Below are 57,671 nucleotides of genomic sequence, written 5' to 3'. Positions count from 1 at the left end.
GAGACATGATCGACGTTCGGCGGTTGCAGCTCCTCCAGGCCCTCGACCGCCACCGCACGGTGGCGGCCACGGCGGAGGCGCTCCACGTCACACCGTCGGCGGTCTCCCAGCAGCTCGCGGCCCTGGCCCGGGAGGCCGGGGTCCCCCTCGTCGAACGCTCGGGCCGCCGTTTCCTGCTCACCGGTGCCGCGCGGGTCCTGCTGGAACGCGCCCCCGCCATCTTCGCGGAGATGGAGCGCGCCACCTCCGACCTGGCCGAGTACGTGGCCGGAGACCGCGGTGTCGTCCGGATCGGCTCCTTCGCCACCGGTATCAGCGACCTCATCGCCCCCGCCCTGGCCCGTCTGCGGGTCAGCCACCCGGGCTGGTCCTTCGAGGTCGTGCAGGCAGAACCCGAGGAGTGCACCGAGATGGTCCGCTCCGGGAGCCTGGACATCGCGCTCACCATGTCCTCCGAGGACCTGCCCTCCAGCGGTGACCCCGAGTTCCGCACCGACCCCGTCATGGTCGAGCTGTTCGACGCGATCCTGCCCTACCAGCACCCGCTGTCCACCCGCACCGACCTGCACCTGGCCGAGGACCTCGCCGGGGAGGACTGGATCATGTCCGCCCCCGGCAGCGCCTGGCACTCGTGCGTGGCCGCCGCCTGCAACCGGGTGGGGTTCCAGCCCCGCGTGGTGCACACCGTCGACGACTTCGGTGCCGTGTTCGGCATGGTGCAGGCCGGGCTCGGGGTGACGCTCATGCCGCGCCTGGCGTGGACCGGGCTGAGCACCCCGCACATCGTCGTGCGCGGGGTGCGCGAGACCGCGCGGCGCCACGTCATCGCCCTGTCCCGGTCCGGTGCCAACCCCGAGCCCCTGCTCACCGCCGTCCGCGAGGCCGCCAGCAAGGTCCCCGTGCCGTCGGTGGGGCCGTTCGCCGTCGCGGGCTAGCCGTGTTCGTCCTGGTCCTGGGCTGCGCTTCGGACCGGGTTCGGGCGCCCGGGAGGCGGGTTGCTTCCTCCTCAGCTTCGCCTGTCGCTCGTACCTCGCTCGCGGCTCGCCTCGTCGTGCAGCACCCCGCCGACGCCCGAACGGTGACCCCCTGGGGCCTTCGCTCTGCCTCGGCCCGCCCGGGCGGTCACGTCTCCGGAGGGGGAGGGACCTCGTCGAGGACGCCGCGGGCGGCCTGGTGCAGGTAGCGCGCGACCACCCGGATCGGGCGCCAGGCCCACCCTCCGGTGCGTCCGGCCAGATAGATCCGGCGCACCCCGCCCAGCTCCCCGAGGGGAGCGTGGGTCACGCCGCGCCGGGTCGACACCGACAGCCGCGACATCACCCCCACCGCCACCCCCGAGGCGACCAGCTCCTCGCACAACTCCAGGTTCTCGATGCGGTGCGCGATCTGCGGGGTGAACCCGGCGTCGGCGCACATCCGCTGGACCAACGCCTCCTCGTCGCCCCGGTACGGGCTGGCGAACCACGACGCCCCGGCGAACTCGCGCAGCCGCCGCCGGGTCAGTGTCCGGCTGTCGCCCCGGTCCGAGGGCTGGGACAGCAGCAGCCCCTCCGTGCCGATCGGCCGAACTGTCAGGGTTCCCGGGAATTCCCGGGGGAGCAGACTGTACTGGTACACGACCCCCAGGTCGGCCTGTCCGTCCTGGAGGAGTGCCAGCGCCTGCTCCGACTCGTACTCGGTCAGGTGGATGTCGATGCCCGGGTGGTCCTCCCGCAGCCGACGCACCGCGGGCAGCACCAACGGCGCCGCGCTGGTGTACATCACCAGGTGGACGCGGCCCTCCGGGTCGCCCTCGCCCTCGAACTCGGCCTTGGCGGCCTCCACGCGCGCCAGGATGCCCACGGCGTGTTCGGCCAGCCTCCGCCCGGCCGGGGTCAGCCGCACCCGGCGCCCGTCCTGCGCCAGGAGCGGCACACCCGCCTCCCGTTCCAGGACGGCGAGGTGTTTGGAGACCGCGGACGTGCTCATGCCCGTGACCTCGGACACAGCGACCATGGTGCCCAGGCGCTCCAGTTCGACCAGCAGGCGCAGCCGGGTGAAGTCCATCCACCAAAACTACATGGTCCATCAACCACTGGTTCGTGGACAGCAACGGAGGAGATCGATCCAATGGTCGGGTGATCCCCTCATCCATCTCCTCGCTCCGCCGTGCCGACGTCCGGGTCCCGGCGCCGATGATGCTGCTCATCGGCATGTTCACCCTCCACACCGGCAGCGCCCTGGCCGTCACCGCCTTCGACCAGGCCTCGCCCGCCACCGTCACCTGGCTGCGACTCAGCTGGGCCGCGCTGATCCTGCTCGGCCTCGGCGGTCGCTCCCTGTGGCGGGCCGTGCGCGGGGCGACGTGGCGCGAACGCGGCTCCGTGGTGATCCTGGGCACAGCGAGCGCGGGGATGATGCTGTTCTACTCCGAGGCCACCGCGCGCATCGAACTCGGCACCGCGACCTCCATCGAGTTCCTCGGCGCCCTCGTGGTCGCCGTGGCGGCGATGCGCCGCCGCCGCGAACTGCTGTGGATCCTGGCTGCCGGAGTCGGCGTGGTGTGCCTCACCCGCCCCTGGCAGAGCGACCTGGACGTGCTCGGCGTCGGGCTGGCCCTGGCGGGCGCGGCCTGCGTGGCCGCCTACATCGTGCTCACCCAGCGGGTCGGCGCGGGCTTTGGAGCCGTCCACGGCCTGGCGCTCGCGATGACCGTCTCCGCCCTGGTCACCGCGCCGCTGGGCGCCCCCGCCGTGTTCGCCGCGCCCGACCTCGACCTCATCCTGCTCACCCTGGGCATCGCGCTCCTGTTCCCCCTGGTGCCGTTCCTGCTGGAGATGGTGGCCCTCCAGCGCATGAGCCGTACCGCCTACAGCACCTTCGCCAGCCTCGAACCCGCGGTCAGCCTGGTCATGGGCCTGGTCGTCATCGGCCAGGCGCCCGTCGCCGTCCAGGTCGCGGGTATGGCCCTGGTGGTGGTCGCGGGCGTGGGCGCCGCCAGGGGCGACGGGCGCGGGCGTTCGGCTGCGTCCACCGAACCGGACCCGTGTCACTCCCACCCCCACGACTCCACGGCGCGGAACGACGTGGCGATGCACTAGCTTGGTGCGAATCATGGCCGCGACATCTGATCTCCAACTCCTGCGTGCCCACGAACCAGTGCTCATGTGCACCAAGGGGGAGTTGTTCTTCCCCACCCGCGTGGACAGCTACGTACGCAACTGCAGTCTCTGGATCGAGGAGCCCGGCGGACGCGAACGCGTCCTCGTCCCCGCCGGCGAGCTGACCCTCGAACGTCTCGGACAGGCCGAGCGTGAGTGGCCGGGCCGCCACAAGCACCTGCGCTTCGTCCAGGAGGAGACGATCCGCGAGGAGGCGCGCCGCTTCCGCGGCATCGCCCGCACCGTCATCCCCAAGAGCGGCCGTCTGGCCGCCGTCGGCGTGCTCGGGCGCATCCTCGACATCCTGATGAAGCTCTCCCTGCTCATCCGGGGCGCGGTTCCCGGCGGGGTCACCTTCGCCGCCGTGACCCGCTACCGCGAACGCGTCGACGACGGCGGCGCCACCTACTACGGACGCGTCACCCGGGAGGGCGGCTACGTCATCCTCCAGTACTGGTTCTTCTACGCGATGAACGACTGGCGGACGATCTACGGCGGAGTGAACGACCACGAGGCCGACTGGGAGCGCGTCACCGTCTACCTGGCGGAGAACCCGGACGGCACCCACCGCCCCATGTGGGTGGGCGCCTCCTCGCACGAGTACCACGGCGACGACCTGCGCCGCAGCTGGGACGACCCCGACCTGCACCGGGTCGGCGACCACCCCGTGGTCTACGTCGGCGCCGGCTCGCACTCCCACCAGATGCTGCCCGGCGACTACCTCATCCAGGTCGACCCGGCCGTCCTGCGCGGTGCCGTCCGCGCCTACCGCAGGGTCACGGGGTTCCTCTTCCGCGCCGACAGCGCGATCAACCGGCACGGCATCGGCGTCCCCTTCGTCGACTACGCCCGGGGCGACGGCATGCGCCTGGGGCCCGGCGGGGACCGTGAGTGGAACCCCGTCCTCATCGGCGACGACACCCCCTGGATCCGGGGCTTCCGCGGCCTGTGGGGACGCGACACCGGCGACTTCTTCGACGGTGAGCGGGCCCCCAGCGGTCCCCGCTACGAGCGCGACGGCACCATCCGCCGCTCCTGGGCCGACCCCCTGGCCTGGGTGGGTCTGCACAAGGTCGCCCCCACCGAGACCGCCGCCCGCGCCGAGCTGCGCACCCACGTGGGCGAGCTCGACGAGCGGCTGCGCGAACTGGACGCCGACATCGTCGCCCGCCGCGACCGGCTGCGCCAGTTCGACTCGGCGCGCATGGTCCTGCACCGCCGGGCCGGGTCGCGTCCGCTCGCCCGCGAGTACGCCGAACGCATGGATGCCCTGGAGAAGGAGCTCGCCGGGGTCTACGAGGAGCGCGTCCTGACCGCGGACGAGCGCGAGACCCACCTGAGCGCCCTGGCCGACGACACCCCGCTCGTTCCCGGGCCGACGGACCACCTCAGGGCCCCGCACCTGCCCTACTCCTCGGGCAAGCAGCGCACCGCCCGCTTCCTGCACCTGTGGGTGGCCCTGAGCACACCGCTGCTGCTCATCTCCCTCGGACTGACGCTGTTCCTGCTCAACGGGCAGACCACCCTGTACGCGATGCTCGGCGTGGTGGTGGCCTTCGCGGCCGTCGACTCCCTCGCCCGCCGCAAGTTCCTCTCCTTCCTCACCGGACTGGCCATCCTCGCGGTGGTGGTCGGTGTCATCGTCGGAGTGGTGGCCGCCTTCATCGCCGACTGGCGGATCGCCATCGCCGTCCCCATGGCCGTGGTCGTCGTGGTCCTGCTCGTGGTCAACGTGCGCGACCTGCTCCGCCGCTGACGGGGTGGCGGGTCGGCGGCGCGGGCAGGAACCACCCATGGACGATCCCCTCTTCCCCGCCCCGCCGGTGCACGTCGCGCCGGGGGCGGTCCACCTGCCCCGGTGGCTGTCCCCGGAACAGCAGGCCGCCCTGGTCCGGCACTGCCGCCGGTGGGCACGGGCCGGGATGGTGCGGCACCCCATGCCGCGCGGCGGGGTCATGAGCGTACGCATGCTGAGCCTGGGCTGGTACTGGGCTCCGTACCGCTACACCCGCACCCTGCCCGACGGCACCCCCGTACCGCCCTTCCCCGACCCGCTGGGGGCGCTCGCCGACCGGGCCGTGGCCGACGCCCTCGGCGCGCCGCGCCCGCCGGGCGCCGATCCCTACGACGTCGCCCTGGTGAACTTCTACGACGCCGACGCCCGCATGGGTATGCACCAGGACCGCGACGAGCGCTCCGACGCCCCCGTCGTCTCCCTCAGCCTCGGCGACACCTGCGTGTTCCGCTTCGGCAACACCGAGACCCGCACCCGGCCCTACACCGACGTCGAACTGGCCAGCGGCGACCTGTTCGTGTTCGGCGGCCCGTCCCGGATGGCCTACCACGGGGTCCCGCGCACCCGCCCCGGTACCGCGCCGCCGGTGCTGGGCCTGGAGGGACGGCTCAACATCACTGTCCGAGCCTCCGGTCTGACCGTCTGACCGCCCGCCCGGGCCCGCCGCGGTCCGCGGCCCCCCGTGCGTTTCGCCTCCTCCGTGGCGTGTCGCCGCGCACGGGGAGGCCCTTCACGCCAGGATCGGGCGCGTCCGGGACGTACGTGAGGAGGGCCGCCGATGCCCCGACACCAGCCGGAGCGCGTCATGGCGCTGGGCCGAGCCGAGGCCGCGATCCCCGACCGCCGACCCCCGGGACGCGTCCGGTACGTCCTCTACCGCGACGGGCGCCGCGACCGCGACCTCGACGGTGCCCGAGCCGCGCGCGGCGCGCTCGACTCTGACACCGGCGCGATGCTGTGGGTGAGCATGGACGCGCCCGACCGCGACCAGATCGGCGAGGTCGCGCGGGTCTTCGGCCTCCACCGCCTGGTGGCCGAGGACGCGGTGGTCGCGCACCAGCGGCCCAAGGTCGAGGACTACCCCGGTGTGCTGTTCCTGGTCCTGCGGCCCGCGCGGTTCGACACCGCCACCAGGTCCGTGCGGGTGGGGGAGGTGCACGTCTTCTGCGGGGAGGACTTCGTCATCACCATCTCCCACACCGCCCATGTCGACATCGAGGGGGTTCGCGCCGCCCTGGAGGCCGAACCCGAGGGACTCGCCCACGGTACGGTCTCGGTCCTCCACGCGGTCCTGGACCGGGCCGTGGACGACTACGCGCCCGTCGTGTCCGACCTGCAGGACGACGTGGACCAGGTGGAGACCCAGGTGTTCGACCGCGATCCCGACGCCTCGCGCCGTATCTACCGGATCGCCCGGGAGGTGATCATGCTCCAGCGGGCCGTCGAGCCGCTCACCGGTGTCTGCGCGGACCTGCTGGCCCGTGTCCGGACCGGTGGAGCCCGGTCCGGACACCGCGGTGACGGGGACCCCGCGCAGACCCTCCACGCCTACCTACGCGACATCGCCGACCACGTCGCCGGTGTCCGCGAGCGCGTGGACGGCTTCCAGCAGGTGCTGCGGCACATCATGGCCGTCAACGACTCGCTCATCAGCCAGGAACAGAACGAGGCGATGAAGACGATCTCGTCGTGGGGTGGCATCCTCGTGGTGCCGACCCTGATCGCCTCCGTGTACGGGATGAACATCCCCCCTCGGCCCGGCTTCGAGTGGACCTTCGTCTGGCCGGTCCCCCTGACGGTGATGGCCCTGGCCAGTGTCACCCTGTACCTGGTGTTCCGGCGCAACGGCTGGCTGTGAATGTCCGACCACACGACGAGAGGCCGTCCGGTGAACGACGACGAGACCGCGTCCCGCGAGCTGATCCGACTCATGACCGGCCCCTGGGTCGCCAGGTCCGTGGCCGCCGCCGTCCGGCTGGGGGTCGTCGACCGGATGGACGGCGAACCCGTGGGCTCCGCCGATCTGGCCGCGGTGCTCGACCTGGACCCGGGGCGCCTCGGCCGCCTGCTGCGCCTGCTCACCGCGGTGGGGATCGTACGCCGGGACGGCGGCGGGTACAGGCTCACCGCCACGGGCGAGCGGCTGCGCGGCGGGCACCCGTCCGGTCTGCGCGACCTCACCCTGCTCTACGACAGCGGCCTGTTCGCCGACGCGTGGGAACGGCTGCCCGAGACCGTCCGCACGGGCAGGGCCGGGTTCGACCTCGCCCACGGCACCGACGTGTTCACCCTTCTGGAGGGCCGTCCCGACGACGCCGCGCTGTACGCCGCGGGCATGGCGGCCGGGGCCCGCTTCGTCCGGGACCTGCCCTCGGTGTACGACTTCGGCGGCGCGCGCACCGTCGTCGACGTCGGCGGCGGCAGTGGGGAGCTGCTCCGCGCCGTGCTCGACCGCGCCCCCGGCGTGCGCGGTGTGCTCCTGGAGCGCCCGGCGGCCCTGGCCGCGGCCAGGAGCCGCCTGTCCGCCCACGTGGACACCGGACGCTGTGACCTGGTCGAGGGGGACTTCCTGGCCTCCGTGCCCGGGGGCGCCGACGTCTACGTCCTCAGCCGGGTCCTGCACAACTGGTCGGACGCGGACGCCGGGCGGATCCTGGGGCACTGCCGGGAGGCCATGGCACCGGACGGGCGCGTCCTGGTGGTCGAACGGGTGCTCCCGGACGGGGCCGACCCCTGGCTGTCCCTGGTCTTCGACGTGCACATGATGGTCATGACCACCGGCGCCGAACGGACCGAGCGCCAGTACGAGGAGCTGCTGCGCGGCTCCGGTCTGACCACCGAGCGGATCCTCGACCTGCCGCTGGAGATGCGCGTCCTGGTCGCCGGGCCCGCCTGACCCCGGGGTCAGCGGCCGAGGAGGGCGCGCAGCCGGTCCGCGTGCAGCCGTGCGGACGCGGCCGACTCCTCCGCCGCGGCGAGGTGGGTACGCCACCGTCCGGCGGCGGAGTCCACGTCCCGGCGCAGCCTGCGCCGCGCCGAGTCCCGTGCCGTCGCCGCGGCGGTCCGCTCCCCGCCGTCCCTGATGTTGCCGACCAGGGCGCACCCCAGCCCGACCAGGGCCAGGAACCACGTCACGGGGGACATCGTCATCACCCCGAGCAGGACGAAGAGGCCGGCCGCCGCCACCCCGCCCCACAACAGGAGGCGGTTGCTGTTCTCCGGCCGGTGTCGGTCGTCGATCTGCCTCTCGATCCTGGCGAGGTCGTCGGGGGCGGCGCCGTCGACGGTCAGCGTCACGCGTCCGCCGCTCACCGCGACCGTGGAGGTCCGGGGAGCCGGTTCGGTGGCCTCGGCGAGCAGGGAGTCGACGCTCTCCAGGAGGGAGGCGCGCTGGAGGGCGAGTGCGAGGGTGCGCCGGTGCGCGGGGGCGTCGTCCCGGCCCAGGTCCTCGTCGAGCAGTCCGGCGACCGTGCCGACCGTGTCCTCCCAGACCGGTTGCGGGCCGGCGCCGCCACTGGACTCGATCACCGCCCGCAGCTCCCGGGACCGCACCAGCAGGGGAGCCTCCTCGGGGCTGCCCTCCTCGACGAGCAGGCGCAGGGCCGACTCCAGGAACTCGGCGCTGGCGGTGTCGGGGGCGAGTGCCCCCGCGGGTTCCTCCCCGGAGTCCAGGGAGGCGATCCGGGTGACGTTGTCGCGCATCGCGGCCAGGGCGGCGGCCGCGTCCAGCCGGCCAGCCAGCTCGTGCGGGGTGTCGGGGGCGGTCGAACGGCGGGGCCGCCCCGTGGGCCGTTCACCGACCCCGCGCATGCCGGGCGTGCGCAGCGCGGCGGAGACCGGGGCCGCCGCCCCCTCCCGCGACCAGTGGCGCAGGGTCGACAACAGCAGGTGCTCACGGGCGTCGTCGCCGAAGGCCCCGTCCGCGGTCAGCATCCACAGGGCGCGCTGGCCGCGCGTGACCTCGGCCGTCGGCACGGGAAGGTGGGGCAGGAGGTCGGCGGTCAGGCTTTTGCCGAGGGCACGGGCGTGCTCGGCGCTGGTGAGGGTCAGGGTGAGCGCCGCGAAGTGGCGGGCGCGGACCTCGTCGCGCCCGGCGGCCTGGTCGAAGCGGGCCCGGGCGGTGCCGGGGTCGCCGGACAGCAGGGCGTACAGACCGTGGGCCGCGGGCACGAGCCAGTAGTCGGTGGTGTCGGCCAGGTCGAGACGGGCGGGCAGGGACCCGTCCAGCATCTGGAGGGTGCGGTGCCGGGCCATCGCGGGCGCGTCGAACATGGCCAGCGTGGCGCGGATGTCGCTCAGCTCGACGAAGGCGTCCAGGGTGGCGGAGACGCGGTCGAGCCGCTGTTCCAGGCTTCCCCGCAGTGAGGACAGCTCCGACCTCAGGCGGCGGCGCTGGTGCGCGATGGAGGCGTGGGCGCTCTCCAGATCATCCTTGAGCTCCCGGATCCTCCGGTTCTGCGCGTAGTCGACGAAATCCATCCCGTCCCCTCCGTTGTGTGCGGTCCACGGCGGCTGACGCCCCGGGCTTCGACGTGCCGGGTGCGTTCGCGGTTCTCCCTCCGAGCGGGTGGTGACCGCGTCGTGACCTTCCGCGCCGGAGGGCGGGTGTGGCCCTCCGGGACGGGCCGGGCGCGGTGCCCGCCCGTGGCGGTACGCTCCTGGCGGGGTCGTGCAGGTCGTGGCGGCCCGCTGCCGGTGGACGAGGGCAGCGGTGACGATGGCGCGACGGGGATCGGGCACGGCGGTGCCGGCGGAGTCCGGCCCGGGGACGAGCGGCGGCCCGCGGGCGGCGCATGCTCCAGTTGCAGAACAGCCTGGTCGCGCCGCTCGGGACCAGACCCTCCAGCCAGATCACCCACAAGGAGATCACCGAGGGCGTCGACATCGACCGCCCGACCGTCTACCGGTACTACAACCACAAGAACCAGGTGCTCCAGGCGGCCGTCGACGTACGGTTGACCCCTTCGCCTCCCAGGTGGACCTCACCTTCGGCCGCGGGGAGACCGTCGACGGCTACACGGGCCGCCTGATCGACGCCTGGGTGGGTCTGTGGCTGGAGTCGGGCGCGCTGCTCGCGGCGGACTCGGGCCCGGACGCGGAACCGGCCCCACAGCGGGACTGGTGGCGCGGGCGTGGCGAACCGTGGACCGAGGCGGTGCGCGAGGCGATCGAGGTCGCCCGGTTCGTGGAGGAGCCGCCCGAGGACGGGCGGCCCGCGCGCCCCCTCGCGGAGATGGTCGTGGGGGTGTGCCCGTCCACGTTCAACGGCGCGTCGACCGTCGAGCACACCGTCGAGCACCGGTGGGTCGTGCGGGACCTGCTCCTGGACGCCGTGCTGCGCACGACGGGCCGGGTCCGAGCGGAGCGGCGCTCAGACGACCTGGCGGGCGACGCCGCCGAAGGCACCCACCACCGCACCGAGCGCGAACATGGACGCCTCGTCCTCGTCCATGTGCACGATCCCGGCGGGAACGCGCACGCGGTAGGGCTTGACCTCGCCGCGGAGGATCTCCAGACCGTCGATGATCCTCTGCCCCTGCAGCATCAGGAGCGCTTCCTCGACCCTGCCCGTGCGGTCGCCGCGTGACCAAATCGACATGTGCTCACCCTAACCACCGTCCGGGCCCGGGACAACGGCGCCGAGTGCGGGGCATCGGCGGTGGTCGGGGCGTGTACGGGCCCGAACCGGCCGGTGTCGCGGGACGCGTGTTCCGGTGGTGAACGGGGTGACTCGGGGGGTGCGGGCGGTTGTCCCGGAGGGCGGCGGCGGTGCATTCTGGCCGGGCTCTCCGGACCGGTGGGGCTGGGGCGGTGCCCGTGCGGTGCCGAGGGGTGGAGCCCGACCCAGTCACGCCAACGAGCCTCGACCATCTCCTGCGAACCCGAACGGACCGTGGTCGACCGGGCCGCAGGCACACCGGGACACGGTCCCGCGTCCCGCCGTGTCACGCGGCCCGGGTCGTCCCGGACCCGGGCGCTCCGTGGTGCCGGGGCTCGGACGGCCGATCCCGCCTGACGGTGCCCTCAGGGCCGGTCGGGTCGGCGGGGGAGCCGGACGCGGACGTCGGGTCCGGCGCGGCCGGTGTGGAGCAGGGTGTCGCCGCCGGGGCGAACCAGGCGCCAGTGGCCGCCGTCGGCCGCGAGGGTGCCGGTGTCCCACACGACGCCGTCGGTGGTGACCTCCCAGTCCAGTTCCCGCGAGACCAGGCCGGTCAGCGGATGGTCGACCAGGTGGGGCAGCCAGTCGGTCAGCTCCCACTCGTGCCCGGCGTCCCGGAGGCCGTTCAGCCGGGTGCGCTGGGCCCTGAGCTCGGTCCGGACGAGCTTGGCGAGCTCCCGGACCCTCCCCAGTTCGTCCGGGTGGTCCCCACGCAGGGCCGCGGGGGCGCGCCCGGCGGTCCCGCCACCGGGATCGGTGAAGGTGAGGGCGGCGCCGTCGGCGGTGGCGGTCAGGGTCACGGTGGACCCGCCCAGCCGCCGGGTGAGTGTTCCGTCGGGGCCGAGCCCGAAGTCGGGTACGGACCGGTCGGCCCGCTGGACGTCGGACAGGTGGAGGCGCAGGCCCGCCGCGCGCAGGTTGCCGCTGATCTCGGCGCGCTCGCTCCGCGTGCCCGGTGTGCTGCGGATGCCGGTCGCGATCCTGGTGAGGGCGGGAAAGACGGCCTCGGTCCGCAGCGAGCGCAGGGCGGACGACAGTCCCTCGTGGCCCCAGACCAGTGAGTGCGTGCGGTGCCCGAGGGGCCAGAGTCGGGTGGTGAGCTCCTCCAGGAGCCCGACGGCCCACGGGACGGCGGAGACCGGGCGCGCGGCCAGGACGCACAGGACCCCCTTGAGCAGTGTGCTCGCGTGGACGGTGAGGTGGATCGTGTGCCGGGGGTGTCCGCGCCACCCACCGACGCCCGCCTGACCGCGGTCGCCGTCGACGACGGGCAGTTCCAGGACCAGTGTCAGGACGCGGCGCAGGACGTCGTCGACGTCGGCAACGGCGTCCAGGTACGAGGGCAGGGCGGATTCCCAGGCGGGGCCCTTGAGGGGGCGCAGGCCGTGGACGAACAGCGCGGTGACGGCGGGGGAGGAGGTGATGTCGGGGTGGGTGGTGCGCAGAAGGTCGAGGAAGCGGTCACCCCGGTGGCACAGGACCTCGTCGGCGGGCCCCAGGGGCCGCCCCAGGTCGAGCAGGAGCGCCAGCAGTTCGTGGTGGGTCCGCTCCCGTCCCCAGTGTTCGCGGGGGTCGGTCGAGAGGTGGGCCGCGATCCGGTCGGCCATCGCGTGCGCGTCGTCGGCGACCGCGCGCAGGGTGTCCGCGTCGGTCCCCCGGCAGGCCCGGACCGCCAGGTCGAACGAGGACGTGCCCAGGGGAACCGACCGCAGGAGCAGGGGGAGGGTGGTGGTGTTCCACACCTCCGGGTGTTTCTCGAAGTGGCGGTGCACCGTGTGGTGGTTCCGCCGGGGGTTCCTGGCGCGTGTCCTGTCGCCGCCGTCCGTTCGGGAGGCCGGCGCGAGGCTCGCGTTGGACCACACCAGGAGCCGGGCCACGTCGTCGGTGTCGAGTCGTTCCAGGAGTTCGTCCAGGCCGGACCCGGGTGTGCGGCTCTTCACCCCCCAGGACAGGAGCGGCGCGTCGGCGGGCAGGGCCGCCACCTCGCGCTCGAACTCGGTGACGAGGCCGGGCAGTTCGGGGGTGTGGAGATCGGCGGCCAGGTCGGTGGCCTCGGGGAGGAGGCCGTACTCCTCGGCCGTACGGTCGGCCCACGCGCGGGCCTCGCGGGCGGGTGCGGTGCGGTTCATCGGTGCTTCCGGTCAGGGCGGTCGGTGCGGCGGTGACCCTAGCGCGGACCGGGGACACGGGTGCGACGCACGAACGGGTGCGGACGCTCCTCTTCCCGGTGGACCTCGTGCGAATCTACGACGTAAAGGTGGTGCTCGGGTCCGTCCGCACCCTCTTTCCGCGAAAACCCCACCACCGGCCACCGATCTTCGTAGGGTGATCCCGCGCGGAGTCGCGCGAGCGCCGGTGTGGGACGGGTGGACGGTCGCCCCACACCGGTTCACGCCCACCCGGGGCGTCCCCGTCCGCCCGGGCCGCCGTGGCGGCGACGTCGTTCCACGGGGTCGGGGTCAGCGGCGCGGCCCCGGCGCCCGGTGCTCGTCGAGCATCCAGTGACCCCCGGAGGACCACCCCAGGAAACGGCGTGCCGTCTCCGGTTCCCGCTCCGACAGCGCGCCGTCCTCCACTACTTGGCGGAGCCCGCCCAGCACGGGGGCCAGCCGTTCCGCTGCCAGCGGCGGAAGGCCGCCCAGGCGTCCCTCCATCCGTCCGAGCACCTCCCGCTGCTCCGTCTCGGGGCACCGGGACAGGAGGAACAGGCACTGCCGCCACGCGAACGCCGCGTTCTTGACCTCCCTCAGCGGCAGGGCCACACGGGGCAGCCGGGCCACGCCCGCCTCGGCCACCGCGTACGCGCGCCGGGCGGCCTCCGCCCAGCCGTGTTCGGGACGGGCTCCGACGCTCACCAGGGCGGCCAGGTTGTGGGTGGTGAGGATTTGCGCCTGCTCGATCATCTGGCCGCTGGCCGACACACTCCCGCGGGGGAATCCGGCCCGCCTGTGGCACAGGTCCGCGAACGGCGTCGACGACCGCCGCGCGGTGGCGCGCTCCTCCTCCGCCGCGACCAGCACCTGCGCACCGTCGATGCCGTAGTAGCGTGCGTACAGGCTGTCCTCCGTCAGCTCGGCGGCCAGCGCGGCCGCGCGGAGGAACTTGGGCGAGAACTCGCCCATGAAGATGTCGGCGGCCAGTTCCTCCAGGAAGGGCGGAGCGCCCTCCACGTCCCGGGCCAGGCCGTTGAGCGCGCTGACCATGGGATTGGGCACGAGGGTGCCCGGGAAGCGGGTCAGCAGCGTGGTACCGAGCCGGGGCAGCAGGTCCCGCACCGCAGCCGTACGCGCCTTCCCGCCCCGGTACTCCCGGGTCTCCCGGATCCAGGGCAGCTCGTGCTCGCGCACCTGGTGCGCCAGGTTGAGCAGCAGGAGTGACCGCCGGTTGCGGAAGGCCAGGTGGTGGGCGCGCAGGAGCCGGGAGAGCGCGGGGTCGGTGACGGCGGCCGTCTCGGCCTCGGCGGTCAGTGCGGGAACCACGGAGGCCAGGACCTCGGCCGACGGGATGACCCCCCGTTCGACCAGTTCGTCCGGGGTGCCCGCGCTGGCTCGCGCGATGATCGCCTGGAGCGGCGCGGGGATCGGCCAACCGCCCGGGACGTCCTCCGCCGCGGTCGTGGGGCCCAGGAGCGCGTCGGTGTCGGTGATCCCGGAGCCGCCGGGCAGGGGGGCGAGCCGGTCGAGCAGGACCCGGGACAGCACGTCGTGGGTGGGCCGGGCCGCGTGGTCGGCCTGTTCGCGGCGCACCGCCGTGTGCCGGTCCGAGCCCGGGACACCGCGCTTGCGCACCATGGAGTCCACGGCGTGCTGGAGCAGGCCCCGGAGACGCGGCGAGGGGCCGACCCCCTCCACCGCCTCCCTCAGGGCGGTGAGCAGGATGGCGAGGTTCTCCCTGGGCTTGCGGTGCTTGGTGCACAGGGTGTGTTCGGCGGCCAGGCGGGTGTACTCCTCCAGCAGCGTCCTCGCGCGCCCGACCCAGTTACCCCGGCGCCGGGCGTCGACACGGCCGTCGGCCACGGTCTCCAGCCAGTGCGCCAGCACCCGGTCGGCGAACGGGTTCCACACCGCCAGGGCCTCCTGCTGGGCCTTGGGCCGGTTGGTGGCGGCGTCGGTCCTGTGCGCGCGCTCCCCGAGCGGGTGGCGGACGTCGTCGACGGTGTCGCGGAAGACGGTGCCCGCTGGGGTGTCCTGCCGAGGTGCGGGGCGGGGGGTGAGGCACAGTCGGTCGGCGAACGGCTCGACCGCTGCCAGGACCCGCAGCGCGGCGGCGGTCTGGCCGACCCGCAGCAGCCAGGCGACGGTGAGCAGCGCGCCCTGTTCGGGCAGGCCGATCGTGTAGTCGCCGCTGTCGAGCAGGGCGTCGAGTTCGGCGAGCCCCTCGTCGGTGAGCAGGTGGGAGTGGACGGCCCGGCGCTCGGCGGGCAGACCGTGACGGGTGGCCAGGTCCTCCTCGTGGGGGCGCAGGGGGCCGCCCGCGGCGGCGGCGCCGGTGGCGAAGCCGCCGTGCACGACCTCGGGGGTGACCCAGGCGGGGAGGCCCTGGACGGGGGTACGGGAGCCGATGGTCAGGGTTCCGTCGCCCATGCCCTCGACGACGCGGGTCCACGCCTCGGCGCGGGCGCGGGCCGACGCGCGCACGTCGGGATCCTCGTGGTCGAACGCGGTGGTCAGGGCTGCGGCCAGCCGCCCGGAGGGGTAGTCCCGGCCGACCGCCTGGGGGGTGCTGTCAGGGTTCATGCCAGCGCGGCGGGTCCTGCCCCCGCGTCCCCCGGATAGGAGCCGGTGCTCTGCTGACTGAGCTACGCGCCGTACGGCCAGCGTGGCGGGTTCCGCCCCCGCGTCCTCCCGGTCCCGAGCCGGGTGCTCTGCTGACTGAGCTACACGCTGTGTCGGACCCGGAGCCTAACAGGGGATACCCGGGGCGGCGCCACCGGTTTTCCCGGCTGCTTCAGCCCGTGGGGCACGCCGGGGCGGGGGACCGCGCCGCGGTCACCCGCCCCCGTCGGCGCCCCTGGGGGACGGCTCAGCCCTCGAAGTCCTCCAGCGCCTCCAGGGCGGCCCGGGCGATCTCCTCGTCGATGGTGCCGTCGGGGGCGCCGCCCACGCCGATGCCCGCGATCGGGGCGCCGTCGGAGGTCACCGGGACGCCGCCCGGGAGGAAGAGCGTTCCCGGCAGGTCGGCGATGGTGGGGCCGTCGCCGGTGGCGCCGTCGGTGAGCGCGCTGGTGGGCCGGCCCATGGAGACAGCGGTGTAGGCCTTCCGTTCGGCCGACCCCTGGGTCTGCGGTCCGGCGTTCTCGGTTCTGAGCACCAGGCGGACCGCGCCGGAGCGGTCCACGACGGCGATGCTGACCTGCTGCTCCTGCTCGCGTGCCTCGGCCAGGCCGGCCTCGGCGGCGGCGGTCAGCGCCTCGCCGGTGAGGACGTCGCGCTGGGACACGGCCGCGGTGGCCGCGTCGGCCACCGCCGGTTCCGGGGCCCCCGGGGCGCCTTCGGGGAGGGCGGTGGAGACGATCCCGCCGACGACCGCCAGTCCGGCGGCGCCGCCGACGACGGTGGCGATGAGGTGGTTGCGCTTCATGGTCGTTCACCTTCCGTTTCGGTCGCCCTGTCGCGACACCACCCAGACTCCGGGTCGGCGGGGCTCCTGGCGCCGGGCGATCGGCGCAACCTTGCGTTCCGTTCGGACGATCCTGCCCGTCGTCCGATCGGACGACGCCGATACTGGTGGACATGGGCAGGATGGGCAGGGTGGCTTCGACAGGTTCCGCGCCCGGGGCGGGCGCCCCGAAGGACGGCGCCGGGCGCGACCGGGTGGGCAGCCGACGGCTCAACACGGTCATGCACCTGGGTTTCTTCACGGTGATGGCGGCCTCGGCCGCACGCCTGCTGGTCCGGCACGAGTGGGACGCGCACACCCTGGCCTCGCTGGAGCTGGCCGGGCTCGTCGCGCTGCTGTACGCGGCGGGGACCCTGCTCTGGGGTTCGGTGCGCCGGGCTGTGCTCGTGGGCTGGTTCGCCGCCCTGGTGGTGTGCTGGGTGGCCCTGGTGTGGTCGGCGCCGTCGTTCGGGTTCGCCGCCATCCCGCTGCTGTTCCTGGCGCTTCGGCTGTTGCCGACCGCCGCCGCGGTGGGGACGGCCGCGCTGTTGGCCGCGGGGACGACCGGTGCCTGGGCGATGCTGACCGACGTGCGGGATCCCAGTGTCTTCCTGGTCCCCGCCGCGGTCGCCGGCATGGTGGTGGCCACCGTCGTCGAGCTGCGCCGGGAGAGCGAGGGCCGTCGGCGGACCATCGACGACCTGCTGCGCGCGCGGGACGCGCTGGCTCAGTCGCACCGCAGGACGGGCGTGCTGGAGGAGCGGGAGCGGTTGGCGCGGGAGATCCACGACACCGTCGCCCAGGGGCTGTCCAGTACGGGGATGCTGCTCGGCGCCGCGGACCGGGAGTGGGATGGTGACCCGGAGCGGGCACGGGCCCTGGTCCGGCAGGCCGCCGAGGGGGTGCGGGAGAATCTGGCCGAGGCGCGGTCGTTCGTGGAGGGGCGGGGCCCGGCGGTGCTGGAGCGGGACTCGTTGGAGGAGGCCCTGGGCGGGCTGTGCTCGGCGCTGTCGGCCGGGACCGGTGCGGCGGCGGAGTTCCGGTGCGAGGAGGGGGCGGGGGAGTTGCCCGCCCCGGTCCGGGCGGCGCTGCTGCGGGTGGCCCAGGGGGCGCTGGCCAACGTGCGGGAGCACGCGGGGGCCGGTCGGGTGGTGGTGACGTTGGAGCGGATCGGTGATCGGGTGGTGTTGGACGTCATCGACGACGGTGCGGGGTTCGACCCGGCGGCTCCGGTGTCCGGGCCCGGGCGGGGGCACGGTCTGGCGTCGGCGCGGGCCAGGGCCGAGGAACTCGGCGGGGAGTTGACGGTGGAGAGCGCCCCCGGTGAGGGGACGGGGGTCTCGGTGTGGTTGCCCGTGGGGGAGGACGTGTGAGGCTGTTCCTGGTCGACGACCATCCGATCGTGCGGTCGGGGTTGTCCGCCCTGCTCGACGGGCGGGAGGGGATCGAGGTCGTGGGCGAGGCGGGGACCGGTGCCGACGCGGTCCGGCTGGTCGCGCTGCGCCGTCCGGACGTGGTGTTGATGGACCTGCGGCTGGGCGGCGGCATGGACGGGGTGGAGACCACGCGTCGTGTGCGCGGGCTGCCCGAGGCGCCCCGGGTGCTGGTGCTGACCACCTACGAAAGCGACACCGACATCATCCGGGCCGTCGACGCGGGGGCCTCCGGGTACCTGCTCAAGGACAGCCCGCCCGAGCGTCTGTTCGAGGCGGTGCGTGACGTGGCGCGCGGGGAGACGGTGCTGTCACCGCCGGTGGCGGCCCGGCTGATGCGGCGGGTGCGTGATCCGCTGCCGACGCTGACCGCGCGTGAGCTGGAGATCGTCCGCCTGCTGGCGGAGGGGGCGGGCAACCGGGAGATCGCGAGGCGGTTGTTCGTGACCGAGGCGACGGTCAAGACGCACCTGCGCCGGATCTACGCCAAGTTGGGGGTGGACACGCGGACGGCGGCGGTCCGTGCCGCGGTCGACCGCTCGCTGATCCGGTGGGACTGAGTCCGTCCGGGGAGCGCGGGACGGGTCGGGGGGTGGCCGGGGCGGGTGCGACCCCAGGGGGCGCACCCGCGCCGGGTTCAGCGGGTCTTGACGATCGTGGCCAGCAGGCCAGCGATGATCATCATCGACAGGCTCACGATCATGAGCACGACCGCGATGGTTCCGACCATGGTGTGTCCTTACGTTCGTCGTCTCCGGGCACCGTGCCTACGCGCGTCGGTGCCCGACGCGCCGGTGCCGCACGAGAACGGGTGCGGCGCGTACCTCTTCGTCGCGTACCCTATCTCGGCTCGTCGCGCGGCGTGCGCCGGGTCGCCGCTGCGACCTGGGGGTCGGCCCGTCCGTCCCCGGGCCGGTGCGGGGGCTGGCCCCGGCGCACCCCTGCGTGGTCCGATGGAGGCATGGGCACACGCGGAGTCCTCATCGACATCGACGGCGTCCTGACCGTGTCGTGGCGGCCGATCCCGGGTGCGGCGCAGGCGCTGGACCGGCTGCGGCGGGCCGGTCTGCGCACGGTGCTGCTGACCAACACCACCTCCCGTACGCGCGCCTCGATCGCCGAGACGCTGCGCGGGGCGGGGTTCGAGGTGGCCGAGGACGACGTGCTGACCGCGCCCACCGCGTTGGCCGCCTACCTGGCGGGGCACCACCCGGGGGCGCGGTGCCGACTGGTCAACAGCGGGGACATCCGCGCCGACCTGGCCGGGGTGGACCTGGTGGAGGAGGACCCGGACGTGGTGGTCACCGGAGGGGCCGGACCGGAGTTCGACTACGCGACGATGGACGCGGCCTTCAACGACCTGCGCTCCGGTGCGCGGCTGGTGGCCATGCACCGGAACATGTACTGGCGGACGGCGGAGGGGATGCGGCTGGACGCCGGTGCCTTCGTCGTGGCGTTGGAGCGCGCCGCCGGGGTGGCGGCCGAGGTGGTGGGCAAGCCCGCGGAGGCGTTCTTCGCGGCGGCGCTGGAGCGGTTGGGGGTTCCGGCCAGGGAGGCGGTCATGGTCGGCGACGACGTGGTCGGTGACGTGCTGGCCGCCCAGCGGCTGGGTATCACCGGGGTCCTGGTGCGCACGGGCAAGTTCGAGGAGGGTGTGCTGGACCGCATCGAGGGGATGCCCGATCACGTGGTGGCGTCGTTCGCGGACGTGCCCTCGCTGTTGGCGCAGGACGAGGCGCCGCCCGACCAGGAGGACCAGGTCCGCTGATAGGCGTCGACCAGCCACCGGTCGGCCCAGTCGGTGTCCGGCTCCGGCGGCAGCTCGGAGGTCTGGCACAGGGCGGCGAGCCGTTCCTCCAGTTCGCGGGCGCGCTCCAGCGTCTCCCGTCGGGTGCGTTCGCCCCGGCGCAGGGCGCGCAGCCAGGAGCGGTCGGGTTCGGGTACGGGCAGGGTGAGGTCGCCGGTCTCCATGAGTTCCACGCCCTGGAGGCCGAGCCGGACCGTGTGGTAGGCGTACTTGGTGTCGAAGCCGTGGACGGCCTCCAGTTCGGGGCGGTTGGTGTGCCGGCCGCCGCGGGTGCCGTCGAGGCGTTCGCGCTGGGCGCGCAGGTAGCCGAGGAAGCGGTGGCCCGCCCGGCGGGAGAGCAGCCGGTGGCGGTGGGCGCGCAGTTCGCGGCCGAGGCCGGTGAGGGTGACCAGCTCCGTCTCGGGGACGAACAGCGGCAGCAGCACGGTGGGGTTGCCGTCCAGGGCCAGGCGGGTCCACTTGCGCAGTGAGTACACGGTCAGTTCGAGGTCGTCGGCGGCCGAGCGGACGTGCTCGGGGCGGCTGCGGTACATGTACTGCTCGAAGGTCCGCAGGCCCACGACGTACTCGGGCGGTTCCACGCAGATGCCCATCTCGTCGCGGTCGCTGGCGCCGTCGACAGCGAGGCCGTGCACGGTGGAGCCGACCGGGCAGCGCAGGATCGTGCCGCGTTCGGCGATGCGGGCGAACTCGGGGTCGGCGTGCTTCACGGGGCGCCTCCGCGGGGCTGGTCGGGGACGGGTCGGGCGCACGTTAGCGCGTGCGCGGGGGCCCGGGCCAACGGTTATCGGTGCGGCGGCCCTTGCCCTCGCGGGGATCAAGGCCGTTTACTGATCGGGCGCCGCCGGGCTCCGGTGGTACGGCTGATCGACCGCAGAAAGCAGGACCGTGTCCGAGACCCCCAAGATCGACACCTCCATCCCCCACAACGCCCGCATCTGGAACTACTGGCTGGGCGGGAAGGACAACTACCCGGTGGACCGGGAGATGGGTGAGCAGATCCGCTCGTTCTTCCCCGAGATCGTGGACAACGCGGTGGCCGACCGCGGTTTCCTCGTCCGCGCGGTGACCTACCTGGCCGAGGAGGAGGGGGTGCGGCAGTTCCTCGACATCGGGACGGGGCTGCCCACCCACAACAACACCCACGAGGTCGCCCAGTCGGTGGCTCCGCAGGCGCGGGTGGTGTACGTGGACAACGACCCGCTGGTGCTCGCGCACGCCCGCGCGCTGCTGACCGGGAGCGAGGAGGGCGCCACCGACTACGTGGACGCCGACCTGCGCGACCCGGACGCGATCCTGGCCGCCGCGTCCCGCACGCTGGACCTGTCCCGGCCGGTGGGGCTGATGCTGCTCGGCGTGATCAACTTCGTCGACGACGACGCCGAGGTCCGCTCGATCCTGGACCGCCTGGTCGGCGCGCTGGCCCCCGGGAGCTTCCTGGTCGTCTCCCACCCCACGGACGACATCGACCACGAGCGCGCCCACGAGGTCGCGGCGGCCTGGAACGAGAAGGGCACGCCCAAGCTGACGGTCCGGACGGCGGCGGGGATCAGGGCGCTCTTCGACGGTCTGGAGCTGCTGGAGCCGGGTGTGGTCTCCTGTTCCCTGTGGCGGGCCGGGGAGGCCGAGGTGGGCGAGCTGCGCCCGGTGGCCGAGTACGGCGGTGTGGCCCGCAAGAGCTGACCGGCGCGCGTGTGCCCCGCACCGGTGGACGGGGCACACGCGGTTTCCGCGGCGTCAGCGCGGTCGCTGGTCGATGATGCGGCGGAACTTGCCGACCGACCGTTCGATGCCCTCGGGGTCGACGACGTCGACGGTGACGCTGACGCCGACCCGGTCCTTGACGGTGGCCGTGATCCGCTGGGCGAGTTCGGCGCGCTGCGCCCCGGTGGTCTCGGGGCGGGCCTCCACGCGCACGCCCATCCGGTCCAGGCGGCCCTCACGGGTGAGCACGAGCTGGAAGTGCGGTGCCAGTCCGTCCAAGCCCAGGACGATCTCCTCGATCTGGGTGGGGAAGACGTTGACGCCGCGCAGGATGATCATGTCGTCGCTGCGGCCGGTGACCTTGTCCATGCGGCGCATGGGGCGGGCGGTGCCCGGCCGCAGGGTGGTCAGGTCACGGGTGCGGTACCGGATGACGGGCATGGCCTGCTTGGTCAGGGAGGTGAAGGCGAGTTCTCCGTACTCGCCGTCGGGCAGGACCTCGTGGGTGACCGGGTCCAGGACCTCGGGCAGGAAGTGGTCCTCCCACACGTGCAGGCCGTCCTTGGTCTCGACGCACTCGTTGGCCACGCCGGGGCCCATGACCTCGGAGAGGCCGTAGATGTCGACGGCGTGCAGGTCGAAGCGCTCCTCGATCTCCAGGCGCATCTGCTCGGTCCAGGGTTCGGCGCCGAAGATCCCGACTTTGAGCGAGGTCGTGCGCGGGTCGACGCCCTGGCGTTCGAACTCGTCGAGCAGGGTGAGCATGTAGCTGGGGGTGACCATGATGACCTCGGGACGGAAGTCCTGGATCAGCTGGACCTGCTTGGCGGTCTGGCCGCCGGAGGCGGGGATGACGGTGCAGCCGAGCTTCTCCGCGCCGTAGTGGGCGCCCAGTCCGCCGGTGAACAGTCCGTACCCGTAGGCGACGTGCACCTTGTGCCCGGGGCGGCCGCCGGCGGCGCGGATGGAGCGGGCGACGACGGTCGCCCAGGCGTCGATGTCGTCCTTGGTGTAGCCCACGACCGTGGGCCGTCCGGTGGTGCCGCTGGAGGCGTGGATGCGGCTGACGCGCTCCTGGGGGACGGCGAACATGCCGAACGGGTAGTGGTCGCGCAGGTCGGCCTTGGTGGTGTGCGGGAAGTGCCGCAGGTCCGCCAGCTCCCGCAGGTCCCCGGGGTGGACCCCGGCCTCGTCGAACGTGCGCTTGTAGAAGGGCACGTTGGTGTAGGCGTGCTCCAGGCTCCACCGCAGGCGCTCCAGCTGCAGGGCGCGCAGTTCGTCGACACTCATGCGCTCGGCCGGGTCCAGGAGTTCGGGTGCGGGTGCCTGCCCGAGGCGTGTGCGCGGTGCGGCACCGGTCGACCGCCGGATGGTGTCGTCCATGGCCATATGAGACTCTCCGTGGTGCGGAGCGCGGAGGGCCGCCACGCCGGACGGAAGGGCGCGGCGGCGCGAACGCCGCGCATTCGAGGTGGGCGCCGGTCCGCCACGGGGCGGGCCGACTTGCTTACTGACCGAACGTTCGGTTACTAATGCATTAATGCAGTCTCCGGGCAGCCGTGTCAAGGAGAGGTGTCGATGAGTTCACACGAGACGGTGGCCCAGGCCACCGCCGTCAACATGGGAGGCCCCGCGTGAGCGACGTCTACTTGGTCGACGGGGTGCGCACCCCGCAGGGGCGGTACGGCGGCGCGCTGGCGGCCGTGCGGCCCGACGACCTGGCCGCCACGGCCGTGGCCGAGGCCGTGCGCAGGTCCGGTGTCCCCGGCGCGTCCGTGGACGAGGTCATCCTCGGCGCCGCCAACCAGGCGGGTGAGGACAACCGCAACGTCGCCCGGATGGCGGCGCTGCTGGCGGGCCTGGACCCGGCCGTGCCCGGGTACACCGTCAACCGCCTGTGCGCCAGCGGCCTGACCGCGGTGGCCTCCGCCGCCCAGGCCATCCGCGCCGGTGAGGCCGACGTGGTGGTCGCGGGCGGGGTCGAGTCGATGACCCGCGCCCCCTGGGTCATGGCCAAGCCCGGCACCCCCTGGGCCAAGCCGGGCGAGGTGGCCGACACCTCGCTGGGCTGGCGGTTCACCAACCCCCGGTTCGCCGACCACGACGCCCAGGCCCCCGCCGACGCGGCCCCGGACGAGCTGCGCTACACCCTGTCGATGGGGGAGACCGCCGAGGAGGTCGCCGCCCTGGAGGGGCTGACGCGCCAGGAGTGCGACGCCTTCGCCCTGCGCAGCCACCAGCGCGCCGTCGCCGCCGCCGAGGCGGGCCGGTTCGACGGCGAGATCGTTCCGGTCACCGTCACCGGCCGCAGGGGCGCCACCCACCAGGTCACCGCCGACGAGGGGCCCCGCCCCGACACCGACGAGGCGTCCCTGGCCAAGCTGCGCCCGGTCTTCCGCAAGGGCGGCATCGTCACGGCGGGCAACTCCTCCTCCCTGTCCGACGGCGCCTCCGCCCTGGTGCTGGCCGGCGCCGAGGCCGTCCGGCGCTACGGCCTGACCCCGCGCGCCCGCGTGGTGGCCTCCGCCTCGGCCGGGGTGCCCCCGCAGATCATGGGCCTGGGACCGGTGCCCGCCACCGAGAAGGTCCTCGCCCGCGCCGGATGGAAGCTGGACGACGTCGGCTCGGTGGAGCTCAACGAGGCCTTCGCCGCCCAGTCCCTGGGCGTGGTGCGGCAGCTGGGGCTGGACCCCGAGCGCGTCAACGCCGACGGCGGCGCGATCGCCCTGGGCCACCCGCTGGGCAGTTCCGGCGCGCGCATCCTCATCACGTTGGTGGCCCGGATGGAGCGCGAGGACACGCGGCGCGGCCTGGCCACCCTGTGCGTGGGGGTCGGCCAGGGAGCCGCCCTCCTGGTCGAACGGGTCTGAGGGGGAGCCTGATGAACGACGTCGAGGACGGCGGCCGGGGCGACGCCGACGAGAGCGGCGGCTTCGCGACGCTGCGCGTGGACTGGCGCGAGGACCGCGCGGTGGTGGAGCTGTACCGCCCCCAGGCCCGCAACGCGATCAACGGGGCGATGATCGCCGAGTTGCACCAGGTGTGCGCCCGGGTGGAGGCCGACCCCCGGCCCCTGCTGCTGACCGGGCACGGGAACGTGTTCGCGGGCGGCGCCGACATCGCCGAACTGCGTGAGCGCGGCCGCGCCGAGGCGATGGCGGGGATCAACAGCCGCCTGTTCGAGCGGCTGCACCGTCTCCCGGCGCCCACCGTGGCCGCGGTCGACGGCTACGCCCTGGGCGGGGGCGCCGAACTGTCCTACGCCTGCGACATCCGCCTGGCCACGCCCACCGCGCTGTTCGCCCAGCCCGAGCCGGGACTGGGCATCATCGCGGGCGCCGGGGCGTGCTGGCGGCTGAGGGAGCTGGTCGGCGCGTCGGTCGCCAAGCAGGTGCTCCTGGGCGGGTTCCGGCTGGACGCCGAGGCGGCCCTGAAGCACGGCCTGGTCGCCGAGATCGTGCCCGCCGAGGAGCTGCGCGAGCGGGCACACGCCCTCCTCGACCGCATGGCCGCCTCCTCGCCCCTGGCGCTGCGGATGACCAAGATGGTGCTGGACGCGGAGGGCGCGCACCCGATCGCCGACGACCTGACCCAGGCGGTGCTGTTCGAGAGCGCCGACAAGCACGACCGCATGACCCGTTTCCTGGAGAGGAAGAAGCGTTGAGCAGCACCGACACGAGCGTGCCCGCGACCGTCGCCGTCATCGGCGGCGGCACCATGGGCGCCGGCATCGTCCAGCAGTTCCTCACCTGCGGCGCGGACGTCGTGCTGGTGGAGGCCACCGCCGAGGCCGCCGGGGCGGGCCGGGGCCGGGTGGTCGCCGGGCTGGAGAAGGCGCGCGAGCGCGGCAAGATCGACGCCGAGCCCGCCGCCTACCTGGAGCGGCTGAGCACCGTCACCGACACCGCCGGCATCCCCGCCGGCACCGGGCTGGTCGTGGAGGCGGTCCCGGAGCGCCCCGACCTGAAGATCGCGGTGCTCACCGCCGCCGAGGCCGCCGTCGGCGAGGAGACCGTCCTGGCCTCCAACACCAGTTCGCTGTCGGTCACCGACCTGGCCGCCGCGCTCAAGCGCCCCGGCCGGTTCCTGGGCACGCACTTCTTCAACCCCGTCCCCGCCTCCAAGCTGGTGGAGATCGTCACCGCGCCGGACACCGACGCCGGGGTCGTGGCGTCGGTGCGCGGCTGGGTCGGCGCCCTGGGCAAGACGGAGATCGTCGTGCGCGACGCCCCCGGGTTCGCCACCAGCCGCCTGGGCGTGGCCCTGGGCCTGGAGGCCATCCGGATGGTGGAGGAGGACGTGGCCTCGCCCGCCGACATCGACACCGCCATGGAGCTGGGCTACCGGCACCCCATGGGTCCGCTGCGCCTGACCGACCTGGTCGGCTTGGACGTACGGCTGGCCATCGCCGAACACCTGGCGGGGGAACTGGGGGACCGGTTCACCCCGCCCGGACTGCTGCGCCGTATGGTCGCCGAGGGAAGGCTCGGGAAGAAGACCGGGCGGGGCTTCCACACCTGGGACGAGGGAGAGCAGGCGTGAGCGAACAGAGGGCGGCGGAGTTCGGGGAGGCCGACGGGCTGGCTGCGGTACGGCTGAACAGCCCGGCCTTGACGGTCGCGGTCAAGGAGGAACTGCTGGCGGCGCTGCGCGCGGCCGCGGACTCGCGGACCGCGCGGGCGGTCCTGCTGCTGGGGTCGGAGCGGGCCTTCTGCGTGGGCCAGGACCTGGCCGAGCACGCCCGCATCCTGGAGGAGGCGCCCGGAAAGGCACTGACCACCGTTCGGGACCACTACAACCGGATCGTCATGGCCCTGGAGGAGATCCGGGTGCCGGTCGTGGTCGGTATCGGCGGGGCCTGCGTGGGCGCCGGGATGGGCTTCGCGCTCGCCGGCGACGTGCGGATCAGCGCCCGCAGGGCGAAGTTCGGCACCGCGTTCACCGGGATCGGCCTGGCCTCGGACTCGGGGCTGGCCTACCGCCTGGTGCGCTCGCTCGGCCAGGCGCGGGCGATGGAGCTGATGCTGCTGGGCGACGTGGTCGGTGCCGACCGCGCGCTGGAGCTGGGGCTGGTCACCGAGGTCGTGGACGACGACGCCTGGGAGAAGCGCGCCCGAGAGGTGGCCGCGCGCCTGGCCTCGGGGCCCACCCGGGCGTTCGAGGCGGCCAAGCGCGAGGTGCGCGCGGCGGCGGCCGGTACCCGTGAACTGCCCTCGCTGCTGGAGGAGGAGGCCGAGTTGCAGAACCGGCTGGGGGCGACCGCCGACCACGTCGGCGCGGTCACCTCCTTCCTCCACAAGGAGACGCCGACCTTCACCGGTCGTTGACCTGCCCGATCCGGCCGCCGGGGACTTGCCCGGGCGGCCGGATCGGTGGATACTAATTACTGACCGAACGTTCGGTTATGAATGGGGAGCGAGCAATGTCCACCGTGACGGCCCAGGCGCCGCCCGAGGGCGCCGACGTCCGCCAGGCGGAGTTCGACGCCAAGATCACCGCCGACCAGCGCATCGAACCGCGCGACTGGATGCCCGACGGGTACCGCAGGACCCTGGTGCGCCAGGTGTCCCAGCACGCCCACTCCGAGATCATCGGCATGCAGCCCGAGGGCGACTGGATCGCCTCGGCGCCCAGCCTGCGCCGCAAGGCCATCCTCCTGGCCAAGGTCCAGGACGAGGCCGGACACGGGCTGTACCTGTACGCGGCCGCCGAGACGCTCGGCGTGGACCGCGCCGACCTGACCGACCGCCTCATCGAGGGCCGCCAGAAGTACTCCTCGATCTTCAACTACCCGTCGCTGACCTTCGCCGACGTCGGCGTCATCGGCTGGCTGGTGGACGGCGCGGCGATCTGCAACCAGGTGCCGCTGTGCCGCAGCTCCTTCGGCCCCTACGCCCGCGCCATGGTGCGCATCTGCAAGGAGGAGTCCTTCCACCAGCGCCAGGGCTACGAGCTGCTCATGCGCATGATGGAGGGCACCCGGGACCAGCGCGCCATGGTGCAGGACGCCGTCGACCGCTGGTGGTGGCCCTCACTGATGATGTTCGGCCCGCCCGACGCCGACTCGCCCAACACCCGGCAGTCCATGGCCTGGCGGATCAAGCGCGACACCAACGACGACCTGCGCCAGAAGTTCGTCGACATGACCGTCCCGCAGGCCGAGCGGCTCGGCGTCACCCTGCCCGACCCCGAACTCGCGTGGAACGACGAACGCGGCCACTACGACTTCGGCGAACCCGACTGGGTCGAGTTCAAGCAGGTCATCTCCGGCAGCGGCCCCAAGAACGCCGAACGGATCGCGCGGCGCCGGGCGGCCCACGAGAAGGGCGCCTGGGTCCGCGAGGCCGCCACCGCCTACGCCAGCAAGCACGCCCAGGAGGCCACGGTATGAGCACCCAGGAACCCGCCCACCCGTCACCCGCCACCGCCCTCAACGGACGGCCTTCGGCCGCAGCATCCCCCGCGCGCCCCGAGTGGCCGCTCTACGAGGTCTTCGTCCGGGGCAAGCGCGGACTCAACCACGTCCACGTCGGCTCCCTGCACGCCCCCGACGACCGCATGGCCCTGCACAACGCCCGCAACCTCTACACGCGCCGCAACGAGGGCGTGAGCATCTGGGTCGTGCGCGCCGAGCACGTCACCGCCTCCAGCCCGGACGAGAAGGACCCCTTCTTCGAGCCCAGCGGCGACAAGGTGTACCGGCACCCGACCTTCTACCCCATCCCCGACGATGTCCCGCACATCTGAGCGGACGCCCGGGCGGGCGCCCGCCGAGGCCGAGGGTGACCGGACGAGACCGAGGAAAGCATGAGTGGCGACAACATCTACACGGCCCTGAGCGAGGAGCACGGCGGCGACGCCCGCTGGGCCTTCGGCACCGGGTTCACCGACGCCCTGGCGGGCGTGGACACCACCCTGCCCGAGGGGGTGGACGGTCGGGACCTGGCCCTCTACTGCCAGATGCTCGGTGACGACGCGCTCGTCCAGGCGCAGCGGCTCATCCACTGGGTGACCGACGCCCCCGAGCTGGAGGAGGAGGTGGCCCTGGCCAACATCGCCCTGGACCTGCTCGGCCAGGCCCGGCTCCTGCTCTCGCGCGCCGGGCAGGCCGACGGCACCGGTCGCGACGAGGACGCCTTCGCCTACCACCGCCCGGCCGCGGAGTTCCGCAACGTCCACCTGGCCGAGGCGCCCCGGGGCGACTTCGCCCGCGCCGTGGTCACCCTCCTGGTGCTCTCCAGCACCCGGCTGGCCGTGTTCACCCGCCTGGCCCACGGCCGCGACCCGGTCCTGGCCGCGATCGCCGCCAAGGCCGTCCACGAACTGGCCTACCACCGCGACTACGCGGTCTCCTGGGCCCTGCGGCTGGGCGACGGCACACCCTACTCCCGCGAACGCATGGCCCAGGCGGTCGCCGACGTGTGGCCGCTGACCGGCGAGCCCTTCGCCACCCACCCCGCCGAGGCACGTCTGGCCGGCCAGGGCGCGGCCGTGGACCCCGCGACCGTGCGCGCCGAGGTGCACGAGGTCCTCACCCGTGTCCTGACCGCCGCCACCCTGGACGCCCCGCCCGCCTTCCCCGAACCGGCCCTGGCCGGACGCGGGGGTGAGCACACAGCCGAACTGGCGCCCCTGCTGGAGGAGCTCCAGAAGGTGGCCCGCGAGCACCCGGAGGCGACATGGTAACCACCACCAGGGAGGAGGCCCGCGAGCGCGCCCGCACGGCGGCCGCCGCGGTCACCGACCCCGAACTGCCCATGCTCACCCTCGCCGACCTGGGCATCCTGCGCGACGTGGCGGTCGAGGAGGACGGCACCGTCGCGGTGTGGATCACCCCCACCTACACGGGCTGCCCCGCCATCGCCGAGATGCGCGCCGACGTGGACCGGGCCGTGCGCGCGGCCGGATTCGACCGCGTGGACGTGCGCACCGCGCTCGCCCCGGCCTGGACCACCGACTGGATCACCGACGAGGGCAGGCGCAAGCTCGCCGAACACGGCATCTCCCCGCCCGGGAGCGCCCCGAGGCGCGCGTCGGGGCCGATCCCGCTGACCCTGTCACCCACCCGGACCGTCCCGCGCTGCCCGCGCTGCGGGACCGCCGACACCGAGGAGCTGTCCCGGTTCGGCGCGACCGCCTGCCGGTCGCTGCACCGCTGCCGTTCCTGCCTCGAACCCTTCGAGCACGTCAAGGAGGTCTGACCGTGACCACAACCGCCACCGAGACCGCGGCGCCGCGCCGGGGCGCCGCGTTCCACCGGCTGCGGGTGGCCGACGTCGAGCGCCTGTGCGACGACGCCGTCGCCGTCACCTTCGACGTGCCCGACCACCTGGCCGAGGAGTACGCCTTCGCGCCCGGGCAGTCGCTGACCCTGCGCCGCATGGTGGACGGGACGGAGGAGCGCCGCAGCTACTCCGTCTGCTCGGCCGTGGGCCAGGCCCCCAGGGTGGGCGTGCGCCTGGTGCCAGGCGGCCTGTTCTCCTCCTGGCTCGTCAACGAGGTGCGCCCGGGCCAGGAGATCGAGGTGGGCGCCCCCACCGGCCGGTTCTGCCCCGACCTGACCGCCTCCGGGCGGCACGTCATGGTCGCCGCCGGGTCCGGCATCACCCCGGTGCTGTCCATGGCCGCGTCGCTGCTGCGCGCGACCGACTCCCACGTCGTGCTGCTCTACGGCAACCGGCGCAGCGACACCGTGATGTTCGCCGACGAGCTGGCCGACCTCAAGGACGCCTTCGGCCCCCGGTTCGAGCTCGTCCACGTGCTCTCCCGCGAGCCGCGCGAGGCCGAACTGTTCACCGGCCGGCTGGACGCGGACAAGCTGGAGCGGCTGCTGGACACGGTCGTGGCCGCTGACGCCGCCGACCACTGGTGGCTGTGCGGCCCCTACGGCATGGTGACCGACGCCCGCGGCGTCCTGCGCGGACGCGGGGTGCCCGGGGAGCGGATCCACCAGGAGCTGTTCTTCGTCGAGGGCGACGAGCCGCCGCCCCAGGCGCGCCACGAGGAGCCCGGTGTGGAGGGCCCCTCCAGCGAGGTCACGGTCGTCCTGGACGGGCGTACGACCACGCTGACCCTGCCCCGGGGGGTGCCGGTCCTGGACGCCGCCCAGCGCTACCGGCCCGACCTGCCCTTCGCGTGCAAGGGCGGGGTGTGCGGCACGTGCCGGGTGAAGGTGTGCGACGGCGAGGTCTCCATGCGGCGCAACTACGCGCTCTCCGAGGAGGAGGTCGAGGCCGGGTACGCGCTCTCCTGCCAGGCGCTGCCCGAGACCGACGCCGTGACCGTGGACTTCGACTCATGAGCGGGGCGGAGCGCACCCCCGGGGCTGAGGGGGGCAACGAGACCGCGCGGCGGATGTTCGAGGCCGACCGGGCGTCCAAGAACCTGGGCATGCGGCTGGTGGCGGCCGGTCCGGGTACGGCCACGGTGGAGATGGCCGTGGGGCCGCTGATGGTCAACGGCCACGGCATCGCGCACGGCGGGTTCGTGTTCACCCTGGCCGACACCGCCTTCGCGTGCGCCTGCAACCGGGACGGGCGCGGGGTGACGGTGGCCTCCGGAGCCGACGTCACCTTCGTGGCTCCGGTCCACGAGGGCGACGTGCTGGTGGCCACCGCCGTGGAACGGACCGCCTACGGCCGCAGCAGCGTCGTCGACGTGACCGTCCACCGGGGTGAGGACGTCATCGCCGAGTTCCGCGGGCGCAGCCGCACCCTCAACGGCGGCTGAGTCAACGCGTGCGCGGGGCCGGGCCGGAACCTTCCGGCCCGGCCCCACATGTGTCAGAGGCGCCTACGGAGGGTGGCGGTGAAACAAACAAGGTTGTGAACAGTTGGATCCGATGTGTAGGTTCCTGCTGTTTCCCCCATTGTCGACTTCCGGGACCGACGCCCGGATAGAGACGGTTCCCCCCCATGTCTCGTGCACTGAGCCGCACGGCCGCGCTCGCGGCCGCGCTGGCCCTGTCCCTGGCCGCTCCCTCCCTCGCCCTGGCCGAGGAGAACCGACCGCCCGACCAGCCCGACACCGCCACCCTCACGGCTGACCACGAGCCCTGTTCCACCGATCGGGACGCGCCCGCCCTGCTCAACAGCACCGAACTCACTCTGAGCGGTGTGTTCGCCGACCCCGACCGGGAGCTGGGCACCACCCAGGTCAACGGTGAGTTCGAGTGGACCCTGGACGGGGAGGAGACGCCGCTCGGCAGCGCGGAGACCTACCCCGTCTCCCAGGGCCCCGATCTCGACCCCATCGCCCGCTCGGTCACCGCACGGGACCTGCCCGAGGAGGTCCTGTTCAGCTACCGCGCCCGCGCGCACGACACCGAGACCGCGGGGGAGTGGTCCGAACGGTGCTGGGTCGAGGTCAGCACCTCCAGGCCCCAGTCCCCGCCGGTGGTCACCTCCGAGGACTACCCGGCCGACGGCGGTTGGTACGGCGGCGTCGGCGAGAGTGGCGAGTTCACCTTCAACGCGAACGGCGTCGAGGACGCGGTCGCCTATGACTACGGCTTCTTCGGATCGTGCTCGACCCGCGTGGAACCGGAGACCGTGGGCGGTGAGGCGACCGCCACCATCACTCCGGAAAGTTACGGGCCGCTCCCCCTCTACGCCAGGACCGTGGACCCCTACGGCAACTCCTCCGTGTGCCAGCCGGTGTACACCGTCCGTGTGGCCGCGCCGAGCGGACCCGTCGCGATCTTCGCACTCGACGAGGGCGAGGGCGACACCGCTCAGGACGGTGTGAGGAACTCCGACCGGACCGCCACCGCCGACAGCCCCCTGGAGTGGGTCCGCGGCCGCGTGGGCGACCAGTCCGGAACCGGCCACTACCGGGGGGAGGGCACGGCCGCCGACGTCACCGGCAACCCCCTGCGTACCGAGGGGCCGGTCGTGGACACCTCGGGCGCGTTCACCCTCTCGGTGTGGGCCCGCCTGGACGACACCTCCGCCGACGGCGTGCTGCTGTCCCAGGAGGGTGCCTTCACCAGCGGCTTCCAGTTGGGCTTCGATGCCGACGAGGGCCGCTGGGTCTTCCGTCAGAGCGCCGGAGACACCCCGGGAGCCCGGTTCATCCACCGCGTGCTGTCCGAGGAACCGGCCCGCACGGACGTGTGGACCCAGCTGCTCGTCACCCAGGACCCGGAGAGCGGCCGGACCGAACTGTACGTCGATGGCGTCCACCAGGGCGGCATCGACCACGTGTCGGCCTGGTACCCCGAGGGGGCCCTCGTCATCGGCGGCGGCCTGGCTCCGCAGCGCACCGAACTCGGCTGGTCCGGCGCCGTGGACGACGTCATGGTCTGGGAGCGGGCCCTGCGCGACGAGGTCTGGTACGACACCAGCACCGGGCGTTCGGAGGTGTGGGAGCAGGCCAACCGGCCGCTGGTGTCCGGAGGCGGCTGGCAGCTGGAGGAGACGGAGGGTGAGGCCGCCGCCGACGCCACCGACCACGGTCTCGACGCCACCCTGCACGGTGACCCCGACACGGTCTGGAACAGCGGTGACTGGCTCGACCCCTGGGGCGTCCTCCTGAACGACGAGCTGTCGGAGCACCTGCGCACGGACGGACCCGCCGTGGAGACCGGCCACAGTTTCACCGTGTCGGCCGTGGTCCAGCTGGACGACCTGTCCCGGGACGCGGTGGCGGTGTCGCAGAGTGGGGAGCACGCCAGCGCCTTCTCCCTCGGCTACGACGCCGACAGCGGTCACTGGGTCTTCGAGACGGCGGCCGCGGACGCCGCGGACGCCCGGGTACACCGGGTCGCCTCCGAAGTGCCCGCCCGGGAGGGGGAGTGGACCCGCCTGGTGGGTGCCTACGACCACACCGACGGCACGCTGTCGTTGTACGTGAGCGATCCCTACAGCTCGGCGACGACCGCAGACGCCGGACCCGTCTGGAACGCCGGGGGCGACGTGTTCATCGGCGCCGCCGGCGCCGGGGACGACGTCGACCGCTACTGGAGCGGTCGCCTGCACCTCGTCCAGGTGCTCCAAGGCGTGCCCACGGAGATGAACGTCGCCCAGCTCGGCTCCGTGCTCTTCTCGCCCGGGGCATAGCCGTGGCCCGCGTCCCCCGACGCGGGCCACAGCCTGCGCGGGGCCGGAACCTTCCGGTCCGGCCCCGCGGGTGTCCTGGGGACGAACCGCTCGCGGGGACGGGGCACGCGGGCTCGGCGGACCTGGAACAGGCACGGAACACCAGGTCACAGCCGCATATCGAAGTGCTCTGCGCCGGAACGCGCGCACCGTTGCCGGGGTCTGTCGATGTGGCATGTCCCGTACACCGAGGAGGCCGCGATGCGGCAGATCACACGTCATCGGATCATCACCGGGGTGGCTCTGGGAGCGCTTCCCCTGCTCCTGTCCACCGGCTGCTCGTTCGACTTCAGCATCGGCGGCCCCGCCGCCGTCGACGCCGAGCAGGTCGCCGAGCGGTCGAGTCAGATGCTGGCCGAGCAGGTGGGCCAGACCCCCGACGACTTCACCTGCTCCGAGGACCTGCCCGCCGAGGTCGGCGCCGAGATCCGCTGCGAGCTGACCGACGGCGGTCAGACCCTCGGCGCGACCGTCACGACGACCTCGGTCGACGGCGACAACGTCCAGTGGGACGTCCAGGTCGACGACGCCGCCACCGACGACACCGCCGCCGGTGACGACCCCGCTGACGGGGGCACCTCCGGCGACGAGGCCGCTGACGGAGCCCCCACCGTGGCCAGCGGTGGCGTGGTCGACGCCGAGCAGGTCGCCGAGCGGTCGAGCCAGATGCTGGCCGGGCAGGCCGGCCGGACCCCCGACGACTTCACCTGCCCCCAGGGCCTGCCCGCGGAGGTGGGCGCCGAGATCCGCTGCACCCTCACGGACGGCGGCGTGAACTACGGCGTGACCGTCACGGCGACCGCTGTGGACGGCACCAACGTGCAGTGGGACGTCCAGGTCGACGATCAGCCCATGTGACGCCGGACGCTGACTGTGCCACCCCCGGACATAGCTGTGGCCCGCGTCCCCCAACGCGGGCCACAGCCTGCGCGGCCAGTGTGCACTGAGTGCGGTCCGGCCGCTGGGAAGGCGGGTGGGCGTCTGAGTACGTGTCGGTAACCCCCATTGCCGACACGGGCACCAGCACCCGCGCATGGATTGTGGTCAACGCCCTCAGGTGGGTGAGTTGGGTGGACTGGGGTCTCTCCGGGGTCCTTATGGGGCGCTTCACCTGTGAGAACGCTTCGTATGGGTCCAGTGTTCCCTACCAGCGCCCCGATTTTCGGCCGTGTCGGTAAAAACGAGGTGCGGAGTCCGCCATAACCTCCCTATGCTCCTCGTCCGAGCGGCGAGAGGGAGGTGGCGGTGTGCGCGACGTACTGACGCTGTGGCGTCCGACGGGTCCCGAGGAGCTGGCCCTGGTCAGCGAGACCGGGTGGCGTCGATGGCCACCGAGACTCCCCGAACAGCCAATCTTCTACCCGGTGCTGAACGAGGACTACGCCGTCCGCATCGCCAGGGACTGGAACCTGCCGCGTGACGGCGGGGGCCACGTCACGCGGTTCCACGTCGACGCGGCCTTCGCCGCCCGTTATCCGGTGCGTCAGGCCGGTGGCCGGACGATCCTGGAACTGTGGGTGCCCGCCGAGGAGCTGGACGGGTTCAACGCCCACATCCGCGGGCCGATCGAGCTGGTGCGTTCGTTCCTGCCCGGCTGAGCGGGCCGCCCAGGACGTCGACGACCTCGTCCAGGGCGTCGGCGAGGACGACGGGCTCACGGTCGGTACGGTCGTCGGAGTCGCGGCGCTGGTGGGGGACGTGCTGTCGGGGGTCGAGGGTGGTGGCCATGGGGGGTGCGGGCGCCCGGTCGGGCGGTCGGCGCCCTCCTCCTTCTCGTGTGCTCACGTTCTCCAGCCGCGTTCGGCCGCGTGACTCCCGGTGACCGTCGCGGTGTCCGCCGTCACCAGGATGGCACGCCCCGGTGACGTTCGGTGGATACGGAACGTGCCTGTGGATGAACAGGCACCGTCCCGTACCCTCCCGCTCCCCGGTCCCGGGCCGCCGCGTCAGCGGGACGGGACGTCCTGCGGCAGGAGCGTGGTGAAGTCCTCGGCGGTCGCCCCGCTCATCCCCACGAGGCGACCGGCCTGCCGGGTGATCATCCGCTCCAGGACCTGGCGCGCGTAGCGGGCGTTCCCGAAGTTCGCGTCGCGCGCCACCCCGGAGAAGTGCTCGACCAGGGCGGACACCGCGTCCGGGCTGCACTCGTAGCCGGAGCCGGACGCCATTCTCTCCACGATCGTGACCAGTTCGTCGTCGCTGTAGGAGGGGAACTCCACCCGGTGGTTGAACCGGGAGGCCAGGCCGGGGTTGGAGTCCAGGAAGCGCTGCATCTCGCGGGTGTATCCGGCGACGATGACCACGACCTCGTCGCGGTGGTCCTCCATCAGCTTGACCAGGGTGTCGATCGCCTCCTGGCCGAAGTCCGACCCGCTGTTGCCCTTGGGGGCCAGGGCGTAGGCCTCGTCGACGAACAGCACGCCGCCCCTGGCCCGCTCGAACACCTCGGCGGTCATCTGCGCGGTGTGCCCGACGTAGCGCCCGACCAGGTCGGAGCGGGCGGTCTCCACGACCTGGCCGCCGGGCAGGACGCCCAGGGTGTGCAGCAACCGCCCGTACAACCGCGCCACCGTCGTCTTACCGGTACCGGGAGGACCGGCGAACACCAGGTGGTGGCTCATCGGCGCCACCGGCAGGCCCATGCTCCTGCGCTGCTCCGACATCAGCAGCAGGTTGGCCAGGTCGTTCACGGTCTCCTTGACCTCGCTGAGCCCGATCATCGCGTTCAGCTCCTCGCGCAGGGCGGCCACGTCGTCCGCCGACGCGGCGGGCGCCGCCGCGTCCTCGATGTCCGGGCCCAGGTCGGCGGGCATGAGGAGGGCCATCGCGGAGGGGTCGTCGGGAGCGTCCCCGCCCAGCCGGTAGGCCTGCCGGTCGATCATCGTCTCGAAGATCTTGCGGGCCTCGCGGCCGTTGCCGAACGCCGGACCCTTGGGGACCCGCTCGAAGTGGGCGCCCAGCACCTCGACCGTGCCGTCGTCCATCACGTAGCCGTGCGCGTCGCACAGGCGCCGGACGATCTCCACGAGTTCGTCCACCGCGTAGTTCTCGAATTCGATCGTCTTGCTGAAGCGCGAGGCCAGGCCGGGGTTGGCGGACAGGAAGCGGTCCATGTCCTCGGTGTATCCGGCGACGATCACGACGACCTCGTCGCGGTGGTCCTCCATCAGCTTGACCAGGGTGTCGATCGCCTCCCGGCCGAAGTCGGGGCCGCTGCCGCCGCCCTCCGAACCGGTGGAGAGGGTGTAGGCCTCGTCGACGAACAGCACGCCGCCCTTGGCCCGCTCGAACACCTCGGTGGTCTTGATCGCCGTCCCGCCGACGTACTGCGACACCAGGTCCGCGCGCGCCACCTCGACGACGTGCCCGTAGCGCAGGACGTCCAGCTCGGCGAGGATCCGACCGTAGAGCCGGGCCACGGTGGTCTTACCGGTACCGGGTGCTCCGCCGAAGACGAGATGGCGGCTCATCGGCGGGGTCGGCAGCCCCATCTCCGCGCGCCGTCTGGCCATCTGGTTGCGCTTGACGAGCGTTCTGACCTCGTGCTTGACGTTGCCCAGCCCGACCAGGGCGTCGAGCTCGGCGAGCGGTCCCTGCGACTCCTCGGCGCCGGTGTCGTCGGCCGGGGCGGCGGGGTCGGCCGACGACGCGGGCAGCGCGGCACCGGCGTTCTCCCCGTAGGCGTCGGGGACGCCGTTGCCGTGGCTGAGCAGCTCCTCGGCCCGGACCCGTTCGCTCCGCACCGTCTGCCGCAGCCCCGCCCGCGCGTTGTCGCGTACCGAGCAGTCCTCCACGACCACGTCCTCGCGCGAGTGGACCAGGACACCGTCGCCCGTGTTCCGGAACATCTCGCACCGTCGCAGCGCGGCGGCAGCGCCCGCGGCCACCAGCACCCCGTTGCGCCTCCCGTCGTAGATCCGGGAGCGCAGCACGCTGGCCTCGCCCCCGTTCTGGACCGAGATCCCGTCGCCCCTGCACGAGGAGATGTCGCAGTCGCGCAGGTCCGCCTTGGCCCCGGTGCCGACCGTGACGCCGGTGTCGCGGCTCTCGCTGATCTGGAGGCCGGTGAGCAGGGGGCGGGACCCACCGGTCACGGAGACGGCGGCCTTGCCGGTCCGTTCCAGGGTCACGTCCTCCAGGCGTCCGTGGCCGTTGCCCAGGAACTCCACGCCCTGGCCCCGGGTGTCGGTGACGGCCAGCCCCCGCAGGAAGGGGGCGCAGTCCTCGACGACCACCCCGGGCCCCTGGCTGCCGGTGATCAGGCCGCGGTCGAACTCGGCGGTGCTCCCGCCGCGCAGCCGGACGCCGGTGCCGCCGCGTACGGTCAGTCCGATGAAGGTGGGCGCGGCACCGTCCTCGGCGGTCACCGAGTCGCCCGCGGCGTCGGAGACGTCGCACTCGGTGAACTGGCCGCGGGAACGCCCCGACAGGTGGATGCCCGCGTCCGCGGAGCGCGTCACCGACAGACGGGAGAACTGGGGGTCGGAGCCGCCGTGCACCGCCACGCCCCGTCTGCCGACGTCCTCGATCACGCAGTCCTCGATCATGGGACGGGCCCGGCTGGAGACGCTCATCCCGTCGGCCGCGGTGTGGTGCACGCGGATGCCGCGCAGCGTGGTGGCGGCGTCCTCCTCCAGGGCGATCGCGGGCTTCTTGACGTCCGTGATGACGCAGTCCTCGAGGACGCCCCCGGACCGGCCGCTGGCGAAGACTCCGTTGCCGCCCGCCCCGTGCAGGGTGCACGAGCGGACGGTGGGACGGCCCTGTTCACCGATGACCAGGGAGCTGGTGCCGACGTCCTCGACCACGCAGTCCTCGATCACGGTCGGCTCCGGCGAGGTGACCACGACACCCGCTCCCGCCGAGCACGTCACCCGGCTCTCACGCATGGCGAGGGCGCCGTCGCCGCGCACCGACACCGCCGCCCAGGCGGCGCCGTCGACCTCGCAGTCGGCCATCTCCAGCTGTCCGGCCGGGATGTCCACCGCGGGCCGATCCTTGTCGCGGCCGCGCAGGATGAGTCCGGAGAGTTTGACCGCCTCCGCCCCGGAGACCACCGTGCTCGCCGAGTCGGAGCTGATCTCCACGCTGCCGCGCCCGTCGCGGGCCACCAGCGTGACCACCTTGAGCAGGACGAGGTTCTCCGCGTACCGTCCCGGGGCGATGGTGATGAGCGCGCCGTTTCCGGCCGCCCTGACCGCGTCGGTGATCGTCCTGTGCGCGTCGGGTCCGTCCGCCGCGACGTTGAGGAGTTGCCTGGCCATCGGGGTGTCTTCCAATCTCGTGTACCGGCTCCCAGGCGGTGGCCCGGTGGTTCGGGCGGAGCGGCCGATGGGGGCCGCCCCGCCCGGCGGCGGCGTGGTTCAGGGGCAGGTCGCGCGCATCACCGACGCGGCGACGTGCGAACTGGCGTGCTCCTGGTCGGCGAACGGGTTCTCGCCGACGTTGGTCAGCTGGACGGTGAACTGCTCGGTCGGCGAGGTGAATCCGGTGACCTGCACCCAGGCACCGCGCACGTCCGCCTGCGTCACCCCGAAGACGGCGATCGCGTCGCCCTCGGGGCCGGGGCCGGCGAAGATCTGGTACTTCGCCTCGGTCCCGGCGATCCACAGCGGACTCTCGTCGTCGGGCACGAAGACGTAGATCTCACAGGTGGCGTCCGGGCGGCCGGGGGTGAACGACCAGTAGGCGTACTGCCCGTCGCCGTGGGACGCGTCCCCCGACACCGGGACGGCCTCGTACCCTCCGCCGCACCCCTCCTGTCCGTACCCGCCGGGCCGGGTGGCCCAGCTGGAGGTGCCCTCGGCGCTGTCCCACCGGCCCGCGCGGCCGTAGGAGGCACCGGGGGAGGAGAGGCAGCCGGGCCCGGTGATGGCGGAGAACGGTTCGGGGGCGGTGGCGTCGTTCGCCTCGACGGTGTCCTCCAGCACGGAGCCGCCGCCCCCGTCCGCCCCTGGCGTCGCGGAGGTGTCTTCGCCGGTCTCCCCGCCCTGGCCCGCGAGGGTGTCCGGGGTCTCCTCGGGAGCCTGTTCCGATGCGTCGGAGCGCGTGTCCGGCGTGGTCTCATCGGGGCCGTCCCCGTCCGACGCGGTGGTCGCCCCGGTGCCGTCCGCGGCTTCGGCCGCGGCTGGGGCGTCCTGGGCGTCCGTGCCGCCGTCCGTCTCCTGGTCAGTCGTCGGAGCCGGTTCCCGGTCCGGATCCGCCTCGTTCCCGGTCGGCTGCTCGGCCCGACTCGGCTCCTCCGGCTCCGGACCCGACCGTTCGGCGGCGACGTCGCCCTGCCCCGCGGCGGGGGTGTCGGCCGGTACGTCGTCGCCCCCGGTGTCGTCGACCGCGGGGAAGGCCGGGGAGTCGGTCTCCTGGGGGAGCGCCTCGGGGACGTAGCCGGGGTCCTCCCCGCCCGTTCCGTCCCCGGTGCCGGCGGTGGTGCCGCCTCCGGGGTCCGCTTCCGAGCCGGGGTCCGGGTCGCCCGTGGTCTCACCCGAGGTGCCCGCGGCCGAGCCGTCACCGACCGGGGTGTCCGCGACGGCGTTCGATGCCCCGGCGGCCGCGTCCTGGGCCCCGTCGCCCAGCGCGCCTCCGGCCGAGAGGGGGGTCGACGACAGCCAGGACCCGTTCTGCACACCGGTGGAGAAGGCGAACGGAGCGACGACGAGCAGCAGTCCGGCGATGGCCGCTCCGGCCAGGACCGGTCTGCTGGGGCGGTCCAGAGCGGACTCCGTCAGGGCCTCGTCCGCGCCCGGGCCCGAGCCCGGAGTGACGGTGCTGTGGAGTCCGGTCCTTCCGGGCTGGACCGCGTCCTCGGCTCCGGCCACGGTGGCCGGGGTGGCCGAGGTCTCCGGGGCCCCGGTCGCCCGCTGGGCGGCGGGTGGGGAGGGAACGGCCTCCGGGGCGGCCGTTCCGGACAGGAAGGCCTGGACCTCGGCGGACGAGACCTGTCCGCCCGCGTCCTGGCCGCGCCGCTGGGGGGTGTCGGTCATCGGGGGTCCTTTCTGGGGAACCGCGTGGGTGCGGTCGGGTGCGGCGCGGTCACCGGCGGCCGCCGGAGCCGGAGTCCGGGTCGGGCAGGACCGCGATCTCCTCGTTCGCGGATTCGGTCCCGCCCAGGTTCTTCGCGGTCTTGATCAGGTTGTCCGCGGTGTCCGCGGTCGCCTGGACCAGCGCCTTCATGTAGATGTTGAAGTTCTCCTCCAACTGGGTGAAGACCTTGTCGTAGTCCTTGGCGAAGTCGTCCCCCTTGAGGTTCTTGTCGCCCCACGGGGTGCCCAGCAAAGCCCGCTCCTGCTGGTAGTAGGCCATGACCTCCTGGGTGAAGTCGGCGGCCGAGTAGATGTCGGAACCGTCTCTGGCGATGTCGTCGGGTGAGCCGGCGAAGCGGCCGTTGTCGTTCGGCACGGGTGTGACGCCTTTCGGTCGGGGGAGTGGGGCGCGGTCCTGGACCCGACGGCTATTCCGGGGGCAGGGGGACACCCATCCGTTCGAACATGGCGCGGGTGTCCAGTTCGCCGTTCATCGCCTCGTTCACGTCCAGGCCCTCGGGCACGAGCGGTTCGTACAGCTCGGCGACGCGGTCGGCCATCTTCCGCCGGGCCTGGGTGATGACGTCCATGACAGCGGAGGCCAGTTCGGCCGGGGCCATGTCGCGGTAGGTCTGGTTGTGGAACTTCAGCTCAACGAGTTCCCCCCTCGCGTTCACCTTGGCCCCCACGAGCCTGTTCTTGGCCACGACCTCCTCGGTTGCCGATGCCAGGCTTTCGCTTGCGCGATCGACCTTCGCCAGCGTCTCGTGAAGACGTGCCAACTCCTGTTCCATCTGCTCCGGATTCCACGAAGTCATGGCGTACCGCTCCCTTCTTCGGACCACCCGGTCCGGGCCGTCCGAGTACCGTCTGCTTTCCGTCGGAGGCCGTCCCCCAGACGCGTTCGTCCTCGGAAAGCCAGGTCGAGCGCTGCCGTTCCCGCTCGCCCTGACCCCCCTGGCCTCCCATGCCGCCCATCATCGGCGGCATCATGGGCGGTGCTCCCCGCTGTGCGGCCGTGCCGCCCGGGCCCTGGCTCGTGGGGCCGTCGGATCCCTCCGAGGTGACGGAGCCGTCGCCCGTCACCTGTCCCTGAGGCTGGAACATGGAGGAGCGGTCGACGGACCGGTCGTCGCCGGTGAGGCCGCCGGGACCGTCCGACTCGGTCGGACCGCCGTAGTTGAGGCCGGCCGGATCCGGGGTGGACAGCGGCGGGATCTCGTAGTCGCCCGGCCCCCGGCCCCCGGTGAATCCGCCGGTGATCGGCTGGCCGGTCTCCGGGTCGATCGGGTAGGTCAGGCCCAGGTCGTCGACGTCGTAGGGCCGACCGGTGACCGGGTTGACCGGCACGGACGGCCCGTCCCCGGAGTCGTAGTCGGTCGGCAGCCCCGGGTCGAACGCCCCCGGACCGCGCTCGCCCGACAGGTCCGGGTACTCGATCGGGCTGATCGGTTCCCCGGTGAGCGGGTCGATCGGCAGTACCTGGCCGGTCTCGGGGTCGTAGTTGATCGGCAGACCGGTGTCGGGGTCGTAGGGCAGGCCCGTCTCGGGGTCGACCGGGAAGGGCTCGCCGGTCTCCGGGTCGATCGGCAGACCCGTTTGGGGGTCCGACTCCAGCTGGGTGCCCGGCTCTCCCGGGAGGATGGGCTCGCCCGTGACCGGGTCGATCGGCAGTACCCGGCCGGTCTCGGGGTCGTAGGAGATCGGCAGACCGGTGTCCGGGTTGAACGGCAGGCCCGTCTCGGGGTCGACCGGGAAGGGCTCGCCGGTCTCCGGGTTGAGGGGCAGGCCCGTGTCGGGGTCGAACTCCAGTTCCGTGGTCGGGAAGTCGGTGTTCAGCGGTGGGTCCGGGCGGGAGCGGTCGTTGCCGGTGGAACCGACTCCGGGGCCGTTCAGGACGGGCGGCGGAGGTACGGGGCCGCCCGGGAAGTTCTCGTTCAGGGGAGGGTCGACCGTGCTGCCGCCGTTGCCGTCCCCGAACGGGTTGTCCAGGCCGTCGCCGCCCGGGAAGTTCTGGTTCAGGGGAGGGTCGACCGTGTTGCCGCCGTTGCCGCCGTTGCCGCCGAACGGGTTGTCCGGGCCGTTGCCGGTGGGGAAGTTGGCGTTCAGCGGTAGTGGCGGGGGGCCACCTGTTCCGTCGCCGGATCCGCCGTTGCCGTCCCCGAACGGGTTGTCCAGGCCGTCGCCGCCCGGGAAGTTCTCGTTCAGGGGTGGCGGGGGGCCGCCCGTTCCGTCGCCGGATCCGCCGTTGCCGTCCCCGAACGGGTTGTCCAGGCCGTCGCCGCCCGGGAAGTTCTCGTCCAGCGGTGGCGGCGGGCCGCCACCGCCCGTTCCGTCGCCGCCGGGTCCGTCCTCTCCGTCCCCGTACAGGTCCTTGAGCCAGTCGGGGATGTCGTTGAGGTCGTCGTCCGGTCCGTCCTCTCCGTCCCCGTACAGGTCCTCCAACCAGTCGGGAATGCCGTCGTCGTCGGAGTCCGCGTTCGGGTCTCCGTCGCCTCCGGAACCGTCCGGATCGTTGTATCCGGGGGGAAGACCGCCCACGGGGTCCCGAATGGGCAGGAGCCGTGTCGAGATGGTCTCGTAGTGGCTGTTCATCGTGTTGTAGAGGTCGTCGGCAGCCTCGAAGACCGGTTTGTACGCCTCCTTCCAGCGCATTTTCAGCTCGCTGTTGATGTTGGCGTCGGTGATGGAGTCACCGACGATTCCGCGTACCGGCGGATCGGCGTGGTAGAGGATGGTGAACTGACCGCGTTCCGAGTGGAACTCCTCCGATCCGGCGGCCGTGCCGAAGTACCAGTTGTCGATCGTCCCCTTGATCGTGCCGTTGGTGCTCTGGACGGCGGTCTGGACCGCCCCGAGCAGGGCACCGGCCTTGGGGATGATCGCGCTGCGGAGGTCGTTGACCCCGTTGTGGAACCGGTCCAGCTGGACGTTCAGGTCACCCAGGCGTTTGGCCAGGTCGTAGATCCTCGCCGCGAAGGCGGCGGCGGCACTGCCCTGCATGGCGCCGTCGGGTACGTCGATCCCCTGGTAGGCCTTGATCAGGCCGGCGTCCTGGCTGCCGACGTAGTCCTCGATGAAGTCGTCCAGGGCGGCGGCGCGCGTGGAGATGTCCCAGATGGTGGACTGGTCGTAGGACGTCGAGGCGTCCGCTCCGTGGGCCATGGCCGCCACTCCGGCCAGGTCCACGAGCCCCGTGAGGAACTTGGCCTCCGCCGAGTCGTCTCCGGTCCAGAGTTGGTCCTGCATCTTGTAGCCCGCGTAGTCCCACCCTCCGTAGGAGTAGTAGGACGAGTCGTCTCCGTCGTAGTAACGCCACCACCGGTCGACGTTCTTGAAGTCGAACCCCTTGAAGAAGTGGTCGTCCTCCCAGAAGTGGTACCGGCCCAGATCGAGCCAGAGCGGGTCGAGGATGCTGCTCACCGCCGGCATGTGGGGGTGGGCCCCGTCGGTTTCCTCGATGTCGGCGAAGATGTTCATGATCTCGTGCAGTTCCGGCATCCGCTCCTCACCTCTTTTCGGTCGATTGGCCACTCACACCGGTTCGGACGTCCTTTTGGGGCTACTCCTCGTCCCCGCCGCCGTCACCGTCGCCACCGCTGTCCCCGTAGTACGGGTAGCCGCCGCTCCCGCCGCCGGAGGAGCTGACCGAGGGTGGACCGAGGATTTCCACGACCTGCTGGGCGGTGAGTTCCTGTTCCTCCTCCAGGTCGAGGAACACGGCCGCGTTGTTCGCCAACCGGTCGGAGATCACGATGAACTCGGATTCCAGGGCGGCCACGATCTCGTGGATCTTCGCCACGGACGTGTCGATCTCCGAGGCGAGCGAGTCGGCGACCGGTAGGAAACTGCCGTTCCCGAGCAGGATGAAGTGACCTTCGTCCGGCGGCCCACCGGCGTATGCGGAGAATCGGGTGACCTCCTCGCTGCATCGCTCACGGAGAGGGGCGAGGAAGTTCTGGTGGAACTGATTGATCCGATCGAAGTCGATGGCGGTACCTTCACCCTCGCCCGCGTTGTCCCCGCCTCCGCCGCTTTCTTCTCCTCCGCCGTCCCCGCCGTCCTCCTCGTCTTCGTCCTCGTCTTCCTCCTCGCCGTCCCCGCCGTTCTCCTCCTCGTCCTCGCCGTCCCCGCTGTTCTCCTCCTCGTCCTCCCCACCGTCCTCGTCGTTTTCGTCCTGTTCCTCGTCCCCGGTGCCCTCGTCCTCCCCGTCGTCGTCGGTGGGTTCCTCACCGACCGGTTGGTCAGGGTCCAGGGCCGTCATCGACTGCCCGTCGCCGTCGGTCTCCTCGTCTTCTGAGGCTTCGTCGTCGGGCCTGTCGTCGTCGGTCTCCTCGTCCGCGGGGTGCTCGGTGTCCTCGTCCTCGGGACGTTCGCTGCGGTGGTGGTCCCCCGGATCGTCCTCGGACTCCGGCTCCGGGTCGTCGGTTTCCTCGTCTTCGGGGCGCTCCGAGCCGTCGCCACCGGTCCCGTCACCGCCGGAGTAGTCGTCCAGACCGGGCTGGTAGGGGGAGAGCGCTTCCATCTCCTGGTCGCCGCCGGTGCCCTCACCGTCGGTTCCGTCGCCTGTCTGTCCGGTCTCCTCGCCGCCGGAGTGCCCCGACCCTTCGTCGTCGGTCTCCTCGTCCGCGGGGTGCTCGGTGCCCTCGTCCTCGGGACGTTCGCTGCGGTGGTGGTCCCCCGGATCGTCCTCGGACTCCGGGTCGCCGTTCCCCTCGCCGCCGGGCTTCTCCTCCTCTCCGGACCAACCGCCCCTGGGGCCTCCGTAACCCCCTTCGCCGGGCGGCCTCTCTCCCTCACCGGGCCGCCCGTTCCCGGGGCCGTACTCGCCTTCGGCGCGGGGCTTCTCCTCGTTCCCGGGGCCGCCCACATGCTCCGGGTCCCGGCCGTTCCCCTCGGAGTGTCCGACCTCCTCGCCCTCGGCGGGTACTTCGGTGTCCGGCTGCTCGTCACCTTCGGCCTGGTCACCTTCGGCCTGGTCACCTTCGGCCTGGTCACCTCCGGTCTCGGGACCGGACGGCTCCTCCTCCGGCTCCTCGATCGTGATGACTCCGGTGTCGGGGTCGACCGTGACCTCTCCGTCCCCGGGGTCGATGGTGATCGTGTCGGTCTCCGGGTCGACCTCGATCCGCAGGTCACCGACCTCGATGGTGACGACTCCGGTGTCGGGGTCGACCGTGACCTCGGCCTGTTCGCCCGTGCCCTCGTCGCCCTCGTCGTCCCCGTCGCCGGACCCCCCGTCACCGCCGGGGGTCTCGGTGCGCGAGTCTCCCGTGGAGACGGTGATCAACCCGGTCTCCGGGTCGATGGTGATCTCGGTTCCCCCGTCGTTCCCGGTCCGCTCATCGTCCGGGGACTCCGTCGCCGGGGCGCTGACCGGTTCGGCCTCGTGGACCTCTGGCTCGACGCCCGGATCTCCTGGTTCCGCGGGACGCACCCTCGGTTCCAGGAAGGCGGGATCACCCTCCTGGGCGGTGACGGCCACCCGCTCGGTGACGGGCGCGTACTCGGCCTCGACCCTGTCCGTGAGTTCGGAGGCCTCCCTGGTCCGCGCGGGTTCGACGACGGTCCCCTCGGAGAACGGCTCCGCCGGAGTTCCGCGGTCGGCCTCGCGGGTCACCTGGGCGTCGGTCTCGACCAGGCGCCGCACCGGTTCCCCACCGGCCAGCACCGAGGAGATGTCCGACTCCTCCGGGGCGCTGACGCGCACCTCCTCGGCGACGACGACCTCCTCCGCCACCGCGGGCTCCCAGGACCGTACCGGAGTGAGCACGGCCCCCTCGGTCGCTTCGGCGGGTGACTCGGCGGTCGGCGTGTCCAGGATGATCCGACCGGTCTGCTCATCGACGGTGACACCGGTCCCGGCCGGGTCGATGACCACCTCCTCCGACGTCGGGTCGACGGTGACCGATCCGGAACCGTGCAGGATCGAGATCAGGCCCGTCGCCGGGTCGATGGTGACCGGCCCGCCGCCGACACGCGTGGGCGCGGCCCCGGCCTGCGCCGCCTGGTCGGCGAAGAGGACGGCGTCGTGGACCTCCGCCTCGGACCCGTCCTCGGCCTCCGCGGACGGGAGGGGGCCCAGCAGAGCGGAGCGGAAGTCGAGGGGTTCGTTCTGCTCGGACACGGGAGCTCCTCAGACGCGAACTTTCGGGGGTGGGGGAACCCGGGTGGGCGGCCCGAGGGGAGCCACCGCCCACCCGGGAGCGTGGACCGGAAGCGGTGCGGTGGGCGCGCTACAGGAGCGACGCCCACTCGACCGCCTCGCGGCTGTCGGTGCCGGAGTAGTTGTTGCGGATCTGGTTCAGGGCCATCTCGGCCCTGCCCAGCAGGGCCCGCATGTCCGCGACGTTCAGCCGCCACGCCTTGACCTTGGCGTCGTAGGCCTCGGCGGTGGCGCCTTCGAGGTCCGCTCTGACGGTCTGCATCTGCATGTCCAGGGTCTCGATCGCGTTGGCGACGGTGTCGGTCTGGACCCGGAGCTGCTGCGTCGCGTCGTCGACGTACGCGTAGCTGACGTCGAATCCGTCCATGGGCGTGTGGCCTTTCTTCCGTGGGGGAGGGGTCAGCCGGACTGGTTCGGGTTGAGGTCGCTCATCCAGCGGGAGCCCTCGACGAGGTTCATGTCCTCGGCGTTGTGCATGGCGCTGACGGTGCCGCCGAAGGTGCCGATCATCTGGTTCATGTCATTGGTGATGAGCCGCAGCTCCTCCAACCAGCCGACCAGCGCCTCGCTGTACTTGTTGGAGGCGGCGCCGTGCCAGGACGCGCGCAGCGTGTCTCGGGTGCCGTCCACCTGCGTGTAGACGTTGTTGCAGGTCGTGTGGGCCTCCGCCATCGCCTCCTGGGCGATCCCGTTGGCCTGCTCTGTATTCCGTGTCCTGCCTTCGGACATGCCGTCGTCTCCTTCCTCGCTGTGTCACCGGTCCGGATCGGAGCCGGGTGCTCGGTCTGGGCTGGTGGTCATGGGCACCCCGTGTTCTCGGCGCGTTCGGAGGGCGGCAGGGGCAGCGCCGCGGCGTCGGGGTGCAGCAGCGGCCCGGTGGGCAGCAGCCTCAGCAGTGAGGTGGGCACCTCGACCGCGGCGTCGGTGTCCACGCCGAGGCTGGCCAGCACGTCGTCGTCCGGCACGGGGTACTTGGCCGCCGCGTCGGAGACGAGGTAGTGGGTGGGGCTCCCGGTGTCACCGCCGACGGGACGGGCGCGCACCGCCGCCCCGCCGCCGGAGGGGATGCCGATCAGGTCGGGGGTCGGGCACCCGGGAGCGATCGCGGGGACCTCCTGGACGGGGCGGGCGCTGACGGAGCCCCCCTCGTCCAGGGTGACCGAGAGGGTGCCGCCCTCCCCGAGTCGCAGGCAGGGGAGCCGGGCGTCGACGGGCCTGAGTTCGGGGGGTGCGGCGGGCACCCGTGTGTCCGGCCTGGTCGCGTCCTCGCCGCCCGCCGCCAGGTTGGCGTGTGCCTCGGCCGCCTGGAGCGCGACCGCCTCGGGGGTGGAACCGGGGTAGGCGGCCGTCCCGTTGTCCGGGTCGGCGAGGAGGAGCAGTGCCTCGGTGAGGGTCAGGGGCGCGAGTCCGTCCGGGGTCAGCAGGTAGTGCTGGTCCGGCTGGTCGGGGGTGGCCACGGTGAACACCTGCCCCACCCGGCGTGGGGCGCCCGCCAGGAGGGGGCCCGGCGTTCCGGCGCCCGGTACGTCCCGGGCGGTGAGGTCGGGGGCCGTGGGCACGGTGTCCAGGAACGCCGCCGTGACGGGGTGCGTGGGGCTCGTCCCGTAGCCCAGGGCCTGGACGGCACCGCCCTCCTCGTCGAGGCGGAGCCGGGTGCCGTGCCAGAGCAGGTGACGGTCGCCGTCGGGCCCGGAGAGGAGGACGGCCTCCCCGTCGGCCAGGGGTGTGGGATCCGGTGCCGTGCCGATCGTCAGCGCCGTCCGTGCGCGCCCGTCGTCCTCGGGCAGTGCGCACAGCCTCCACACCGCCGATTCGAGCGCTTGGGTACCGGGCAGGGAGTCGGGGGCACCCGGGATCCCGACCGGGCCGCCCACCGGCACGCCCTCCAGGGAGCCCGCGTTCACCAGGGAGACGTTCGCCTCCGGGCCCTGGATGAGGCGTGCCGACGCGTAGTTGGCGACCGGCCGCAGCACGCCGTCCGAGTACAGGTAGGTCGCGCCGGTGTCGCGTTCGACGACCATCCGGCCCTCCTGCCGCCATGTGCTGGCTCCTCCGGGGAAGATCAGCCCGAAGACGAGGAACCCGACGCACAGCAGCGCGGCGATGGCCATCCCGACGAAGGTGCCGGTACGGGTGCGGCGCATGGGGGCGTCCACCGCGTCGGGGTCGGCGTCCAGCATCGCCGTGCCCAGGCGTCCCACCGTGAAGTTGTGCGCCATGACCCGGTCGCGTCGTGACTGCATCTCACCCGCCGATCGCGCGCAGGCCGGCGAAGACACCGAACCCGGCCAGGACGAGGGAGAAGACGGTCACGCACAGCAGGGTCTGCGTGATCTCGGCGGCCCGCCCCCAGTGCGGGAGCTGGCGGCGCCCGGGTACGGTCCACGACACGATGGCCAGGACCGTGGTGACGACGAACAGCGCGAGCAGGGTCAGTGCGCGGGGGAGGGGACCGGCCGTCCACACCAGGATCAGCGTGAGTGCGGTCAGCCCGATCCAGGGCGGTGCCACCAGGAAGGCGCGCTGCCAGGCGCTCGCGACACCGCGTGTCTGCAGCAGCAGCACCAGGGACACGATGACGCACAGCGCCACCGGCACCCAGCCGGGCGACGCGGCCAGGACGACCAGGCACACGGTGAGCACCGCTCCGGTCCCGGCGTACAGGGCGGTCTGGAACCGGTCGGCCAGGTGGGTGCGGTCCAGGACGGCGCGTGCCGGGAAGGGGTCGATCCCCTCCTGGAGCTGTTCGGGGTTGGAGGGCAGAGGGGGGAGCCGCAGGCCGGAGAGCCGGAACGCCAGCTGTGGTGCGAACGTGCCGGTCAGCAGGGCCACCAGCGCGGTCAGACCGGCGACGGACGGGAGCGAGGCTCCGGGCAGGAACATCAGCGACACGGCGCCCACGACGGCGAGGACCTCGACGGTGAACAGGCCCGCGAAGAACGGCACGGACCCGGCCACCGCGGCCAGACCGAGCACCGTCGCCCCGGCCGCGGTCATGGACCCGCTGAGGATCCTCGCGCCGAGCAGGCTCAGGCCGGGTTCGCCGGTGGGCACGGCGAAGCCGGCCAGGGCCATGGACAGGGCCGCCGTCGCGGCGAGCGCGGTGGCGGCGGGCAGGTCGCCGACGGCCCGGGAGGCGGCCGCGGCCGACAGCAGCATGAGGACGGCGGAGGAGGCGGCGGTCAGCGCGGTGAGTGGGCCCGAGCCGCCGGTTGCCATGACCGCCAGGCCGGTGAGCAGGACCGCCAGGCCGGTTCCCTGGAGGAGGACGCGGGAGAACTCGGGCCGCCAGCGGTCGGGGCGCTCGGCCATCCCCGTGGCGACCCCGTCGGTGAGGTCGTCGAAGTGGATGGGCGGGAGCTGGTCGCGGCGCGGGCGCAGGTAGAGCGTCTCGCCGTGGCAGAGGCCGAGGGACCGGAGGGTCTCGTCCTCCTCGAACGGTTCGTCGCCGAGCTGCTGGAGGACCCAGCCGTCGTGCTCCAGGCCGCTCTCGTCGAGGTCCTCGCCGTTGTCGCCCTCGGCGTAGAGCACGAAGGTCGGCACGAGTTCGGACAGCGGAACCTCGGACGGCGCGGCGATCTCGAAGGACCGGCTGGGGGCCCGGATCACGAGTCGGCACAGGTCCGCCGCGGCGGGGTCGTTCATACGGTTTCCCACCCCTCGGGGTGACGTCTTCCGAAGCGTGGGCGGCCGTGGCTACGTGCCACGACGCCCTTGGCAGTGTGTGGTTTATAGCTTCTGCATGTGTGATGTTATGTGGCAACAATAGCGTTTGCTTGGCATCATGTGAACCGGCCGCCACGAACCCGAGGCAGTTCGGGGGGCGGCCGCCCCGTCCGCCCGGTAAGGGAGGCCCCGTTCCGTGGGTACGATCCTCGTCCGCCGACCACCGCGCCGCCCCGGGCCCGACCTGCCCGACGGTGAGATCACGCTCCAGGAGCCACCGGAGCTGTCCGAGCCGCAGTCGACCATGTCGTCGGTCTTCATGTACCTGCCGATGGCGATGACCTCGATGGCGATGATGATGCTGTTCATCCGCCCCGGCGGCAGCGGCGGCGGGGCGATGCCCTACGTCGCGGGCGGCATGATGCTCGTCGGCGCGGTGGCGATGCTCGGCGGCCAGTACCTGCGCTCGATGTTGGAGCGCAGGCGCGCGCTCAACGACGACCGGCGCGACTACCTGCGCTACCTCAAGCAGATGCGCGCCCGGCTGCGCGAGGTGGTCACCGAACAGCGCGACGCCATGCTCTGGCGGGCCCCGCAACCCGATGCCCTGTGGTCGATCGTGCGGACTTCGCGGCTGTGGGAGCGGCGCGCGGACGACGAGGACTTCGCCGAGGTGCGCGTCGGCGTGGGCGAGCAGGCGATGGCCATGACCATCTCACCGGTCTCCTCCAAGCCCGTGGAGGACCTCGAACCCCTCACCGCGCACGCTCTGCGCCGGTTCATCCGCGCCTACGGCACGGTCGAGGACCAGCCGGTCCAGGTCCACCTGCGCGGTTACGCCCGACTCTCGCTGCGCGGCGACGAGACGAGCTGCCGATCCCTGGTCCGGGCGCTCATCGGCCAGCTGGCCGTCTTCCACGCACACGACGAACTGCGCGTGGCCGTGTGCGCGTCACCGGGGAACCGCCATGCGTGGGCGTGGACGAAGTGGCTGCCGCACACCCAGCACCCCACCGAACGCGACGCGGCCGGGGCCGCCCGCCTGCTCACCGACAACGCGGTGGAACTGGAACGGCTGCTCGGCGAGGACCTGGCCGACCGCCCGCGGTTCGACCCCTCCGGGGTGCCGAACCGCGAGGAGCCCTACACCGTCATCGTGGTCGACGGAGGCGAGGTGCCCGCCGGGTCACGGCTGCTCGGCGGCGGCTACCGCAACGCCGTCATCATCGACGTGGTCGACCCCATGCCGCCGGACGACGACCCCTACACCCTGTCCCTGCGGGTGGAGCCGGACGCACTCGTCGTGCTCTCCCAGGACAACACCGGGCGTGCGGTCGAGACCGGCCTCGGCCGCCCCGACGCCCTGAGCACGAACCGGGCGACCAGCCTGGCCCGGTTGCTCGCCCCCTACCGGATCGGTATGCAGGTCGAGGTCACCGAGCCGCTGACCACCGACTTCGAGCTGACCAGCCTGGTCGGTATCGCCAACCTGCACGACCACGACACCGAGCGCATGTGGAGCGAGCTGCACCCCAAGAACCGGCTCCGGGTGCCCATCGGCATCAGCGCGGAGGGCGCACCGCTGGAACTGGACCTCAAGGAGTCCGCGCTGGGCGGCATGGGACCGCACGGCATGCTCATCGGCGCCACCGGGTCCGGCAAGAGCGAACTGCTGCGCACCCTGGTCCTGGCGCTCGCGCTGACCCACTCCTCCGAGACGCTCAACTTCGTCCTCGTCGACTTCAAGGGCGGCGCGACCTTCATCGGGCTCGACGGGCTGCGGCACACCTCCGCACTCATCACCAACCTGGCCGACGAGGCCATCCTGGTCGACCGCATGCAGGACGCCCTGAACGGCGAACTGGTCCGCCGCCAGGAACAGCTGCGCGCCGCCGGGAACTTCAGCTCCATCCACGAGTACGAGAAGGCCCGGGAGTCCGACCCGTCCATGGAGCCGATGCCGACCCTGCTGGTCGTCGTCGACGAGTTCAGCGAACTGCTGGCGGCGCACCGCGACTTCATGGACCTGTTCGTCATGATCGGCCGCCTGGGCCGCAGCCTCGGCGTCCACCTGCTGCTGGCCTCGCAGCGGCTCGACGAGGGCCGCATGCACCAGCTGGAGGGGCACCTGTCCTACCGGATCGCGCTGCGCACCTTCTCCGCGATCGAGAGCCGCGGCGTCCTCGGCGTCCCCGACGCCCACCAGCTGCCGTCGGCGCCCGGCAACGGCTACCTCAAGACCGACACCGAGACCCTCATCCGGTTCAAGGCCGCCTACGTCTCGGGCGCCTACCGGGTCCGCCCGCGTGCCTCGAACCGGCTGACCGTCGGCGGGGAGGTCGTCCCCTTCCTCGACGTCCACGTCCCCCTGTCCGAACCCGAACCGGAGGAGCCGGTCGAGGAGGAGCCCCGGGAAGAGCCCGACACCCTGCTGGCGACGGCACTGTCCGCGCTGCACGACCGCGGGCCGTCGGCCCGCGAGGTGTGGCTCCCGCCGCTGGACGTGCCGCCGCTGCTGGACGAACTCCAGCGGATGGCGGGGGTCCGGATCCCCGAGGACGGGCTGGCCTGGACCGGTCAGGGGCGGCTGCGGGTGCCGCTCGGCGTCATCGACCGTCCCTTCGAGCACACGCGGCGCCCGCTCGTGGCCGACCTGACCGGGGCCGGCGGCCACGTGGGCGTCGCGGGTGGTCCGCAGAGCGGCAAGAGCACCCTGCTCGCCTCACTCATCCTCGGCCTGGCGGTCACCAACACCCCCGCACAGGTGCAGTTCTACGGCATCGACTGCGGCGGCGGCGTCCTCCAGACGCTCAGCTCGCTGCCCCACGTGGGCAGTGTCGCGGCCCGCACGGACGAGCGGCGGATCAGCCGCACCATCATGGAGATGCACGAGCTGCTCACCAAGCGGGAGTCGTTCTTCGCCGAGCACGGCATCGACTCGATGGCGACCTACCGGCGCCGCCGGGCGGCCGGGGAGTTCGCCGACCAGCCGCACGGTGACGTCTTCCTCGTCGTCGACGGCTGGGGCACCATCCGCCAGGACTTCATCGACCTGGTCCCACCCATCGTCCAGCTCGTCCAACGCGGCCTCAACTACGGTCTGCACGTCGTGGTGGCCTCGCCGCGCTGGGCCGACTTCAACACCGGTGTGCGCGACCTGATGGGCACCCGGTTCGAACTGCGCCTGGGCGACCCGGTCGACTCCATGGTCCACATGCGCGTCGCCCAGACCGTGCCGCGCACGCCGGGCCGGGGGATCACCGAGGACAAGCACCACTTCCTCACCGGCCTGCCCCGGGCCGACGGCGACGCCGACCCGGTGACCCTCTCGGCCGGGGTCGGCGAGCTGATCGAGCGGATCCGCGCCGCCTGGGACGGCCCCGAGGCCCCGCCCGTGCGCACGCTGCCCCCCGTCCTGCACGCGGCCGAGCTGCCCGCGTCCGCGCTCACCGAGGGCGGCGGCCTGAAGATCCCGCTGGGGTTGGAGAGCCGCCGGATGCGGCCGTTCTGGCACGACTTCTCCGCCACCCCGCACCTGCTCGTGGTGGGTGACACCGAGACCGGCAAGACCACGCTGCTCCGGCACATCACCAACGCCATCCGCCAGCACTACGGTCCCACCACCGCCCGCGTGGTCCTGGCCGACCAGCGCCGTCAGCTCTACGACGCGATCCCCGAGGAGATGCGACTCGGGTACGCGGTCTCGGCGGACAACGTCAAGGAGATGATGGTCGCCGCGGCCCAGGCGATGAAGGCCCGGCTCCCGGGGCCCGAGGTGACCCCCGACCGCATCCGCAAGCGCGACTGGTGGACCGGACCGGAGCTGTTCATCGTCATCGACGACCTCGAAATGGTCTCGGGCAGCGGACCCAGCCCGCTGGCACCGCTGCTGCCGATGCTCTCCCAGGGAGCCGAGATCGGCATGCACGTCATCCTCGTCCACGCGGCGGGCGGCTTCGGCCGGGCGGCCGCCGACCCCGTCATCCGGTCGCTGATCGACTTCAACACGCCGAGCATCATGCTGTCCTGCCCTCCCTCCGAGGGCATGCTGTTCGGCAATGTCCGGGCGAGGAAGATGCCGCCCGGCCGAGCGCTGTGGATCTCCCGGCGCGACCCGGTCGAGGTGCAGTTGGCGATCGCCGAGGGAGCGCAGGTGTAGCGGCCCGCCGCCGGTGCGGTGCCCCGGGACCGCGGCGCGCTCCGGCCCCGCGGCCCCGCGGGGCCGGATCAGACCATCGGACGGGGATCCTCCTGCGGGGTCACCCGCTCGCCCGGGGCGGCCGGGCGCCAGCCCCGGCCCCGGCCCAGGCGCAACACCGCGCCGCCCACTCCGCACACCACGACGACCAGCGCGGAGACGCCCACCACCGCCGCGGTGACCGGGGCTTCGACCGACCCGAGCCCGGACGGTCCGGGCACGAGGGCGTCGCCCCGCACGCGGGACGATCCCGCCTCGGCCGCGGGGTCGGCCGCGAGCGCGCCCAGCGGGTCGACGCGTCCGCTGCCCACGACCGGGTCCACCGGCCCCAGAGCCGACCCGTAGGCGGTCGTCATCAGCCGTTCCCGCACGTCGGCCGGGCCCAGACCGGGCTCGCGGGCGACGAGCAGCGCCGCCGCCCCCGCGGCGAACGCGGCGGCCACCCCGTCGCCTCCGGCGGTGACGTGGCCCGCACCGCCCGGCCCCACGCTCAGTACCCGGTCTCCCGGCGCGGTGACGTCGACCCGGGCCAACTCGCCGCCGGGCGTGATCAGGGGCTCGCCCAGTACGACCTCGCCGACGGCGTCGTGGGCGGCCACGCTCAGCACGGCCGGATCCTGGGCCGGGTATCCGGGCAAGGGTCCGTCGGGCGTGGGAACCGTGGCCGGGGCGACGACGAGCGCGCCCGCGGCGGTCGCCTCGGCCACCGCCGCGTCCAGGCCGGCCGACCCCTGGAAGGCGGCGGTGCCCACCAGGATCACGTGCGCCCCCGCGTCGGCGGCCTCGCTGATCCCGGCGGCGAGGTCGGCGGGGGAGACCAGACCGGTGTCGGCGTCCCCGGCCTGGACCGGCACCACCGCGGACTCCGGAGCCACGCCGACGAAACCGCTGCCCGGGGCGGGGCGCGCGGCCACGACCCCGGTGAGGAAGGTGCCGTACCCCAGGCAGTCCGCGGCCGCGGTGCCCCCGACCGCGTCCGCGAGGGCGGGCACCCCGCCGTCCACGCCGGTGGCCAGGACGGCGACGGACGCTCCGCGGCCCCGGCTCAGCTCGTGGGCGCGCTCCAGTCCCAGGGCCCGGGAGGTCCACGGCACCCGTCCGACCACGTCGGTGCCGGGTGCGGCGCACGCGTCGTCGGCCCCCTTGAACTGGGTGACCTGGGGCAGGGCGGCGGGCTCGTCCGTCGAGGCCAGGGCGGGGGAGGGGACCAGACCCAACGCGAGAAGCGCCGCGGCCGCGGCGCGGAGGCGATCCGAGCGCCCCGTACGAGTGCAACGTCCCCGGGCGGCGCGTTCGGTCACCGGTCGTCGTCCCGTCGGCTCATCCATGGGTTCGTGTTCCCTCCTCGTCGTCGGTCGGCTGGGTGCCGGTGCCGGTGCCGGTGCCGGTGCCTGCGGTCGGCGGGGGCGCGAGCACGTCCGCGAAGATGTCCAGTGTCCCGTCCCCCTGCTCCAGTACCGCGGTGATCAGGTACGAGGTGCCACGGGCGATGATCAGTTCCCGCTGGTCGGGGTAGGTGCTGCTCCTGCCGACCCACATCGCCCTCGTCCCGGCGGGCAGCCTGAAGTGGATGCGGACGGGTTCGATGAAGCCGCCGAGGTAGACATGGACCCCCGCGCCGACCGATGTGGACATGAACGCGGGCTCGTGCTGGACCGTCCCGACGAGGCTCTGGGGGTCGTCGGCGGAGAAGCCGTCCAGGAAGGCGGCGTGTGTGAGTCCCCGGTGCGTGACGGTGGCCTCGGGCAGCCGGCTCGCGTCGATGGCGCGGTCCAGCACACCGATCTGGCGGGTGAGGTCGTCCAGGTCGGGGATGTGGCCGAAGAGATCGACGAGGCGGCCCGCCTGCCCGGCCCACGACCGCCACGTCCTCAGCTCCCACTCGGGGTCGGACGCGTTCACGATCTCGCGTACGGCCTCCCGTACGTCGGGGGCCAGCTCGTCCATCCGCGCGGCGGCGTTCCGGATATCCGCCACCGTCGGTGGGCGGCCCCCGGCCAGTTCGTACAGCCCCCAGGCGTCACCGCCCCCCTCGAACCAGCTCCGCAGGATCCGTCCCCTGTCGCTCTCGGGGGCACGCAGGAGTTCGTTGTAGGGCCTGGAGAAGTTCGTGTACGCCACGATCGCGTCCCGGTGTTCGGGCGGGAGGTTGGGGAACGCGCCGGGGCCCTGGCCCGGGTGTGCCAGGAACCCCTCGCCGTAGGCCTCTCCCTCCGCGTTGGACCCGAAGCGCCGGACCCCGTCCGGGCCCAGGGTGCCGGGCCGGTACCCGGCGTCGGCGTTCATGAACGGGCGCGGCATCCACCCCGCGGGAGGGGTCCAGCCGTCGGGTACGAACTCGGCCTCGACGAACCAGACCGGTCCGACGGGCCCGCCCTCGGCGCGCTGTCCCAGCCGTTGGTAGGCGGCGTGGATGACGAAGCTGCTGCCGCGCGGGATGAGGATCTCCCGCTCCCGGGGGGCGTGGGAGAGCGGTGCCGCGTTGAGCGCGGGGAACCCCTCGGGGACCCGGAACATCACGTACACGGGACGGTCGTAGGGGGTGCGGGAGCCCAGGGAGGTCGAGACGAAGCTCGGCTCGGTGTGGACGGTTCCCACCAGACCCGTGATCGTGGCGGGGTCGTGGGGGTCGATTCCCAGGTTGTCGGTGAACCCGCTGTCCACACCCTTGTGCACGATGACCGCCGCGGGAAGCGGCGAGGCGGCGATGGCGGCGTCCACGTTGTGCACGAGCGAGACGAAGTCGTCGCGCCGGTACTCGCCGACGTTGCCGTGGCGCAGGCCCTCGTGGGCCAGCGTGTAGTCGGCTCCGGTGTACTCGGACACGGAGTGCGCCCGCGCCGGGTCGGTGACCGCGGGAAGGTGCTCGTTCGCCCACCGGGCGGCCTCGGCGTCGTCCATGAACCGCAGGACGGGTCCCATCCCCACCCCGCCGGGCTCCCGCGGCCCGCCGTGCCAGCGGGGCGCCGGGTCGAGCTCGTTGCGCACGTCGCGGTCGCCGGTCAGGACCTCGCCGTCGCCGTCGTCGCTGGACTCGTCGGAGTCCTCGCTCATGTCGGACGACTGGTCGGAGCCCTCGTCGCCGCCGTGCTGCCCCGCCCCGGGCGGCTGCGGGGTGAAGGCCGACATGACGGTGAGGTCGTCGGTCAGGCCCGGGCGGGGCCGGGGGGTGGACGGTGCCTCGCCCTCACCGCGGGTCTCCGTGGCGGGTGGGAGTCCGCCCTGGCCGTGGCGGGGGTCGGAGCGCCAGTCGGGGGTCGGGGTCCAGTCGTCGGGTACGACCTCGGCCTCGACTGTCCAGTGGTCGTTGTCGTAGAGCTCGTCGCGGACGTGGCGGACGTCGTGGATGAGCAGGGTGGTTCCGCGTCGCAGGAGCACGTCGGGACCG

At 73.0% G+C, this 57,671-nt stretch carries 45 protein-coding genes and 1 tRNA gene; 26 read left to right on the top strand and 20 right to left on the bottom strand.

Annotated elements, in window-relative coordinates; genetic code table 11:
- The first annotated feature begins 5 nt into the window (after positions 1–5).
- Positions 6–935, top strand: a complete 930-nt coding sequence (locus ACTVAJ_RS24385) for a LysR family transcriptional regulator (protein ID WP_470390582.1) — start codon at positions 6–8, stop codon at positions 933–935.
- Positions 936–1,122: 187 nt separating this feature from the next.
- On the opposite strand, the gene ACTVAJ_RS24380 is transcribed toward ACTVAJ_RS24385, so the two are convergent.
- Entirely contained in the window at positions 1,123–2,046 is a 924-nt protein-coding gene (locus ACTVAJ_RS24380; protein ID WP_470390581.1) for a LysR family transcriptional regulator, read from the bottom strand.
- A gap of 71 nt (positions 2,047–2,117) precedes the next feature.
- On the opposite strand from ACTVAJ_RS24380, the gene ACTVAJ_RS24375 reads away from it, so the two are divergent.
- From ACTVAJ_RS24375 to ACTVAJ_RS24355, 5 genes are all read left to right on the top strand, one after another.
- Positions 2,118–3,080: an EamA family transporter gene (locus ACTVAJ_RS24375; protein ID WP_470390580.1), complete on the top strand. Its 963-nt coding sequence runs from the start codon at positions 2,118–2,120 to the stop codon at positions 3,078–3,080.
- Positions 3,081–3,093: 13 nt separating this feature from the next.
- On the top strand, positions 3,094–4,896 hold the full coding sequence (locus tag ACTVAJ_RS24370; RefSeq protein ID WP_470390579.1) for a hypothetical protein: 1,803 nt from the start codon (positions 3,094–3,096) through the stop codon (positions 4,894–4,896).
- A 37-nt stretch (positions 4,897–4,933) separates the two neighbouring features.
- Positions 4,934–5,581: an alpha-ketoglutarate-dependent dioxygenase AlkB family protein gene (locus ACTVAJ_RS24365; protein WP_470390578.1), complete on the top strand. Its 648-nt coding sequence runs from the start codon at positions 4,934–4,936 to the stop codon at positions 5,579–5,581.
- 132 nt (positions 5,582–5,713) lie between these two features.
- The gene (locus ACTVAJ_RS24360; RefSeq protein WP_470390577.1) at positions 5,714–6,793 is read left to right on the top strand and encodes a magnesium and cobalt transport protein CorA; all 1,080 of its coding nucleotides are present in this window, start codon (positions 5,714–5,716) and stop codon (positions 6,791–6,793) included.
- A 30-nt stretch (positions 6,794–6,823) separates the two neighbouring features.
- Positions 6,824–7,831 carry a methyltransferase gene (locus ACTVAJ_RS24355; protein WP_470390576.1) on the top strand — a complete coding sequence of 336 codons (1,008 nt, stop codon included), beginning with the start codon at positions 6,824–6,826 and terminating at the stop codon, positions 7,829–7,831.
- A gap of 8 nt (positions 7,832–7,839) precedes the next feature.
- Here ACTVAJ_RS24355 and ACTVAJ_RS24350 read toward each other — a convergent pair whose 3' ends face one another.
- The gene (locus ACTVAJ_RS24350; protein WP_470390575.1) at positions 7,840–9,414 is read right to left on the bottom strand and encodes a hypothetical protein; all 1,575 of its coding nucleotides are present in this window, start codon (positions 9,412–9,414) and stop codon (positions 7,840–7,842) included.
- A 314-nt stretch (positions 9,415–9,728) separates the two neighbouring features.
- Here ACTVAJ_RS24350 and ACTVAJ_RS24345 point away from each other — a divergent pair, with 314 nt between their 5' ends.
- Both ACTVAJ_RS24345 and ACTVAJ_RS24340 read left to right on the top strand, forming a co-directional pair.
- On the top strand, positions 9,729–9,965 hold the full coding sequence (locus ACTVAJ_RS24345) for a hypothetical protein (RefSeq protein WP_470390574.1): 237 nt from the start codon (positions 9,729–9,731) through the stop codon (positions 9,963–9,965).
- On the top strand, positions 9,911–10,522 hold the full coding sequence (locus tag ACTVAJ_RS24340; RefSeq protein ID WP_470390573.1) for a hypothetical protein: 612 nt from the start codon (positions 9,911–9,913) through the stop codon (positions 10,520–10,522). The genes ACTVAJ_RS24345 and ACTVAJ_RS24340 overlap by 55 nt, the downstream gene beginning before the upstream one ends.
- 437 nt (positions 10,523–10,959) lie before the next feature.
- Here ACTVAJ_RS24340 and ACTVAJ_RS24335 read toward each other — a convergent pair whose 3' ends face one another.
- The 4 genes from ACTVAJ_RS24335 to ACTVAJ_RS24320 form a co-directional block, all read right to left on the bottom strand.
- On the bottom strand, positions 10,960–12,723 hold the full coding sequence (locus ACTVAJ_RS24335) for a DUF4132 domain-containing protein (protein WP_470390572.1): 1,764 nt from the start codon (positions 12,721–12,723) through the stop codon (positions 10,960–10,962).
- A gap of 330 nt (positions 12,724–13,053) precedes the next feature.
- Positions 13,054–15,330 (bottom strand): transcriptional regulator, encoded by a 2,277-nt coding sequence (locus ACTVAJ_RS24330; RefSeq protein WP_470390571.1) that lies wholly within the window; start codon positions 15,328–15,330, stop codon positions 13,054–13,056.
- A gap of 77 nt (positions 15,331–15,407) precedes the next feature.
- Positions 15,408–15,480: transfer RNA gene (locus tag ACTVAJ_RS24325), tRNA-Pro, on the bottom strand.
- A gap of 136 nt (positions 15,481–15,616) precedes the next feature.
- Entirely contained in the window at positions 15,617–16,174 is a 558-nt protein-coding gene (locus tag ACTVAJ_RS24320; protein WP_470390570.1) for a GlcG/HbpS family heme-binding protein, read from the bottom strand.
- A gap of 170 nt (positions 16,175–16,344) precedes the next feature.
- Here ACTVAJ_RS24320 and ACTVAJ_RS24315 point away from each other — a divergent pair, with 170 nt between their 5' ends.
- The 3 genes from ACTVAJ_RS24315 to ACTVAJ_RS24305 all read left to right on the top strand — a co-directional run bounded on the left by ACTVAJ_RS24315 (position 16,345) and on the right by ACTVAJ_RS24305 (position 19,393).
- Positions 16,345–17,565 (top strand): sensor histidine kinase, encoded by a 1,221-nt coding sequence (locus ACTVAJ_RS24315; RefSeq protein WP_470390569.1) that lies wholly within the window; start codon positions 16,345–16,347, stop codon positions 17,563–17,565.
- The gene (locus ACTVAJ_RS24310) at positions 17,562–18,185 is read left to right on the top strand and encodes a response regulator (protein WP_470390568.1); all 624 of its coding nucleotides are present in this window, start codon (positions 17,562–17,564) and stop codon (positions 18,183–18,185) included. The genes ACTVAJ_RS24315 and ACTVAJ_RS24310 overlap by 4 nt, the downstream gene beginning before the upstream one ends.
- A 401-nt stretch (positions 18,186–18,586) precedes the next feature.
- The gene (locus tag ACTVAJ_RS24305; RefSeq protein WP_470390567.1) at positions 18,587–19,393 is read left to right on the top strand and encodes a TIGR01458 family HAD-type hydrolase; all 807 of its coding nucleotides are present in this window, start codon (positions 18,587–18,589) and stop codon (positions 19,391–19,393) included.
- On the opposite strand, the gene ACTVAJ_RS24300 is transcribed toward ACTVAJ_RS24305, so the two are convergent.
- A complete protein-coding gene (locus tag ACTVAJ_RS24300) occupies positions 19,309–20,142 on the bottom strand; it encodes a nucleotidyltransferase domain-containing protein (RefSeq protein ID WP_470390566.1) in 834 nt (277 codons plus the stop codon). The genes ACTVAJ_RS24305 and ACTVAJ_RS24300 overlap by 85 nt on opposite strands.
- A gap of 178 nt (positions 20,143–20,320) precedes the next feature.
- Here ACTVAJ_RS24300 and ACTVAJ_RS24295 point away from each other — a divergent pair, with 178 nt between their 5' ends.
- The gene (locus ACTVAJ_RS24295) at positions 20,321–21,115 is read left to right on the top strand and encodes an SAM-dependent methyltransferase (RefSeq protein ID WP_470390565.1); all 795 of its coding nucleotides are present in this window, start codon (positions 20,321–20,323) and stop codon (positions 21,113–21,115) included.
- Positions 21,116–21,169: 54 nt separating this feature from the next.
- On the opposite strand, the gene paaK is transcribed toward ACTVAJ_RS24295, so the two are convergent.
- Positions 21,170–22,525, bottom strand: coding sequence for a phenylacetate--CoA ligase PaaK (gene paaK, locus ACTVAJ_RS24290; RefSeq protein ID WP_470390564.1), 1,356 nt, complete (start codon positions 22,523–22,525; stop codon positions 21,170–21,172).
- A 245-nt stretch (positions 22,526–22,770) separates the two neighbouring features.
- On the opposite strand from paaK, the gene ACTVAJ_RS24285 reads away from it, so the two are divergent.
- The 13 genes from ACTVAJ_RS24285 to ACTVAJ_RS24225 all read left to right on the top strand — a co-directional run bounded on the left by ACTVAJ_RS24285 (position 22,771) and on the right by ACTVAJ_RS24225 (position 34,832).
- The gene (locus ACTVAJ_RS24285) at positions 22,771–24,006 is read left to right on the top strand and encodes a thiolase family protein (protein ID WP_470390563.1); all 1,236 of its coding nucleotides are present in this window, start codon (positions 22,771–22,773) and stop codon (positions 24,004–24,006) included.
- A gap of 11 nt (positions 24,007–24,017) precedes the next feature.
- Positions 24,018–24,800 carry an enoyl-CoA hydratase/isomerase family protein gene (locus ACTVAJ_RS24280; protein ID WP_470390562.1) on the top strand — a complete coding sequence of 261 codons (783 nt, stop codon included), beginning with the start codon at positions 24,018–24,020 and terminating at the stop codon, positions 24,798–24,800.
- Positions 24,797–25,678: a 3-hydroxyacyl-CoA dehydrogenase family protein gene (locus tag ACTVAJ_RS24275; RefSeq protein ID WP_470390561.1), complete on the top strand. Its 882-nt coding sequence runs from the start codon at positions 24,797–24,799 to the stop codon at positions 25,676–25,678. The genes ACTVAJ_RS24280 and ACTVAJ_RS24275 overlap by 4 nt, the downstream gene beginning before the upstream one ends.
- Positions 25,675–26,463 carry an enoyl-CoA hydratase/isomerase family protein gene (locus tag ACTVAJ_RS24270; RefSeq protein ID WP_470390560.1) on the top strand — a complete coding sequence of 263 codons (789 nt, stop codon included), beginning with the start codon at positions 25,675–25,677 and terminating at the stop codon, positions 26,461–26,463. The genes ACTVAJ_RS24275 and ACTVAJ_RS24270 overlap by 4 nt, the downstream gene beginning before the upstream one ends.
- 95 nt (positions 26,464–26,558) lie before the next feature.
- Positions 26,559–27,527: a 1,2-phenylacetyl-CoA epoxidase subunit PaaA gene (paaA, locus tag ACTVAJ_RS24265; protein WP_470390559.1), complete on the top strand. Its 969-nt coding sequence runs from the start codon at positions 26,559–26,561 to the stop codon at positions 27,525–27,527.
- On the top strand, positions 27,524–27,883 hold the full coding sequence (gene paaB, locus ACTVAJ_RS24260) for a 1,2-phenylacetyl-CoA epoxidase subunit PaaB (protein ID WP_470390558.1): 360 nt from the start codon (positions 27,524–27,526) through the stop codon (positions 27,881–27,883). The genes paaA and paaB overlap by 4 nt, the downstream gene beginning before the upstream one ends.
- A gap of 60 nt (positions 27,884–27,943) precedes the next feature.
- Entirely contained in the window at positions 27,944–28,822 is an 879-nt protein-coding gene (gene paaC, locus ACTVAJ_RS24255; RefSeq protein ID WP_470390557.1) for a 1,2-phenylacetyl-CoA epoxidase subunit PaaC, read from the top strand.
- A complete protein-coding gene (gene paaD / locus ACTVAJ_RS24250) occupies positions 28,816–29,337 on the top strand; it encodes a 1,2-phenylacetyl-CoA epoxidase subunit PaaD (RefSeq protein ID WP_470390556.1) in 522 nt (173 codons plus the stop codon). The genes paaC and paaD overlap by 7 nt, the downstream gene beginning before the upstream one ends.
- Positions 29,338–29,339: 2 nt before the next feature.
- A complete protein-coding gene (gene paaE, locus ACTVAJ_RS24245) occupies positions 29,340–30,437 on the top strand; it encodes a 1,2-phenylacetyl-CoA epoxidase subunit PaaE (RefSeq protein ID WP_470390555.1) in 1,098 nt (365 codons plus the stop codon).
- The gene (gene paaI, locus ACTVAJ_RS24240) at positions 30,434–30,865 is read left to right on the top strand and encodes a hydroxyphenylacetyl-CoA thioesterase PaaI (protein ID WP_470390554.1); all 432 of its coding nucleotides are present in this window, start codon (positions 30,434–30,436) and stop codon (positions 30,863–30,865) included. The genes paaE and paaI overlap by 4 nt, the downstream gene beginning before the upstream one ends.
- Before the next feature lie 185 nt (positions 30,866–31,050).
- Positions 31,051–33,195 carry a LamG domain-containing protein gene (locus tag ACTVAJ_RS24235; RefSeq protein WP_470390553.1) on the top strand — a complete coding sequence of 715 codons (2,145 nt, stop codon included), beginning with the start codon at positions 31,051–31,053 and terminating at the stop codon, positions 33,193–33,195.
- 240 nt (positions 33,196–33,435) lie between these two features.
- A complete protein-coding gene (locus ACTVAJ_RS24230) occupies positions 33,436–34,092 on the top strand; it encodes a DUF4333 domain-containing protein (protein WP_470390552.1) in 657 nt (218 codons plus the stop codon).
- 389 nt (positions 34,093–34,481) lie between these two features.
- The gene (locus ACTVAJ_RS24225; RefSeq protein WP_470390551.1) at positions 34,482–34,832 is read left to right on the top strand and encodes an ADP-ribosylation/crystallin J1; all 351 of its coding nucleotides are present in this window, start codon (positions 34,482–34,484) and stop codon (positions 34,830–34,832) included.
- A 348-nt stretch (positions 34,833–35,180) separates the two neighbouring features.
- Here the strand turns inward: ACTVAJ_RS24225 and ACTVAJ_RS24220 are convergent, their stop codons facing one another.
- The 10 genes from ACTVAJ_RS24220 to eccD form a co-directional block, all read right to left on the bottom strand.
- Positions 35,181–38,498 (bottom strand): right-handed parallel beta-helix repeat-containing protein, encoded by a 3,318-nt coding sequence (locus ACTVAJ_RS24220; RefSeq protein WP_470390550.1) that lies wholly within the window; start codon positions 38,496–38,498, stop codon positions 35,181–35,183.
- 99 nt (positions 38,499–38,597) lie between these two features.
- A complete protein-coding gene (locus tag ACTVAJ_RS24215) occupies positions 38,598–40,214 on the bottom strand; it encodes a hypothetical protein (RefSeq protein ID WP_470390549.1) in 1,617 nt (538 codons plus the stop codon).
- A 49-nt stretch (positions 40,215–40,263) separates the two neighbouring features.
- Positions 40,264–40,629, bottom strand: coding sequence for a hypothetical protein (locus ACTVAJ_RS24210; protein WP_470390548.1), 366 nt, complete (start codon positions 40,627–40,629; stop codon positions 40,264–40,266).
- 52 nt (positions 40,630–40,681) lie between these two features.
- Positions 40,682–40,984: a YbaB/EbfC family nucleoid-associated protein gene (locus ACTVAJ_RS24205; RefSeq protein WP_470390649.1), complete on the bottom strand. Its 303-nt coding sequence runs from the start codon at positions 40,982–40,984 to the stop codon at positions 40,682–40,684.
- Positions 40,905–43,754, bottom strand: a complete 2,850-nt coding sequence (locus tag ACTVAJ_RS24200) for a hypothetical protein (RefSeq protein WP_470390547.1) — start codon at positions 43,752–43,754, stop codon at positions 40,905–40,907. Before ACTVAJ_RS24200 ends, ACTVAJ_RS24205 begins: the two co-directional genes overlap by 80 nt.
- A gap of 61 nt (positions 43,755–43,815) precedes the next feature.
- Entirely contained in the window at positions 43,816–46,380 is a 2,565-nt protein-coding gene (locus ACTVAJ_RS24195; protein WP_470390546.1) for a hypothetical protein, read from the bottom strand.
- Between the two features lie 109 nt (positions 46,381–46,489).
- Positions 46,490–46,786 (bottom strand): WXG100 family type VII secretion target, encoded by a 297-nt coding sequence (locus ACTVAJ_RS24190; protein ID WP_470390545.1) that lies wholly within the window; start codon positions 46,784–46,786, stop codon positions 46,490–46,492.
- A 32-nt stretch (positions 46,787–46,818) separates the two neighbouring features.
- Positions 46,819–47,148 (bottom strand): WXG100 family type VII secretion target, encoded by a 330-nt coding sequence (locus ACTVAJ_RS24185; RefSeq protein WP_470390544.1) that lies wholly within the window; start codon positions 47,146–47,148, stop codon positions 46,819–46,821.
- A gap of 68 nt (positions 47,149–47,216) precedes the next feature.
- Complete coding sequence (gene eccB, locus ACTVAJ_RS24180) at positions 47,217–48,662, bottom strand: type VII secretion protein EccB (RefSeq protein ID WP_470390543.1); 1,446 nt, start codon at positions 48,660–48,662, stop codon at positions 47,217–47,219.
- A gap of 1 nt (position 48,663) precedes the next feature.
- A complete protein-coding gene (eccD, locus tag ACTVAJ_RS24175; RefSeq protein WP_470390542.1) occupies positions 48,664–50,064 on the bottom strand; it encodes a type VII secretion integral membrane protein EccD in 1,401 nt (466 codons plus the stop codon).
- A gap of 217 nt (positions 50,065–50,281) precedes the next feature.
- On the opposite strand from eccD, the gene eccCa reads away from it, so the two are divergent.
- Positions 50,282–54,244 carry a type VII secretion protein EccCa gene (gene eccCa / locus ACTVAJ_RS24170; protein ID WP_470390541.1) on the top strand — a complete coding sequence of 1,321 codons (3,963 nt, stop codon included), beginning with the start codon at positions 50,282–50,284 and terminating at the stop codon, positions 54,242–54,244.
- A gap of 68 nt (positions 54,245–54,312) precedes the next feature.
- Here eccCa and ACTVAJ_RS24165 read toward each other — a convergent pair whose 3' ends face one another.
- Both ACTVAJ_RS24165 and ACTVAJ_RS24160 read right to left on the bottom strand, forming a co-directional pair.
- The gene (locus ACTVAJ_RS24165; protein WP_470390540.1) at positions 54,313–55,500 is read right to left on the bottom strand and encodes a S8 family serine peptidase; all 1,188 of its coding nucleotides are present in this window, start codon (positions 55,498–55,500) and stop codon (positions 54,313–54,315) included.
- 103 nt (positions 55,501–55,603) lie between these two features.
- Positions 55,604–57,671, bottom strand: a 2,068-nt coding sequence (locus ACTVAJ_RS24160) for an ADP-ribosyltransferase (protein ID WP_470390539.1), incomplete at its 5' end; no start/stop codon positions are given.

Source organism: Nocardiopsis sp. KDC1DS13DA1 (genome assembly GCF_055632325.1).
Note: the sequence above shows the minus strand (reverse complement) of the source record. Positions and strands in the feature narration are given on the sequence as shown.

Bases quoted from the DNA above. Each gene is read 5' to 3' on its own strand.
- ACTVAJ_RS24385 (WP_470390582.1), top strand. From the start codon at position 6: ATGATCGACGTTCGGCGGTTGCAGCTCCTCCAGGCCCTCGACCGCCAC.
- ACTVAJ_RS24380 (WP_470390581.1), bottom strand. From the start codon at position 2,046: ATGGACTTCACCCGGCTGCGCCTGCTGGTCGAACTGGAGCGCCTGGGC.
- ACTVAJ_RS24370 (WP_470390579.1), top strand. From the start codon at position 3,094: ATGGCCGCGACATCTGATCTCCAACTCCTGCGTGCCCACGAACCAGTG.
- ACTVAJ_RS24365 (WP_470390578.1), top strand. From the start codon at position 4,934: ATGGACGATCCCCTCTTCCCCGCCCCGCCGGTGCACGTCGCGCCGGGG.
- ACTVAJ_RS24360 (WP_470390577.1), top strand. From the start codon at position 5,714: ATGCCCCGACACCAGCCGGAGCGCGTCATGGCGCTGGGCCGAGCCGAG.
- ACTVAJ_RS24350 (WP_470390575.1), bottom strand. From the start codon at position 9,414: ATGGATTTCGTCGACTACGCGCAGAACCGGAGGATCCGGGAGCTCAAG.
- ACTVAJ_RS24345 (WP_470390574.1), top strand. From the start codon at position 9,729: ATGCTCCAGTTGCAGAACAGCCTGGTCGCGCCGCTCGGGACCAGACCC.
- ACTVAJ_RS24335 (WP_470390572.1), bottom strand. From the start codon at position 12,723: ATGAACCGCACCGCACCCGCCCGCGAGGCCCGCGCGTGGGCCGACCGT.
- ACTVAJ_RS24330 (WP_470390571.1), bottom strand. From the start codon at position 15,330: ATGAACCCTGACAGCACCCCCCAGGCGGTCGGCCGGGACTACCCCTCC.
- ACTVAJ_RS24320 (WP_470390570.1), bottom strand. From the start codon at position 16,174: ATGAAGCGCAACCACCTCATCGCCACCGTCGTCGGCGGCGCCGCCGGA.
- ACTVAJ_RS24305 (WP_470390567.1), top strand. From the start codon at position 18,587: ATGGGCACACGCGGAGTCCTCATCGACATCGACGGCGTCCTGACCGTG.
- paaK (WP_470390564.1), bottom strand. From the start codon at position 22,525: ATGGCCATGGACGACACCATCCGGCGGTCGACCGGTGCCGCACCGCGC.
- ACTVAJ_RS24280 (WP_470390562.1), top strand. From the start codon at position 24,018: ATGAACGACGTCGAGGACGGCGGCCGGGGCGACGCCGACGAGAGCGGC.
- paaA (WP_470390559.1), top strand. From the start codon at position 26,559: ATGTCCACCGTGACGGCCCAGGCGCCGCCCGAGGGCGCCGACGTCCGC.
- paaB (WP_470390558.1), top strand. From the start codon at position 27,524: ATGAGCACCCAGGAACCCGCCCACCCGTCACCCGCCACCGCCCTCAAC.
- paaC (WP_470390557.1), top strand. From the start codon at position 27,944: ATGAGTGGCGACAACATCTACACGGCCCTGAGCGAGGAGCACGGCGGC.
- paaD (WP_470390556.1), top strand. From the start codon at position 28,816: ATGGTAACCACCACCAGGGAGGAGGCCCGCGAGCGCGCCCGCACGGCG.
- paaI (WP_470390554.1), top strand. From the start codon at position 30,434: ATGAGCGGGGCGGAGCGCACCCCCGGGGCTGAGGGGGGCAACGAGACC.
- ACTVAJ_RS24235 (WP_470390553.1), top strand. From the start codon at position 31,051: ATGTCTCGTGCACTGAGCCGCACGGCCGCGCTCGCGGCCGCGCTGGCC.
- ACTVAJ_RS24230 (WP_470390552.1), top strand. From the start codon at position 33,436: ATGCGGCAGATCACACGTCATCGGATCATCACCGGGGTGGCTCTGGGA.
- ACTVAJ_RS24220 (WP_470390550.1), bottom strand. From the start codon at position 38,498: ATGGCCAGGCAACTCCTCAACGTCGCGGCGGACGGACCCGACGCGCAC.
- ACTVAJ_RS24215 (WP_470390549.1), bottom strand. From the start codon at position 40,214: ATGACCGACACCCCCCAGCGGCGCGGCCAGGACGCGGGCGGACAGGTC.
- ACTVAJ_RS24200 (WP_470390547.1), bottom strand. From the start codon at position 43,754: ATGCCGGAACTGCACGAGATCATGAACATCTTCGCCGACATCGAGGAA.
- ACTVAJ_RS24190 (WP_470390545.1), bottom strand. From the start codon at position 46,786: ATGGACGGATTCGACGTCAGCTACGCGTACGTCGACGACGCGACGCAG.
- ACTVAJ_RS24185 (WP_470390544.1), bottom strand. From the start codon at position 47,148: ATGTCCGAAGGCAGGACACGGAATACAGAGCAGGCCAACGGGATCGCC.
- eccB (WP_470390543.1), bottom strand. From the start codon at position 48,662: ATGCAGTCACGACGCGACCGGGTCATGGCGCACAACTTCACGGTGGGA.
- eccD (WP_470390542.1), bottom strand. From the start codon at position 50,064: ATGAACGACCCCGCCGCGGCGGACCTGTGCCGACTCGTGATCCGGGCC.